The sequence below is a fragment of the Mesorhizobium sp. M0664 genome, assembly GCF_040320565.1.
GTDB lineage: Bacteria > Pseudomonadota > Alphaproteobacteria > Rhizobiales > Rhizobiaceae > Mesorhizobium.
In genome coordinates, this window is sequence record NZ_JAMYPW010000001.1 from 229,272 (window position 1) to 286,942 (window position 57,671).

General features: G+C 63.5%; 51 protein-coding genes (1 of these 51 only partly in view). 23 read left to right on the plus strand and 28 right to left on the minus strand.

The window, feature by feature from the left end; genetic code table 11:
* On the minus strand, window positions 1–821 hold the 5' portion of the coding sequence (locus NKI39_RS01005; RefSeq protein ID WP_352767191.1) for an NADP-dependent malic enzyme. It extends 1,459 nt beyond the left edge of the window; only the first 821 of its 2,280 coding nucleotides appear in the window; the start codon lies at window positions 819–821; its stop codon lies beyond the left edge, outside the window.
* A gap of 203 nt (window positions 822–1,024) precedes the next feature.
* Here NKI39_RS01005 and mutS point away from each other — a divergent pair, with 203 nt between their 5' ends.
* The gene (gene mutS / locus NKI39_RS01010) at window positions 1,025–3,673 is read left to right on the plus strand and encodes a DNA mismatch repair protein MutS (RefSeq protein WP_352830599.1); all 2,649 of its coding nucleotides are present in this window, start codon (window positions 1,025–1,027) and stop codon (window positions 3,671–3,673) included.
* 111 nt (window positions 3,674–3,784) lie between these two features.
* Here mutS and NKI39_RS01015 read toward each other — a convergent pair whose 3' ends face one another.
* The 3 genes from NKI39_RS01015 to NKI39_RS01025 form a co-directional block, all read right to left on the minus strand.
* The gene (locus tag NKI39_RS01015) at window positions 3,785–4,630 is read right to left on the minus strand and encodes an aldo/keto reductase (RefSeq protein WP_352830347.1); all 846 of its coding nucleotides are present in this window, start codon (window positions 4,628–4,630) and stop codon (window positions 3,785–3,787) included.
* 109 nt (window positions 4,631–4,739) lie between these two features.
* Window positions 4,740–5,126 carry a CopM family metallochaperone gene (gene copM, locus NKI39_RS01020; RefSeq protein ID WP_352767187.1) on the minus strand — a complete coding sequence of 129 codons (387 nt, stop codon included), beginning with the start codon at window positions 5,124–5,126 and terminating at the stop codon, window positions 4,740–4,742.
* Window positions 5,127–5,169: 43 nt separating this feature from the next.
* Window positions 5,170–7,674, minus strand: coding sequence for a heavy metal translocating P-type ATPase (locus NKI39_RS01025; RefSeq protein ID WP_352830350.1), 2,505 nt, complete (start codon window positions 7,672–7,674; stop codon window positions 5,170–5,172).
* 225 nt (window positions 7,675–7,899) lie between these two features.
* Between NKI39_RS01025 and NKI39_RS01030 the strand changes: the two genes are divergently transcribed.
* From NKI39_RS01030 to NKI39_RS01050, 5 genes are all read left to right on the plus strand, one after another.
* The gene (locus NKI39_RS01030) at window positions 7,900–10,698 is read left to right on the plus strand and encodes a [protein-PII] uridylyltransferase (protein WP_352540446.1); all 2,799 of its coding nucleotides are present in this window, start codon (window positions 7,900–7,902) and stop codon (window positions 10,696–10,698) included.
* Window positions 10,699–10,744: 46 nt separating this feature from the next.
* Window positions 10,745–12,343, plus strand: a complete 1,599-nt coding sequence (murJ, locus tag NKI39_RS01035) for a murein biosynthesis integral membrane protein MurJ (protein ID WP_352767183.1) — start codon at window positions 10,745–10,747, stop codon at window positions 12,341–12,343.
* 281 nt (window positions 12,344–12,624) lie between these two features.
* A complete protein-coding gene (gene trpS, locus NKI39_RS01040; RefSeq protein ID WP_352613827.1) occupies window positions 12,625–13,701 on the plus strand; it encodes a tryptophan--tRNA ligase in 1,077 nt (358 codons plus the stop codon).
* Window positions 13,702–13,886: 185 nt separating this feature from the next.
* Window positions 13,887–14,378: a universal stress protein gene (locus NKI39_RS01045; protein ID WP_023676385.1), complete on the plus strand. Its 492-nt coding sequence runs from the start codon at window positions 13,887–13,889 to the stop codon at window positions 14,376–14,378.
* Between the two features lie 138 nt (window positions 14,379–14,516).
* Window positions 14,517–15,086: a NifU family protein gene (locus NKI39_RS01050; protein ID WP_352813787.1), complete on the plus strand. Its 570-nt coding sequence runs from the start codon at window positions 14,517–14,519 to the stop codon at window positions 15,084–15,086.
* Between the two features lie 110 nt (window positions 15,087–15,196).
* On the opposite strand, the gene NKI39_RS01055 is transcribed toward NKI39_RS01050, so the two are convergent.
* The 4 genes from NKI39_RS01055 to NKI39_RS01070 form a co-directional block, all read right to left on the minus strand.
* Window positions 15,197–15,814: a L,D-transpeptidase gene (locus NKI39_RS01055; protein WP_352830354.1), complete on the minus strand. Its 618-nt coding sequence runs from the start codon at window positions 15,812–15,814 to the stop codon at window positions 15,197–15,199.
* 339 nt (window positions 15,815–16,153) lie between these two features.
* Window positions 16,154–16,279 (minus strand): hypothetical protein, encoded by a 126-nt coding sequence (locus NKI39_RS01060; protein WP_352448513.1) that lies wholly within the window; start codon window positions 16,277–16,279, stop codon window positions 16,154–16,156.
* Window positions 16,280–16,408 (minus strand): hypothetical protein, encoded by a 129-nt coding sequence (locus NKI39_RS01065; protein WP_352830357.1) that lies wholly within the window; start codon window positions 16,406–16,408, stop codon window positions 16,280–16,282.
* 160 nt (window positions 16,409–16,568) lie between these two features.
* Window positions 16,569–16,895, minus strand: coding sequence for a GYD domain-containing protein (locus tag NKI39_RS01070; RefSeq protein WP_023676390.1), 327 nt, complete (start codon window positions 16,893–16,895; stop codon window positions 16,569–16,571).
* A gap of 152 nt (window positions 16,896–17,047) precedes the next feature.
* On the opposite strand from NKI39_RS01070, the gene NKI39_RS01075 reads away from it, so the two are divergent.
* Window positions 17,048–17,347: a DUF1330 domain-containing protein gene (locus NKI39_RS01075; RefSeq protein WP_023676391.1), complete on the plus strand. Its 300-nt coding sequence runs from the start codon at window positions 17,048–17,050 to the stop codon at window positions 17,345–17,347.
* A 1,196-nt stretch (window positions 17,348–18,543) separates the two neighbouring features.
* Window positions 18,544–19,044, plus strand: coding sequence for an MmcB family DNA repair protein (locus tag NKI39_RS01080; RefSeq protein WP_352830602.1), 501 nt, complete (start codon window positions 18,544–18,546; stop codon window positions 19,042–19,044).
* Between the two features lie 89 nt (window positions 19,045–19,133).
* Here NKI39_RS01080 and NKI39_RS01085 read toward each other — a convergent pair whose 3' ends face one another.
* From NKI39_RS01085 to NKI39_RS01130, 10 genes are all read right to left on the minus strand, one after another.
* Window positions 19,134–19,433, minus strand: coding sequence for a hypothetical protein (locus NKI39_RS01085; RefSeq protein ID WP_352813783.1), 300 nt, complete (start codon window positions 19,431–19,433; stop codon window positions 19,134–19,136).
* A 24-nt stretch (window positions 19,434–19,457) separates the two neighbouring features.
* Window positions 19,458–19,820, minus strand: a complete 363-nt coding sequence (locus NKI39_RS01090) for a nuclear transport factor 2 family protein (RefSeq protein WP_352448516.1) — start codon at window positions 19,818–19,820, stop codon at window positions 19,458–19,460.
* 85 nt (window positions 19,821–19,905) lie between these two features.
* Complete coding sequence (locus NKI39_RS01095) at window positions 19,906–20,379, minus strand: carboxymuconolactone decarboxylase family protein (RefSeq protein WP_352830360.1); 474 nt, start codon at window positions 20,377–20,379, stop codon at window positions 19,906–19,908.
* Between the two features lie 111 nt (window positions 20,380–20,490).
* On the minus strand, window positions 20,491–22,047 hold the full coding sequence (locus NKI39_RS01100) for an alpha/beta fold hydrolase (protein WP_352830363.1): 1,557 nt from the start codon (window positions 22,045–22,047) through the stop codon (window positions 20,491–20,493).
* 105 nt (window positions 22,048–22,152) lie between these two features.
* Complete coding sequence (locus NKI39_RS01105) at window positions 22,153–22,461, minus strand: formate dehydrogenase subunit delta (protein WP_352469984.1); 309 nt, start codon at window positions 22,459–22,461, stop codon at window positions 22,153–22,155.
* The gene (gene fdhD, locus NKI39_RS01110; protein ID WP_352540452.1) at window positions 22,451–23,281 is read right to left on the minus strand and encodes a formate dehydrogenase accessory sulfurtransferase FdhD; all 831 of its coding nucleotides are present in this window, start codon (window positions 23,279–23,281) and stop codon (window positions 22,451–22,453) included. Before fdhD ends, NKI39_RS01105 begins: the two co-directional genes overlap by 11 nt.
* Window positions 23,282–23,284: 3 nt before the next feature.
* Window positions 23,285–26,197 (minus strand): formate dehydrogenase subunit alpha, encoded by a 2,913-nt coding sequence (gene fdhF / locus NKI39_RS01115; RefSeq protein ID WP_352830365.1) that lies wholly within the window; start codon window positions 26,195–26,197, stop codon window positions 23,285–23,287.
* Window positions 26,198–26,209: 12 nt separating this feature from the next.
* Window positions 26,210–27,766 (minus strand): formate dehydrogenase beta subunit, encoded by a 1,557-nt coding sequence (locus tag NKI39_RS01120; protein WP_352613835.1) that lies wholly within the window; start codon window positions 27,764–27,766, stop codon window positions 26,210–26,212.
* A complete protein-coding gene (locus tag NKI39_RS01125; protein WP_352813773.1) occupies window positions 27,763–28,242 on the minus strand; it encodes a formate dehydrogenase subunit gamma in 480 nt (159 codons plus the stop codon). The genes NKI39_RS01120 and NKI39_RS01125 overlap by 4 nt, the downstream gene beginning before the upstream one ends.
* Before the next feature lie 133 nt (window positions 28,243–28,375).
* Entirely contained in the window at window positions 28,376–29,275 is a 900-nt protein-coding gene (locus NKI39_RS01130) for a LysR family transcriptional regulator (RefSeq protein WP_352470186.1), read from the minus strand.
* A 194-nt stretch (window positions 29,276–29,469) separates the two neighbouring features.
* Here NKI39_RS01130 and NKI39_RS01135 point away from each other — a divergent pair, with 194 nt between their 5' ends.
* The gene (locus NKI39_RS01135) at window positions 29,470–30,111 is read left to right on the plus strand and encodes a DUF47 family protein (protein WP_352613837.1); all 642 of its coding nucleotides are present in this window, start codon (window positions 29,470–29,472) and stop codon (window positions 30,109–30,111) included.
* The gene (locus NKI39_RS01140; protein ID WP_352830367.1) at window positions 30,111–31,118 is read left to right on the plus strand and encodes an inorganic phosphate transporter; all 1,008 of its coding nucleotides are present in this window, start codon (window positions 30,111–30,113) and stop codon (window positions 31,116–31,118) included. The genes NKI39_RS01135 and NKI39_RS01140 overlap by 1 nt, the downstream gene beginning before the upstream one ends.
* A 41-nt stretch (window positions 31,119–31,159) precedes the next feature.
* On the opposite strand, the gene NKI39_RS01145 is transcribed toward NKI39_RS01140, so the two are convergent.
* Window positions 31,160–31,537 carry a VOC family protein gene (locus NKI39_RS01145; protein WP_352830370.1) on the minus strand — a complete coding sequence of 126 codons (378 nt, stop codon included), beginning with the start codon at window positions 31,535–31,537 and terminating at the stop codon, window positions 31,160–31,162.
* A 194-nt stretch (window positions 31,538–31,731) separates the two neighbouring features.
* Between NKI39_RS01145 and NKI39_RS01150 the strand changes: the two genes are divergently transcribed.
* The 5 genes from NKI39_RS01150 (at window position 31,732) to NKI39_RS01170 (ending at window position 38,011) form a co-directional block, all read left to right on the plus strand.
* Window positions 31,732–32,916: an Mrp/NBP35 family ATP-binding protein gene (locus NKI39_RS01150; RefSeq protein WP_352469992.1), complete on the plus strand. Its 1,185-nt coding sequence runs from the start codon at window positions 31,732–31,734 to the stop codon at window positions 32,914–32,916.
* 237 nt (window positions 32,917–33,153) lie between these two features.
* Window positions 33,154–34,959, plus strand: a complete 1,806-nt coding sequence (locus NKI39_RS01155; RefSeq protein ID WP_352830372.1) for an IlvD/Edd family dehydratase — start codon at window positions 33,154–33,156, stop codon at window positions 34,957–34,959.
* Between the two features lie 318 nt (window positions 34,960–35,277).
* Window positions 35,278–36,111, plus strand: coding sequence for a chromate resistance protein ChrB domain-containing protein (locus tag NKI39_RS01160; protein WP_352830375.1), 834 nt, complete (start codon window positions 35,278–35,280; stop codon window positions 36,109–36,111).
* A complete protein-coding gene (gene chrA, locus NKI39_RS01165; RefSeq protein ID WP_352813763.1) occupies window positions 36,108–37,496 on the plus strand; it encodes a chromate efflux transporter in 1,389 nt (462 codons plus the stop codon). Before NKI39_RS01160 ends, chrA begins: the two co-directional genes overlap by 4 nt.
* A 116-nt stretch (window positions 37,497–37,612) precedes the next feature.
* Complete coding sequence (locus tag NKI39_RS01170) at window positions 37,613–38,011, plus strand: hypothetical protein (protein ID WP_352469996.1); 399 nt, start codon at window positions 37,613–37,615, stop codon at window positions 38,009–38,011.
* A 46-nt stretch (window positions 38,012–38,057) separates the two neighbouring features.
* On the opposite strand, the gene NKI39_RS01175 is transcribed toward NKI39_RS01170, so the two are convergent.
* The 3 genes from NKI39_RS01175 to pdxR all read right to left on the minus strand — a co-directional run bounded on the left by NKI39_RS01175 (window position 38,058) and on the right by pdxR (window position 42,677).
* A complete protein-coding gene (locus NKI39_RS01175) occupies window positions 38,058–39,287 on the minus strand; it encodes an aromatic ring-hydroxylating oxygenase subunit alpha (RefSeq protein WP_352540459.1) in 1,230 nt (409 codons plus the stop codon).
* A 114-nt stretch (window positions 39,288–39,401) separates the two neighbouring features.
* A complete protein-coding gene (locus tag NKI39_RS01180; RefSeq protein WP_352813759.1) occupies window positions 39,402–40,991 on the minus strand; it encodes a trimethylamine methyltransferase family protein in 1,590 nt (529 codons plus the stop codon).
* 192 nt (window positions 40,992–41,183) lie between these two features.
* A complete protein-coding gene (gene pdxR, locus NKI39_RS01185; protein WP_023676815.1) occupies window positions 41,184–42,677 on the minus strand; it encodes a MocR-like pyridoxine biosynthesis transcription factor PdxR in 1,494 nt (497 codons plus the stop codon).
* A 255-nt stretch (window positions 42,678–42,932) separates the two neighbouring features.
* Between pdxR and pgi the strand changes: the two genes are divergently transcribed.
* Both pgi and NKI39_RS01195 read left to right on the plus strand, forming a co-directional pair.
* Window positions 42,933–44,576 (plus strand): glucose-6-phosphate isomerase, encoded by a 1,644-nt coding sequence (gene pgi / locus NKI39_RS01190; protein WP_352591237.1) that lies wholly within the window; start codon window positions 42,933–42,935, stop codon window positions 44,574–44,576.
* Window positions 44,577–44,581: 5 nt separating this feature from the next.
* The gene (locus NKI39_RS01195) at window positions 44,582–45,304 is read left to right on the plus strand and encodes an HAD family hydrolase (RefSeq protein WP_352448533.1); all 723 of its coding nucleotides are present in this window, start codon (window positions 44,582–44,584) and stop codon (window positions 45,302–45,304) included.
* On the opposite strand, the gene NKI39_RS01200 is transcribed toward NKI39_RS01195, so the two are convergent.
* From NKI39_RS01200 to NKI39_RS01210, 3 genes are all read right to left on the minus strand, one after another.
* The gene (locus NKI39_RS01200) at window positions 45,288–46,022 is read right to left on the minus strand and encodes a class I SAM-dependent methyltransferase (RefSeq protein ID WP_352830379.1); all 735 of its coding nucleotides are present in this window, start codon (window positions 46,020–46,022) and stop codon (window positions 45,288–45,290) included. The genes NKI39_RS01195 and NKI39_RS01200 overlap by 17 nt on opposite strands.
* A gap of 7 nt (window positions 46,023–46,029) precedes the next feature.
* The gene (locus NKI39_RS01205; RefSeq protein ID WP_352813755.1) at window positions 46,030–47,775 is read right to left on the minus strand and encodes a long-chain fatty acid--CoA ligase; all 1,746 of its coding nucleotides are present in this window, start codon (window positions 47,773–47,775) and stop codon (window positions 46,030–46,032) included.
* Window positions 47,776–47,836: 61 nt separating this feature from the next.
* Window positions 47,837–48,115, minus strand: a complete 279-nt coding sequence (locus NKI39_RS01210) for a hypothetical protein (protein ID WP_352830383.1) — start codon at window positions 48,113–48,115, stop codon at window positions 47,837–47,839.
* A gap of 352 nt (window positions 48,116–48,467) precedes the next feature.
* On the opposite strand from NKI39_RS01210, the gene NKI39_RS01215 reads away from it, so the two are divergent.
* Genes NKI39_RS01215 through NKI39_RS01235 form a run of 5 tightly spaced genes read left to right on the plus strand, consistent with a single transcriptional unit; the run spans window position 48,468 to window position 53,752 of the window.
* Window positions 48,468–50,060 carry an ABC transporter substrate-binding protein gene (locus NKI39_RS01215; protein WP_352448537.1) on the plus strand — a complete coding sequence of 531 codons (1,593 nt, stop codon included), beginning with the start codon at window positions 48,468–48,470 and terminating at the stop codon, window positions 50,058–50,060.
* A gap of 58 nt (window positions 50,061–50,118) precedes the next feature.
* Entirely contained in the window at window positions 50,119–51,126 is a 1,008-nt protein-coding gene (locus NKI39_RS01220) for an ABC transporter permease subunit (RefSeq protein WP_023676822.1), read from the plus strand.
* Between the two features lies 1 nt (window position 51,127).
* Complete coding sequence (locus NKI39_RS01225; RefSeq protein ID WP_352813752.1) at window positions 51,128–52,045, plus strand: ABC transporter permease subunit; 918 nt, start codon at window positions 51,128–51,130, stop codon at window positions 52,043–52,045.
* Window positions 52,046–52,049: 4 nt separating this feature from the next.
* Entirely contained in the window at window positions 52,050–52,925 is an 876-nt protein-coding gene (locus NKI39_RS01230) for an ABC transporter ATP-binding protein (protein WP_352830386.1), read from the plus strand.
* Window positions 52,922–53,752 (plus strand): dipeptide ABC transporter ATP-binding protein, encoded by an 831-nt coding sequence (locus NKI39_RS01235; RefSeq protein WP_352448539.1) that lies wholly within the window; start codon window positions 52,922–52,924, stop codon window positions 53,750–53,752. The genes NKI39_RS01230 and NKI39_RS01235 overlap by 4 nt, the downstream gene beginning before the upstream one ends.
* A gap of 22 nt (window positions 53,753–53,774) precedes the next feature.
* Here NKI39_RS01235 and NKI39_RS01240 read toward each other — a convergent pair whose 3' ends face one another.
* Window positions 53,775–54,695, minus strand: coding sequence for a LysR family transcriptional regulator (locus tag NKI39_RS01240; protein ID WP_352813750.1), 921 nt, complete (start codon window positions 54,693–54,695; stop codon window positions 53,775–53,777).
* A gap of 93 nt (window positions 54,696–54,788) precedes the next feature.
* On the opposite strand from NKI39_RS01240, the gene NKI39_RS01245 reads away from it, so the two are divergent.
* The gene (locus NKI39_RS01245) at window positions 54,789–55,661 is read left to right on the plus strand and encodes an NAD(P)H-dependent oxidoreductase (protein ID WP_352540503.1); all 873 of its coding nucleotides are present in this window, start codon (window positions 54,789–54,791) and stop codon (window positions 55,659–55,661) included.
* Here NKI39_RS01245 and NKI39_RS01250 read toward each other — a convergent pair.
* Both NKI39_RS01250 and NKI39_RS01255 read right to left on the minus strand, forming a co-directional pair.
* Window positions 55,592–56,884: a cysteine desulfurase-like protein gene (locus NKI39_RS01250; RefSeq protein WP_352813746.1), complete on the minus strand. Its 1,293-nt coding sequence runs from the start codon at window positions 56,882–56,884 to the stop codon at window positions 55,592–55,594. The genes NKI39_RS01245 and NKI39_RS01250 overlap by 70 nt on opposite strands.
* A gap of 29 nt (window positions 56,885–56,913) precedes the next feature.
* Window positions 56,914–57,588 (minus strand): amino acid ABC transporter permease, encoded by a 675-nt coding sequence (locus NKI39_RS01255; RefSeq protein WP_352540469.1) that lies wholly within the window; start codon window positions 57,586–57,588, stop codon window positions 56,914–56,916.
* Window positions 57,589–57,671: the final 83 nt, after the last annotated feature.

Here is a 57,671-nt window from a genome sequence, read left to right on the forward strand (position 1 = left end):
CCCTTGGCCGAGAGGCCGAGGAACACGTCGGCGCCGTCCAGCGCCTCGGCCAGCGAGCGCGCGCCGGTTTTCACGGCGTGCGCCGACTTCCACTGGTTCATGCCTTCGGTGCGACCCTGGAAGACGACGCCCTTAGTGTCGCACAGGATGATATTTTCTGGCGCAAAGCCCATCGCCTTCATCAGTTCGATGCAGGCGATGCCGGCAGCGCCGGCGCCGTTGCAGACCATTTTCGTGGTCTTCATGTCGCGGCCGGTGATTTCCAGCGCATTGATCAGGCCGGCGGCCGAAATGATGGCGGTGCCGTGCTGGTCGTCATGGAAGACCGGGATGTCCATCAGCTCGCGCAGCCGCTGCTCGATGATGAAGCACTCCGGTGCCTTGATGTCCTCGAGGTTGATGCCGCCGAAGGAGGGGCCGAGAAAGCGCACGCAGTTGATGAATTCGTCGGCATCCTCGGTATCGACCTCGAGGTCGATGGAATCGACATCGGCGAAGCGCTTGAACAGCACCGCCTTGCCTTCCATTACCGGCTTCGAGGCCAGCGCGCCGAGATTGCCGAGGCCGAGGATGGCGGTGCCGTTGGAGATGACGGCGACCATGTTGCCGCGAACCGTGTAGTCGAAGGCGCGGCTCGGGTCCTCGGCGATGGCGAGAACCGGCACAGCGACGCCCGGCGAATAGGCAAGGCTGAGATCGCGCTGCGTCGCCATTGGTTTTGTGGCTACGATCTCCAGCTTGCCGGGGCGGCCCATGGCATGGAATTCCAATGCCTCCTGGGCGCTGACGGAGGGCCCGTTGCTTTCGGTTTTCTTGGCCATGGTACTTTCGGTTTCCTCGCCCGTACGGCACCGCTTGAGATGGGTGCGCATGCTTTCTTTTGTGGAAGGTTCGGGATTAAGGCTACACTTCGCCGCTGTAAACCGCCAAGCATGGCTTGCAAAATTTTGGAAGCAGCTTCTTGAACGACGAGACGCCCATTCGAAGCGACAACGCCACGCCGGCCTTCGCGCCGGCGACGCCGATGATGGAGCAGTATATCGAGATCAAGGCGGCGAACCCGGATTCGCTGCTGTTCTACCGCATGGGCGATTTCTACGAGCTGTTCTTCGACGACGCCGAAAAGGCAAGCCGGGCGCTCGGCATCGTGCTGACCAAGCGCGGCAAGCACCAGGGGCTCGACATCCCGATGTGCGGCGTGCCGGTGCATGCCGCCGACGATTATCTGCAGAAGCTGATCGGTCAGGGGTTCCGCGTCGCCGTCTGCGAGCAGATCGAGGATCCGGCCGAGGCCAAGAAGCGCGGCGGCAAATCGGTGGTGCGCCGTGATGTGGTGCGGCTGGTGACACCCGGCACCATCACCGAAGACAGACTGCTGGCGCCGTCGGAATCGAGTTTCCTGATGGCGCTGGGACGAGTCAAGGGCGGGGCAGAGCACGCTTTCGCCTTGGCCTGGATCGAGATCTCGACCGGTGTCTTCCGCGTCGCCGAGACCACCGCCGACCGGCTGCTCGCCGATGTCTTCCGCGTCGATCCGCGCGAGCTGATCGTCGCCGAGCCGGTGTTTTACGACTCGGAGCTGAAACCGGTCTTCGACGTGCTCGGCCGCGTCGCCAGCCCGCAGCCGCCGTCGCTGTTCGATTCGGCTTCGGCCGCCGGCCGCATCGCCCGCTTCTTCGAGGTGGCAACGCCGGATAGTTTCGGCACGTTTTCGCGCGCCGAACTGTCGGCGATCTCGGGCGTCATCGCCTATGTCGAAAAGACGCAGAAGGCCGAGCGGCCACCGCTGTCGCGGCCGCAGCGCGAGGAGCAGGGTTCGACGCTGTTCATCGACCCGGCGACGCGCGCCAATCTGGAGCTGCTGCGCACGCTGTCCGGCAGCCGCGACGGGTCGCTGTTCAAGGCGATCGACCGCACGGTGACCGGCGGCGGCGCAAGGCTGCTCGCCGACCGGCTGACGGCGCCGCTGACGGACCCGGCGGCAATCGCCGCAAGGCTGGACTCGGTGTCGTTATTCCGCTCCGAAACGCGCCTCTGCCAGGCGGTGCGGGCAAGCCTGAAGAGCGTCGCCGACATGCCGCGCGCGCTGTCCAGGCTGGCGCTCAACCGCGGCGGCCCGCGCGACCTCGGCGCGCTGCGCGCCGGTTTCGAAGCGGCCGGCGCCATCGCCGAACTGTTCGGCCAAACCGCATTGCCGGCCGAACTGACCGCGGCGTTGGGAGCTATCAAGGCACTGCCCAGTGATCTGGCGACGCATCTGGCACAGGCGCTCAGCGACGAGCTGCCGTTGCTCAGGCGCGACGGCGGCTTCGTCCGCGGCGGCTACCACGCCGAACTCGACGAGATGCGGGCACTGCGCGACGAGTCGCGAAAGGTGATCGCCGGGCTGGAGCGTTCGCTGATCGACGAGACCGGCATCCGCTCGCTGAAGATCAGGCACAACAATGTGCTCGGCTACTATATCGAGGTCACCGCCAATCATCATGCGCTGATGACCGGCAGCGACGGCGCCAGGGCGCGCTTCATCCATCGCCAGACCATGGCCAACGCCATGCGCTTCACCACCACCGAGCTCGCCGAGCTGGAATCGAAGATCGCAAATGCCGCCGACCGGGCGCTGGCGATCGAGCTTGCCGCTTTCGACGCGCTGACGGCGGAAGTCGTCGGCCAGGCCGACAGGATCCGCGCCGGCGCCGAAGCGCTCGCCGTGCTCGACGTTTCGGCCGCACTTGCCTTGCTTTCCGAGAGCGAGGCCTGGTGCCGGCCGCTGGTCGATGCGAGCCTTGCCTTCGAGATTGCGGGCGGACGCCACCCGGTGGTCGAACAGGCGCTGCGGCGTTCCGGCGAAGGTCCGTTCGTCGCCAATGATTGCGACCTGTCGCCGCAAGGCGATGCCAAGGCCGGCGCGATCTGGCTGCTGACCGGCCCCAATATGGGCGGCAAATCGACCTTCCTCAGGCAAAACGCGCTGATCGCCATCCTCGCCCAGACCGGCTCCTTCGTGCCTGCGGCATCAGCCCATATCGGCGTCGTCGACCGGCTGTTTTCGCGGGTCGGCGCCTCCGACGATCTGGCGCGCGGCCGCTCCACCTTCATGGTCGAGATGGTCGAGACGGCGGCGATCCTCAACCAGGCAGGCGAACGCGCACTGGTCATCCTCGACGAGATCGGCCGCGGCACCGCCACTTTCGACGGCCTGTCGATCGCATGGGCGGCGGTCGAATATCTGCACGAGAAAAACCGCTGCCGGGCGATCTTCGCCACGCATTTCCACGAGATGACGGCGCTGGCCGGAAAACTGCCGCGGCTCTCCAACGTCACCATGCGGGTCAAGGAATGGGAGGGCGACGTGGTCTTCCTGCACGAGGTCGGCAAGGGTGCGGCCGACCGTTCCTACGGCGTCCAGGTAGCGCGGCTGGCCGGCCTGCCGGAAGCGGTCGTCGGCCGGGCCAAGGAAGTGCTGCACCAGCTCGAAGCCGGCGAGGTCTCGGGCAAGGCCAACCGTCTGGTCGACGACCTGCCGCTGTTTTCCGTGGCGGCGCAGCGGGAAGCGTCGAAGCCGGCGAAGAGTGATGGGCTGGGTTTGGCGCTAGCGGAGATCAATCCCGACGAGATGACGCCAAGGGAAGCGCTGGAGGCGCTGTACCGGCTGAAGGGGATGGCTGAGAAGTAGTGCTCGTCCGATAGCGCTCTACGGCACCCCCCCTCTGTCCTGCCGGACTGTCCGGCAGGACAGAGGGGGGTGTGACGGAACGCTGCTTTGGCTTGCCTTCCGCCCCACCCCTCAAATCATCGCCAAGCCGGACTTCCGCCTCGGTGGTGGGAAGGCGCGGTCAATTTCGGCGAAATCTTCGCTCGTGAGCTCGATGTCCAACGCCGCGACATTCTGCCGGATATGCTCCGGGCGGCTGGCCTTCGGAATGGCAATCACGCCGTCCTGCGCCATCACCCAGGCAAGAGCGATCTGCGCCGGCGTCGCACCGTGGCGGGCGGCGATGGCATCTAACCTGGCGTTGCGCGCCAATACCCCCTGATCGACCGGCGAATAGGCCATCAGCGGCATGCCGCGTTGCCGGCTCCACGGGGCGAGGTCGAACTCGACGCCGTGCTGCGACAGATTGTAGAGCACCTGGTTGGTCTGGACGTTGCCGCCGGCCGGCAACCGAACCAGCTCTTCCATCTCATCGGTATCGAAATTGCTGACGCCCCAATGGCGGATCTTGCCGGCCGCCTTCAACGCTTCGAACGCCTCTACCGTTTCCATCAAAGGAACGCTGCCCGGCCAATGCAAGAGATAGAGATCGATGCGGTCGGTGGCGAGATGCCTCAGGCTGTTCTCGCACGCCCGTTTCACGCCGGCGCGTGAGGCATTGGACGGCAGCACCTTGGAGACCAGGAAAACCTCGTCGCGGCGACCGGCGATGGCCTCCGCCACCACCTCCTCGGCACCGCCGCCGGCATACATTTCGGCGGTGTCGATCAGCGTCATGCCGAGATCCAGCCCGAGCTTCAGGGCATTGGCCTCGTCGCCACGGCGGCGGCCGTCCTCGCCCATCTTCCAGGTGCCCTGGCCGAGCACCGGCACGGCTTCGCCGCAGGGCAGGGTGGTCGTTCTTATCGTCGAAGGCATGGCATGCTCCAGTCCGAGGCCCGGATAGCACCATAGCCGCCAAGGGAAATCCAGGCGAAGCAGAAATCCAGGTGAAGCCTCTCGCCCGGATTCCCCGACAGCGTGACGCCTACTTCACCGGATGGGCAGCGAGCCAGTCCTGCATCTGCTTGATCTCGGCTTGCTGCGCGGCGATCACTGCTTCCGCCAGCTTGCGGATTTCCGGATCCTTGCCGTTGGCGAGCTCGACCTTGGCCATGTCGATCGCCGCCTGGTGATGCGGGATCATGCCGCGGGCGAAATCGACGTCGGCATTACCGGAATATTCGATTGCCATCATGTCGGTATGCATCTTGTCCATCGCCGCCTTGTAGCCCTCGGTCGAGGGGCTCTGCGCGCCCATTGCGACCATGTCGTGCTTCATCTCCTCGGCTTGTGCCGGAACGCTTTCGAGGAAAACGGCAAGCAGCATTCCCGCCGCCATCATCAACAGCACGATCTTCTTGGCCAAGGTCATTCGTCGTCTCCTTTTTTGAACAGGGTCTATCTGGAAGTTTTACTCAGAGTTTCAACGTCCTGAGCCGCAATGCGTTGGCGATCACCGAAACCGAAGACAGGCTCATCGCCGCCGCCGCAATCATCGGCGACAGCAGCGTGCCGGTGAGCGGATAAAGCACGCCGGCAGCAACCGGCACGCCGAGCACATTGTAGAGGAAAGCAAAAAACAGGTTCTGGCGGATGTTGCGGATCGTCGCGCGGGCCAGCGTCCTCGCCCTGACGATGCCGTTGAGATCGCCCTTGACCAGCGTAATTCCCGCACTTTCGACCGCAACATCGGCGCCGGTGCCCATAGCGATGCCGACATCGGCAGCGGCCAGTGCTGGCGCATCGTTGACCCCGTCGCCGGCCATGGCAACGCCGGCACCGCCGGCGCGCAATTCCTCGACCAGCGCGTTCTTCTGTTCGGGCAAAAGTCCGGCACGCACCGCGTCGATGCCGAGCTTGGCTGCGATGGCCTTGGCGGTGCGCTCGTTGTCGCCGGTCGCCATGACGATCTTCAGCCCGCTGTCATGCAGCGCCTTGATCGCCTCGGCGGTGGTCGCCTTGATCGGGTCGGCAACGGCGACGAGGCCGGCGAGCCGGTTGCCGACAGCAACGAACATCGCGGTCTTGCCGTCGGCCTGCAGCGCCTCGGCGCTGGCCTGGACCGATGTGCTGTCGATGCCGAGATCGGCCATCATCGCAGCATTTCCGAGCGCCACCTTCTGTCCCGAAACCGTGCCGGAAACGCCTTTGCCAGTGACGGCCTCGAAACCGCCGGCATCGGGAATATTCACGCCGCGTTCGCGGGCGCCTTCGACGATCGCCTCGGCCAGCGGATGCTCCGAGCCCTTTTCCAGCCCGGCGGCGAGCGCCAGCAGCTCGTCTTGCGCCATGCCTTCGACGGCAACGACATCGGTCAGTCGCGGCCGGCCTTCGGTCAGCGTTCCCGTCTTGTCGACGATCAGCGTATCGACCGAGGCAAAGCGCTCGAGCGCCGCCGCTTCCTTGATCAGCACGCCGGCATGCGCGCCGCGCCCGGTGGCGGTCATGATCGACATTGGCGTGGCAAGGCCGAGCGCACACGGACAGGCGATGATCAGCACCGAGACCGCCGAGACGATGGCAAAGACCGGGCTGGGTTCCGGTCCGACGATCGCCCAGGCGACGAACGCTATGATCGCGACCAGCACGACGGCCGGGACGAAGTAGAACGAGACGCGGTCGGCCAACCCCTGGATCGGCGCGCGCGACCGCTGCGCCTTGGCGACAAGCTCGACGATGCGCGCCAGCGTCGTCTCGGCGCCGACTTTGTCGGCGCGCATGATCAGCGAGCCGTTCTTGTTGAGCGTGCCGCCGGTGAGGTTGTCGCCTTCGGTCTTTTCGACCGGCAGCGGCTCGCCTGTGATCATCGATTCGTCGATGGAAGAGCGCCCTTCGAGCACAATGCCGTCGACCGGCACGGCATCGCCTGGGCGGATGCGCAAGCGGTCGCCGGCCTTGACGGTTTCGAGCGGCACGTCGTTTTCGGAACCGTCCGCGCCGATCAGCCGCGCCGTCTTCGGCGCCAGGTCGAGCAGCGCACGGATCGCCGAGCCGGTTTTCTCGCGGGCGCGCAATTCCAGCACCTGGCCAAGGAACACCAGCGCGACGATCACCGCCGCCGCCTCGAAATAGACCGGCACGGTGCCGTCATGGCCGCGGAACTGGTGCGGAAAGAGGCCCGGAAACAGCGTGGCGACGACGCTGTAGAGATAGGCGGCACCGACGCCGAGCGAAATCAGCGTCCACATATTGGGGCTGCGGTTGAGGATCGAATCCCAGCCGCGGTGGAAGAACGGGAATGCCGCCCACAGCACCACCGGGCTGGCCAGCGCCAGCTCCAGCCAGACCTTCGCGCGGTCGTCGATGAAGGCCTGAAACGTCAGGCCGAGCATCGGCGTCATCGCGATGACCAGCAACGGCACGGACAGCACCGCGCTCACCCAAAAGCGCCTGGTGAAGTCGACCAGTTCCGGGTTAGGCCCCTCGTCGCCGGTCGGCACGCCCATCGGTTCCAGCGCCATGCCGCAGATCGGGCAGGAGCCGGGCTTGTCGCGGATGATTTCCGGATGCATCGGGCAGGTGTATTGCGTGCCTTTCGGCATCGCCCGCGGCGCCGGCCTGTCGCCGAGATACTTTGCCGGCTCGGCTTCGAACTTCGCCTGGCAAGCGGCGGAGCAGAAATAGAAGCCCCGGCCCTCGTGCCGCAAAAAGTGCTTGGCCGTGGCGCGATCGACGCTCATGCCGCAGACGGGATCGCTAGCGGTCAGGTATTTTTCCGGCTCGGCGACGAATTTCGCGCGGCAGCTCTCGCTGCAGAAATGATAGCGATGGCCGTCATGCTCGGCCGTCGGCTTGCCGGCAGCCGGATCGACGGTCATGCCGCAGACCGGATCGCGGACGACGGCGTCCGCAGCAGAGGGTGCGCCTTTTGCCGAGCAGCAGCTGCCATGGGCGTGATGATGGTGATCGGAATGCGTCATGCCGAAAGCCCCTGTATTCGATGTTGCGGCGGAGGTAGTGCTTCCAGTAACTGGAAGGTCAAGGGCCGATTTCGATTTTTCGTGGCCAGGCCCTAACCGAACCGGCCGCGGGCGCGAGACGATCGTCCTGTCGGCGGCCGTGGAGAACGCGTCCGCCCGCCCCATACCCAGCGCCGCGAAAACGCGCTATAGACGCCGCCGAAACGGCGAGGCCGAACGGCATTTATGGCAAGAATATCCCTGAAGCTCGAGGAACTGATCGACGGCGAAGCCTTGCGCCGCGAGATGACCGAACTGACCGCGGCCACGGCAGGCGACGGCTCCGGCAAGGCCGCGCGCAGCGGCGTCCTCAAGCTTCTCAAAAGCCGGCTCGCCGACGGCCGCACGGTCGCCGAACGCATGCTGATGGACGATGGCAGCGGCACCGCCTGCGCCGCCCGGCTGTCGCATCTGATGGATGAGATCATCCGCGCGCTCTACGATTTCGCCGCCACCCATGTCTATCGCGTCAAAAACCCGTCTTCGGCCGAGCGCATGGCGGTCGTGGCCGTCGGCGGCTATGGCCGCGGCACGCTGGCGCCCGGGTCCGACATCGATCTGCTGTTCCTGCTGCCCTACAAGCAGACGCCCTGGGGCGAGCAGATCGTCGAATACATGCTCTATATGCTGTGGGACCTCGGGCTGAAGGTCGGCCACGCCACCCGCAACATCGACGAGTGCCTCAGGCTGTCGCGCACCGACATCACCATCCGCACCTCGATCCTGGAGGCGCGCTTCCTGTGGGGCGAGCAAAAGCTCTATGACGAGCTTTTGCAGCGCTTCGACCACGAGGTGGTGCGCACCACCGGCCCCGAATATGTCCAGGCCAAGCTCGCCGAACGCGACGAGCGCCACGCCAAGGCCGGCGAGAGCCGTTACCTGGTCGAACCCAACGTCAAGGACGGCAAGGGCGGCCTGCGCGACCTGCAGACGCTGTTCTGGATCGCCAAATATTTCTACCGCGTGCGCACCGGCGAGGAACTGGTCGACAAGGGCGTCTTCACCGACGCCGAATACAGGGAATTCCAGAAGGCCGAGGATTTTCTATGGGCGGTGCGCTGCCACATGCATTTCCTCACCGGCAAGGCCGAGGAGCGGCTGCATTTCGATATCCAGCGCGATATTGCCGAGCGGCTGGGCTACACCACCCATCCCGGCCTGTCGGCGGTCGAGCGATTCATGAAGCACTACTTCCTCGTCGCCAAGGATGTCGGCGACCTGACCCGCATTTTCTGCGCCGCGCTGGAAGAAGAGCAGGCCAAGCATGTGCCGGGCTTCAACCGCATCTTCCTCACCTTTTCGCGCCGCAAGCGCAAGCTCGCCGGCACGGCCGATTTCATCGTCGACAACCACCGCATCAACATTGCCGACGACGAGGTGTTCGAGCGCGATCCGGTTAACCTGCTCAGGCTGTTCTGGTTTGCCGATAAGCATGGCCTGGAATTCCACCCCGATGCGCTGAAGCTTTTGACCCGCTCTCTCGGCCTCGTCGGCAAGGCGCTCAGGCGCGACGAGGAGGCCAACCGGCTGTTCCTCGATGTGTTGACCTCGGACCGCAACGCCGAGCTCAATCTGCGGCGCATGAACGAGGCCGGACTGCTTGCCAAGCTGATCCCGGACTTCGGCAAGATCGTCGCCATGATGCAGTTCTCGATGTACCACCACTACACGGTGGACGAGCACCTCATCCGCTGCATCGGCGTGCTGGCCGAGATCGAGCGCGGCGACGGGGAAAAGATCCATCCACTCGCCCACTCGCTGATGCCGGGGCTGAAGAAGAGCCGCGAGGCGCTCTATGTCGCCGTGCTGCTGCACGACATCGCCAAGGGCAGGCCGGAGGACCATTCGCAAGCCGGCGCCAGGATCGCCCGGCGCATCTGCCCGCATATGGGGCTGTCGCCGGCCGACACCGAAACGGTCGCCTGGCTGGTCGAGAACCACCTCGTCATGTCGATGACGGCGCAGACCCGCGATCTCAACGACCGCAAGACGATCGAAGATTTTGCCGCCATCGTGCAGTCGGTCGAACGGCTGAAGATGCTGCTTGTGCTTACCGTCTGCGATATCCGCGGCGTCGGGCCTGGGGTCTGGAACGGTTGGAAGGGCCAGTTGCTGCGTACGCTCTACTACGAGACCGAGCTTTTGTTGACCGGCGGGTTTTCGGAGGTGTCGCGCGCCAAACGGACGGCGGCGGCGCGCGAACAACTGGCCGAGGCGCTTGCCGACTGGCCGGAAAAGGCCCGCAAGCGTTATGTCGGCCAGCACTACGAGAACTATCTGCTGGCGGTCGATCTTCCCGACCAGCTCCGCCATGCCGAATTCATCCGCGAGGCCGATCACGCCGGCAAGAAGCTCGCCACCATGGTCAAAACCCACCAGTTCGAGGCGGTGACCGAGATCACCGTGCTGGCGCAGGACCATCCGCGCCTGCTCTCGGTGATTGCCGGCGCCTGTGCCGCGGCCGGCGGCAACATCGTCGACGCGCAGATCTTCACCACCTCGGACGGCCGCGCGCTCGACACCATCCTGATCTCGAGGGAGTTCGACCGCGACGAGGACGAGCGCCGCCGTGCCGAGCGCGTCGGCCGGCTGATCGAGGACGTGCTGTCGGGCAAGAGCTGGCTGCCCGAAATGATCGAGAAGCGCACCAAGCCGCGGCGCGGCGCCAAGGTTTTCCGTATTCCGCCACGCGCCGAGATCCGCAACACGCTGTCGAACCGTTTCTCGGTGATCGAGGTCGAGGGGCTGGACAGGCCGGGCCTTCTGTCGGAGATCACCGGCATGTTGTCGGACCTGTCGCTCGACATCGCCTCGGCCCACATCACCACATTCGGCGAAAAAGTCATCGACACGTTCTACGTCACCGATCTCACCGGCCAGAAGATCGACAGCCCGTCGCGTACGGCGACCATCCGCAACAGGCTGATCGCGGTGCTCGAGGGCACGGCGTCCGAGCGCGGCAAGACCAAAACGGCCGCCGAGTGACGGTTACCTTCCATTTGCCCCAATCGCACAGGCAGTCTTCAAGCGCATGAGCCTTGTCAAGAAATTCGCCACGGTCGCTTCCGGCACGCTGATGAGCCGCGCCCTCGGTTTCGGCCGCGAGATGCTGATGGCTGCCGCACTCGGCACCGGGCCGATCGCCGACGCCTTCAACGCCGCCTTCCAGTTTCCCAACACCTTTCGCCGGCTGTTCGCCGAAGGCGCCTTCAATGCCGCCTTCGTGCCGCTGTTCGCCAAGGAGATCGAGACACACGGCACCGACGGCGCCAAGCGCTTTTCCGAAGAGGTGTTCGGCGTCTTGTTCACGGCGCTTCTGGCGCTGACCATCGCCATGGAACTGGCGATGCCGCTGATCGTGCGCTATCTGGTGGCGCCGGGCTTTGCCGACACGCCGGGAAAATTCGAGACGACGGTGGCGCTGGCGACCGTCATGTTCCCCTACCTGATCTGCATGTCGCTCGGCGCCATGATGGCCGGCATGCTGAATTCGCTGCGCCGCTATTTCGCCGCTGCGGTGGCGCCGGTGTTCCTCAACGTCATCCTTATCGCCGTGCTTGCCTATGCCTGGTACAAGGGTTCGGACGCCCGCACCGTTGGTTTCGGCCTGGCTTGGGGCGTGCTGGCGGCCGGCCTGGTGCAGCTGGCGATCGTCTGGGCGGCGGTGCGCCATGCCGGCATTTCGATCGGCTTCCGGCGGCCGAAGATGACGCCGAACGTCAAGCGGCTGCTGATCCTGGCGCTGCCGGCGGCGATCACCGGCGGCATCACCCAGATCAACCAGCTGATCGGCACGGCGATCGCATCGGCGCAGGACAGTGCGGTGTCGTCGCTGGCCTATGCCGACCGCGTCTACCAGCTGCCGCTGGGCGTCGTCGGCGTCGCTGTCGCCATCGTGCTGTTGCCGGAACTGTCGCGGGCGCTGAAATCGGGCAATCTGGTCGAGGCCGCCAATCTGCAGAACCGCTCGGTCGAGTTTACCCTTTTCATGACCTTGCCTGCGGCGGCCGCGCTGCTGGTCATGTCCGAGCCGATCGTGCGGCTGGTCTATGAGCGCGGCGCCTTTGCCGCCAACAATTCGACGCCGACGGTCGCGGCAATCCTGGCGATCTTCGGGCTCGGCCTGCCGGCCTTCGTGCTGATCAAGGCGTTCACCCCAGGCTATTTCGCTCGCGAGGACACGCGCACGCCGATGATTTTCGCCGCCATCTCGGTGGCGGTTAACATTACGACGGCACTGACGCTGTTTCCGACGATGGGCGCGCCCGGCATTGCCGTTGCCTCCGCTGTCGCCGGCTGGGTCAATGCGGCGATGCTGCTCGCCGTGCTGATCCGACGCGGCCATTGGGGCCGCGACGTGCCGCTCATGAAACGGATCCCGCGGCTGGTGCTGTCGGCGGCGGTGATGGCCGCGGCGCTCTATTTTGCCGAACACTGGTTCGCCGCAAGGCTCGCCTCCGGCTCGCCGCTGGTGATCAAGGCGGTAACGCTGCTAGCGCTCGTCGCCGGCGGGGCGCTGCTTTACTTCGTCACCGCCTTCGCCACCGGCGGTGCCGATTTCGGCATGATCCGCCGCAATATCGGGCGCAAGGGCTCCCAGCCGGTCAAGGAGCAATCTCCGGATCCGTGAGGGGGAAAATTCATCAGCGCCAATTTTGTTCTTGCTTTGTGCCGGCAGCTATGCTATTAATTTTGGTATGGTGCTAATTGGCTCCAACGACCCGCCCACCGAGGCGGGTTTTTGTTTCTGGTCGGCGCCATCCCTCAAACAGCCTTCTGTTCGGCCGACGTCAAAGCCTGCGCGCCCTGGCCAACGCCCCTCTTGATCGTCTCCTCGCTCTCGTCCATAAGCGCGCCGTCGCAAGACTTTCGCCGCGCGCGAAACGGCCCTCCACAAGCCAGGGAAACACCATGACCGATCAGCCCCCCTTCAAACCGCTCGTTTTTTCCGGCGTCCAGCCAACCGGCAATCTGCATCTCGGCAATTATCTCGGCGCCATCAAGAAATTCGTCGCCCTGCAGGACACCTCCGACTGTATCTATTGCGTCGTCGATCTGCATTCGCTGACCGCACAGCTCGTCTATGAGGATCTTCAGGACCAGACGCGTTCGATCACCGCGGCGTTTCTCGCCTCGGGCATCGACCCGAAAAAACACATCGTCTTCAACCAGTCGCGGGTGATGCAGCACGCCGAGCTTGCCTGGATCTTCAACTGCGTGGCGCGCATCGGTTGGATGAACCGCATGACGCAGTTCAAGGACAAGGCCGGCAAGGACCGCGAGAACGCCTCGCTCGGCCTGCTCGCCTATCCCTCCCTGATGGCCGCCGACATCCTCGTCTACCGCGCCACCCACGTGCCGGTCGGCGACGACCAGAAGCAGCATCTGGAGCTGACCCGCGACATCGCGCAGAAATTCAACAACGACTTTTCGGACCGCATCGCAGCGCTTGGCGTCGGCGTCGAAATGGAGGTCGGCGAAGAGACGGTGAACGGCTATTTCCCGCTGACCGAGCCGGTCATCGGCGGCCCGGCAGCGCGCATCATGTCGCTGCGCGACGGTTCGAAGAAGATGTCGAAATCCGATCCGTCGGACCTGTCGCGCATCAACCTGACCGACGATGCCGACGCCATCTCGAAGAAAATCCGCAAGGCCAAGACCGACCCGGAGGCTTTGCCCGGCGAACTGGACGGGCTTGCCGGCCGGCCGGAAGCGGAAAACCTCGTCGGCATCTATGCCGGCCTCGCCGAAATCTCGAAAGAGGCGGTGCTGAAGGAATATGGCGGCCAGCAGTTTTCGGTGTTCAAGCCGGCGCTGGCCGACCTTGCGGTGGAAAAGCTGGCGCCGATCGCCGGCGAGATGCGCCGCATCTCCGGCGACCGCGCCTATGTCGACGCGGTGCTGCGCGATGGCGGCGAGCGTGCCGGCACATTGGCCGAAGCGACCATGAAGACCGTGCGCGACATTATCGGCCTGCTGCAAGGCTAATGCATGTCGCGCAAAAGTGTGCAGCGGTTTTGCGATAACGACATGCATAAAACAGGAACCTGAAGCGCGTCGCTGGTCGAACGCATCGCGCTTTAAGCTGCACCAGCATTGCCACAGCCGCCGGTCGCTTGCGGGCGGGCTGTGGCGGTGGCAGATTGCGGCCGAAACCATCGAACAGGGTGAATATGGTCTCCAAACGCCTCAGCCGCGAAGTCGGTCATCGCCGCAAGTTCCTGGCGATCATCGACGATACGCCCGAATGCGAGCGCGCCGTCGCCTACGCCTCGAAGCGGGCGCAAAGCACGGGCGGCGTGCTGGTGCTGCTCTATGTCATCGAGCCGGATGATTTCCAGCACTGGCTGGGCGTCGAGAAGATCATGCGCGAGGAGGCGACCGCCACGGCGCGTGCCGCACTGGACAGCTACGCCAACAAGGTGCGCCAGAAGCTCGGCATCGAGCCGGAACTGGTGGTCCGCGAGGGCAAGCCTACCGAAGAGATCCACAAGCTGATCGAGGAAGACCAGGACATCGCCATTCTGGTGCTGGCGGCAGGCGCCGGCAAGGAAGGCCCAGGGCCGCTGGTCGGCGCGGTCGCCGGCAAGGGCGCCGCCTTTCCGATTCCCGTCACGGTGGTGCCGCAGAACCTGTCGGACGAGGAGATCGACAGCCTCGCCTGAGCGCGCCTCGCGCAAGGCAGGGGTAAAACATTCCGCCTGCCGCTACCGCCGGCGATGCCTTTCGCTTGAATGTCGGGCGGATAAAGCCTAATTAGAATTATTCCAAACTAGCTGCCCGAAACGGGCACGGAGACGGCCATGTTCATCCAGACCGAGTCGACGCCAAACCCGGCGACGCTGAAATTCCTGCCCGGCAAGGAAGTGCTGCATGAAGGCACCGCCGATTTCCGCGATGCCGATAGCGCCGCGACGGCTTCGCCGCTCGCCGGCCGGCTGTTCGAAATCCCCGGCGTCACCGGCGTCTTCTTCGGCTATGATTTCATCACCGTGACCAAGGACGGCCCCGACTGGCAGCATCTGAAGCCGGCTATCCTCGGCGCCATCATGGAGCATTTCATGTCCGGCGCGCCGGTGATGGCCAAGGCCGGCCCCGCCGCCGAGACCAGCCAGACCGGCGAATTCTACGACAAGGCCGACGAGGAGCTGGTCGTCACCATCAAGGAGCTGCTCGACACGCGGGTGCGCCCGGCGGTGGCCCAGGACGGCGGCGACATCACCTTCCGCGGCTTCGAGAACGGCACCGTGTTCCTGCACATGAAGGGCGCCTGCGCCGGCTGCCCGTCGTCGACCGCGACGCTGAAGCACGGCATCCAGAACCTACTCCGGCACTTTGTGCCGGAAGTGCAGCACGTCGAACAGGTCTCCTGACGCGACGTTCCATCGTCAACGTCGATAGACAACAAAAAACCGGGCCAAAGTGCCCGGTTTTCTGTTTGCGACGTCTGTGTTGTTGCCTAGACGGTCCGCGTATAAGGGTTTTATATCACAATGACCTTGGCGCCGACCGAGGTGCGGTCGTAGAGGTCGATAATGTCCTGGTTCATCAGCCGGATGCAGCCCGACGACATCGCCTTGCCGATCGAATTCCATTCCGGGCTGCCATGCAGGCGATAACCCATGTCGCCGCCCTTGTTGAACAGGTACATGGCGCGCGCGCCGAGCGGGTTCTTCAACCCCGGCTCCATGCCACCGGCAAACTTGGCCAACTCCGGCTGCCGCTTGATCATCTGCGAAGGCGGTGTCCAGCTCGGCCATTCGCGCTTCAGCGCGATATGGGCGGTGCCGTGCCATTCGAAACCCTCACGGCCGACGCCGATGCCGTAGCGCATCGCTTCGCCGTCGCCCATGACGAAGTAGAGGAACTTGTTCTGCGTATCGACGATGATGGTGCCCGGCTTTTCCCTGGTGTCGTAGTCGACGATCTGCCGGCGGTATTTGAACGGCACCTTTTCGATCGGAACGCGCGGCAGGTGATAGCCGGCGTCGGTCACCGCGCCGTAGTTGTTGGTGAAGATCTGCGAGCCGATGGTGCTGCAACCGGCGACAGCCGTCGACAGCGCCAGGGCCGCGACGATTGCAAGTGACTTCATGCGCATGAAAAGGTCCGATGCCTGCCCAAACAACAGCGGCTCGAGTCGGCCGCTTTTTTCATCTTCATTCATGCTGGCATTTGCTTTGCTTGCCAAGCGGGCGATGCCTATATCCTTGCGCTTGCATGCTGGTAAACCTGCGACTATGGCATTTCGGCAACAGCCCCCGCAGGATTATGTTGCAAAATCAATGGGGCCAGGAACAAGAACCCCGAGCCGAGGAAATCACTCATGGATGTCGGTGACGCTGCCGGGCGCTCTGGCCTGCGGCCAAGATCATCCGTCGCAACGAGGAGATCGGCCTGAGACGCGGCCGCCGCAAGGGAAAGTCCAGACAGGCCGGGTTTAATAAAGGACGCCGCGAAGCACGGTCCAGGCCAGAAGCCCGAACGTGCCGATCACCACCAATGCACCAAGGACCGTACCGATCTTTTCAGGCAATCCATCGGGGCGACCAGGATCGTTGGCCATTCAACTATCGATCATGACGTAGGGCGCACCAAACACGGCAACGATAATTGCCCCAAGCACCGCCCAGCCTCTGATGGCCGAGCGGATTTCCTCCGGCGTCGCCGATTTCCGGTCGTCATCTTCCGTCATCTAATGCTCCTCGTAAAACACCGTAGCCGACATTGAAAGCGCAAGCTGCCGGCGCTGCCAAGAGCCGCAGTGGACTCTTTTGCGCAAAAGTTTAGGAACGTGCGCCGTCCGAGAGCAAGCGTTCCCCAGCCTTCGACACTCCGCAAAGCGCGGGCGGCGGTCACGATCCCGGCGGGCGGTACCGGATCGACTTCGCTTTGCCAAGCGCGTCCATCGTCTCTTCGACACTTAACAGGACGGTGGTCTGGTACGAGCTGAGCGCGCCTCCCGCACCGATGGCCAGCATGACGGATGCCATCGACACGTTGTCCGGCGCCTCCCATAGGTTCCAGCCATCGTACTCTCCGAAGGCATACCAGAACCCGTGCAGCTTTCCGCCGACCGACTCGATGTAGGAACGGGCAGCCTCGCGTCTATCCTCGGGATTATCCATCAAGCGCGCCCAGGTTTCGGGCCTGTAGCTGAATCGCGTGAGATACATCGGCATGGTTCGTCTCCTCCCAGAGCTGCCCCCACCAAGACAGTTAAGCGCCCCAATCCGGGAGAACGCGAGTCGTTTCCGAGGCGTAGTACCGCTGGCTTAGTTGCGGGGCCGCTAATAGACCTGTTTCAATGTTTTTTTTTCCGGGAGTAAGGTCAATGGCCGCATATCTCATTGCTGATGTCGACATAACCGACGCCGCCGTTTTCGAGGAATACCGCCGGGACGTGCCGGCAACCGAAGCCCGCTACGGGGGGAGGTATATCGCTCGCGGCGGAGCCACCAAAGTTCTGGAGGGCGATTGGGAACCTCATCGCCTCGTCATTGTCGAATTCCCGGACATGGCGTCCCTCCTGGCATGGTACGACTCTCCAGAATACGGCCGCCTCAAAACCATCCGCGAACGCTGCGCAAAGACGAGAATCATTGCCCTGGAGGGCATGATGCCGGTTAGCTGAGGGCCGGGTCGATGACAATGGCAAGTCTGAGTTGCCATATCTGGTGCGGCCCGGCGACGGGACAGGAGCATTCTGATATGAATCAGCAAGCTTTAGACTTGCGGGCGGGAAATGACGGCCAATGATGGGAGGATGACGCCGGAAGCACTCATTGAACGGGACCTGCAAATCAATATGACCCAACACCCGATCGGCAGGCGGTGTTACAGCGTGACCTAGGGTTGTGTCATGGCGTTGAAAATGCCGGCGCCAACTATCGCACATAAGGCTGCGGCCCCAAGCCCTCCCACAATGATGCACCACCAGGCGCGGCCATTTCCCCGAAGCACGGGATTCATTTTTATCATCCGTCGCGCCAGAAGCCCTTGGTAGAGTGCATAAGAAGACCCGAAACCGGCTAGCCAAATAACAGAAAATACGACGCCCCGCGTGAGCATCCTGTTGAGCCTGGTCTGCTCGACCGTCAAACTTGCATTCTCAGTAACCATGCTTCGCCACCTTGTTGATTATGCTGCGACCACTATCGGGCCTGCAGCGGTGAATATTAGATCAACCGCGACGCCTCGCGAAAACATAGCTCCCCTCACCAGTAGGAAACGCATTCATAACGCGAGCGGCCCGCCTTGTGGCCTTTATCGTTTCTCAAAAGGCAATTATGCACTTTACAAACAGGAAGGCCTGAAGACGCGGGTAGGCCCTTCTTCGGGCTTGATCACCAGCACAACGTTTTCTGGGTTTTGCCAAGGCAACAACATCACGTAGGCCGCAAAATCGTCTTCAGGGAAATGGTTGAAGCCACCACCGGCTACAAACATTTGCGGGTGCTTGCTGCCGCCAAAGCTATCCTCGACGCTGTTAAGTTGTTGGAAGGGGGCGCGCTCTGCCAGCCATTCCTGTATGCTCTCGAAGAGAATGGGCAGGCCGTTCGGGCTCGATAGATCTTCAGCAGAAGACGTACAAGCGCCACGCCGCTCACGACGCTCATTGTGACTCAGCCTTGCCTAACGGGCCTTCTTGCCCGTCTCCAGCCGTTCGAAAGCAGCTTCGTTGTGGAAGTGTGGCTCGAAAAGGACACTCATAACCCGGATTCCTACTGTGGATTCAAGGTATCATGCACATCGCCGTGTTTGTAAAGTGGGTAATCGCCCATCAAAACCAGGGTTCAAACCGTGAACAAAATCTGGCATGGTGCCGCCATGCCGATCATCTCACCTCTACCCCTCAATCCGCTCATCGACGGCCGCCAGTCGGAGCGCGCCATGTTGGTCAGGCGTGGCGTGCAGCGGCTGCTCAGGCAGATGGGCGCGCATGTCTTGCCCGAACTGTCGCTGGCCACCGGCCGGCGCGCCGATCTCGTCGCGCTGACCCGCCAGGGCGACATCTGGATCATCGAAATCAAATCCTCGATCGAGGATTTCAGGGTCGACCGCAAATGGCCTGACTACCGGCTGCATTCCGACCGCTTCTTCTTCGCCACCCATCCCGGCGTGCCTTCGGAAATTTTTCCGCAGGAGTGCGGGTTCATTCTCTCCGACGGCTACGGTGCCGAGATTTTGCGCGATGCGCCCGAGCACCGCATGGCAGCGGCGACGCGCAAGGCGCTGATGCTGCGGATCGCACGCGCCGGTGCGTCGCGGCTGCTCGCGGCCGAGCTTGCCGGCGTGTCGGTGCCGGCGCTGGAAGGCGAGAGCGAGTAGAGCTCTCCTGCAGACGTCGCGCTGCCCCTCATCCGGCTGCCGCCACCTTCTCCCCGTAAGTGACGGGGAGAAGGGAGTAAGCCGGACTGCTATTCCACGATGCGGTAGATGTTCCACAGGCTGGTGCCCCACACGAGGTAGGGCTCCATCTCCTTGCGCCATTTAGCGTGCGCATCGATCTTGCCAATGTTGGCGAAGAAGGCCTCCAATTGGGCGAGGCTTTCGACCTGCTGGTGGGACTTGATCGTCGCTTCCCGCGCGCCGATCGATCCGGTCATGATCTGGAACTTGAGGTCGTCGACACCGACCAGCGAGCCGATCTCGCGTTCCCATTCTTTAACAGTTCGAGCACGGTCTGCTTGTGGCCGAACTTGGCGTCGATCTGCCATCTGGCACTGAACATCGCCGCCTCCTTATTCGTCCCAGGCCTGCACGACGGTCTGCCGTGCGATCTGGCCGTTCTTCAGCTCCAGCATCGCCGCGCAGAATACCTTGGTCCCGTCCGGATAGGAGCAGGCCTGGGTGAAGGCGAGGTTGTTGCCGTCGGCAATGGTGGTGTCGACCTTGTGGGTCATCGCCCGACTGCAAATGTCGTCCCAGAATGTAGTGATCGCAGCGCGCCCGCGGATTTCGCGCGGCTTGCTCGGCGGGTTGTTGCGGTCGATCACCCGCACCAATGCGTCGTCGGCATAGAAGCTCGCCAGCAATTTTCCATCACGGCCCTCAATCGCCTTCTTGATCGCAGCGCCGTCTATCGTCTGTGTCTTGGTCAGCATTTTTTCCTCCATAGGCCCGTTTTCTCGGATCGGGTGGTTGCTTGATCAGCCACTGCCCGGCGCTCGCCGCCGGGCAGTGGCTTCTTCACTGTGACTTCGCCTTGACGGCCGAGAACACCTCGTCGGACTGCTTCTTGAAAGTGGCGAGATCGACCTGGCTGCCGTTGAGCATCGTCGACCAGTGGCGCACGATCGCCGCCATCGCCACCGCCTCCTTGATCTCCTCGTCGCTGGCGCCATTGAGCTTGGTCGCCTGCGTGTGGAAATAGATGCAGTACTGGCAGGGGATCTGCGAGGCGACGGCGAGGCCCATCAATTCCTTGGTCTTGCCGTCGAGCGCGGTGTTCGGGTTGAGCTGCACGCCCTTGATCTCGGCCCAGGCGCCGGCAACGGCGACATCCGGCAGCGTCTTGAACATGTCCGGTACCGAGCCGAGCGTTGCCTGGATGTCCTTGTAGGCAGCCGTCGCCGAGGCGTCTTCGGCCTTGGCAGGAACGATCGCCAACAGCGCGCCAACGCCTGCCGCCAGCACCAGTGATTTGAGTGTCGACTTCAGCATTTTATTCCTCCCTTCGCAGCGCCTTTCCCGGCGATATCCGCCTGGCCTGCATGGGACGAAGTGATAGCGCTTACGCATGCCCGGCCGCTTCGCCCGAAAGCGCCATGGCTGCTATGGCCCGTGCGGGCCAGCATGCCGGGCCGAGAACGCCGCCGCCGCCGCCCGCGACGGCAGGTCCAGCTTGAGCAGAATATTGGCGACGTGACGCTTGACGGTGTGTTCGCTCAGCCCGAGTTCGGCGGCGATCGCGGCATTGCTCTTGCCATCGGCGATGAGGTTCACCACCTCGCTTTCGCGCGCCGTCAGTGCGGCCGGCTCGGCAGCAGCCTTGGCCTTCGGCCGGCAGGCTGGCTCCAGATGCTGTTCCGAGGTCGCCTGCACCAGCGCCAGCGGTTCATCCAGCTCGTCAAGCGCGATGCGCCCGGCGTCATTGAAATGAAGGCCTGAACCGGCGGCGAGGTCGGCGACCAGCCGCGAAGCGAGGATGTCGCCGCGCCCGGCATGCGCGGCAAGCTGCATCGTCACGCGCGCCGTCAACCCCGTCGGCGGCCCACGCAACTCGACCTCGCCGACATGCACGCCCTGCGCGCTGGCGACGCCGATCTCCTGCGCCGCGTCGCGCAGCGTCGCCGCGCAGCGTACGGCCCGCGCCGGGCCGTCGAAACGCGCCATCATCAGCTCGCCATGCGTGCCGGCCGGGCGGCCGCCATGGCGCCCGACCGTAAGCCGCCATGTTCCCTGAAAACGCTGGCTGCGCTCGCTCCACATGCGGTCGCCAAGCCGCGCCGTGTCGTAGATCCGGGTGACCAGCAGTGCAGCCAGCACGCGCTCGGCCTCGGCAACGGCGCGCGCTCCGGTCAGGAATTCCTCGATCAGATCGGCCACCCGGTCGATATCGCCGGTCCAGATCGGGTGGTCGCGCCCGGCCACCTCGACCAGCCGCGAATTCGGGATCTTCCTTGCCAGGAAGCGGCTGGCCTCCGGGTCGACGCGCGCATCGTTGCGGCGATGGATGAGCAGCGTCGGTGCGCTGATCGCCGCCAGCACGCCGCGCACGTCGATAGCCGCATTCATGCGGGCTAGGGCGATTGCCGCGGTCGGGCTCGCCGACAGCCGCTCGAAGCGCGCCCACCATGTGGCGAAACGCGGATCGTCGACACGGCCGGGCGCGAAATGCGGCAGGGTGGCGCCGGTGCCCCATGCGGTCTCCGCCGTCGCGATGAACGCCTCAAGGCGTTCCGGCGGCATCACCCATTTGTGGAAATGCGCATAGCCGCCATAAAGCGCCAGCGCCCGCGTCCGCTCCGGGTAGGTGGCGGCGAACAGCATTGCCATCGGCGCGCCTTCCGAAGCGCCGAGCAAGGCGGCGCGGCCGCTGCCGGTCGCATCCATCACCGCGCGTACATCGTCCATGCGGGTTTCGAGGCTGGGCAGGTGGTGGACATCGACGCGGTCGGACAGGCCGGTGCCGCGCTTGTCGAACAGGATCAGCCGTGAGAACGCGGAAAGCCGCTTCAACAGCCGGGTGTAGCCCTCGTCTTCCCAGTGCAGGTCGAGATTGGAAATGAAACCCGGCACGAAGACGAGGTCGAGCGATCCCTGGCCGACCACCTGATAGGCGATCCGCACGTCGCCACTGAGCGCGTATCGAGTTTCGATCGGCCTCACGAGTTGTCCGCCCGACCCGACGATTTCTTATCGCCGGATCATAGCAGAGGCGCGCGGCCTGCGGCAGATGAAACTTCAGAGAGTGTGAATGTGGGCCCGCGGCGCCTACTTCTGTGACGCGGCGGCAGTCTCGGTGTTCGCTCCGCCGACGCTGAAACCTGCGCCCTCCGGCGCGCCCGGCCGCTTGATGTGTGGCGCGGCCGCGACGACAAGCTCGTTGAACCCCTCGCCACCGCTGTCCAGCATCTCGAACAATTGCCGGCGCATCCTCGGCTCCCAGAATTTGTTGATGTGCTCGGCGACGCCGGCAATGCCTTGCTCGCGCGGCTTTGAGTGGAAAAAGGCGGCAATCTGGTTGGCCATGCGAACCAGCTTTTCGCTGGTGCTCATGAGGTGGCCTTCGTCATGCGACATGCTTGGCAACTCCGGAAACCACGCGGTCAGGATGGGTGAAAATATCGAAATCGTCGCCGCGCACCAGCGCCACCAGCGTCATGCCGGAATCGTCCGCGGTGCGGATGGCAAGTGCGGTCGGCGCCGAGACGGCAATGATGACGGCCGAGCCGATCGCCGCGGTCTTCTGCACCATCTCGACCGAAACGCGCGACGTGACGACGACGGCCCCCGACCTGCCGTCGATACCGGCTTTGGCCAGCGCGCCAGCCAGCTTGTCCAGCGCGTTATGGCGGCCGACATCCTCGCGCGCCATGACGATGCCCTTGCCGGGAAGGTAAAAACCGGCGGCGTGGACGGCACCGGTCTCGGCGTGCAGCGGCTGCAGCTTCGACAAAAGCTTGACCGAGCGGACGATGTCATTGGCCTGAAGTGTAAGTTGCGACGCACCGACCGGGTTTACCGAGCGCATCGCCTCCTCGATCGATTCGATGCCGCACAGCCCGCAGCCGACCGGGCCGGCCAGGCGTCTGCGACGCGCTTCGAAGCGGGTGTTGGCCTGGTCCTTCAGCCGGATCTGGATATCGATGCCGGCGCCGTGATCCTCGACCTCGATCGCTTCGATTTCGTCCGGCGAGGCAATGATGCCTTCGGTCAGCGAGAAGCCGAGCGCGAAATCCTCGAAATCAGCCGGGCTTGCCATCATCACCGCATGCGTGGTGCCGGCAAAGGAGAACGCCACCGGCGTCTCTTCCGGCACCATGCGGTTGGCGGCCGCAGTGCCGCCGGCGCGGCGCGCGAGACGCGAGATCTGCGCAATGGCTTTGCGGCGCGCGGTCAAGGACTACTCCGCCGCTTCCAACTTCGCGATGCGGCGGCTTTGCTTTGCCTGCTCGTCATAGTCGCGCTGCCATTCCGACGGGCCGTTGGATGCACCCACCTGCACCGCGGTCACCTTGTATTCCGGGCAGTTGGTCGCCCAGTCGGAGAAGTCGGTGGTGATGACGTTAGCCTGGGTGTCGGGATGGTGGAAGGTCGTATAGACGACGCCCGGCGACACCCGCTCGGTGATCAGCGCGCGCAGCGTCGTCTCGCCCGAGCGGCTGGTCAGCCGCACCCAGTCGCCATCGCGCAGGCCGCGATTTTCGGCATCGTGCGGATGGATCTCCAGCCGGTCCTCGCTATGCCAGACCACGTTGTCGGTGCGCCGGGTCTGCGCGCCGACATTGTATTGCGACAGGATGCGGCCGGTGGTCAGCAGCAGCGGGAAGCGCGGTCCGGTCCTTTCGTCGGTCGCGACATATTCGGTGCGGATGAACTTGCCCTTGCCGCGCACGAAGCCGCCGATATGCATGATCGGCGTGCCTTCCGGCGACTTCTCGTTGCAGGGCCACTGCACCGAGCCCACCCGGTCGAGAAGGTCGAAGGAAACGCCGGCGAAACTTGGTGTTGTCTTGGCGATCTCGTCCATGATCTGGGACGGATGCGTGTAGTTCCAGCCGAGGCCGAGCGCCTTGGCGAGCTCCTGCGTCGCTTCCCAGTCGGCATAGCCGCATTTCGGCTCCATTACCTTGCGCACCATGTTGATGCGGCGCTCGGCATTGGTGAAGGTGCCGTCCTTCTCGAGGAACGTCGAGCCGGGCAGGAACACATGCGCGTAGTTGGCCGTCTCGTTGAGGAAGAGGTCGTGCACGACGACGCATTCCATCGCGGCGAGACCGGCGGCGACATGCTTGGTGTCGGGGTCCGACTGCAGGATGTCCTCGCCCTGCACATAGAGCCCCTTGAACGAGCCGTCGACGGCCGCATCCAGCATATTGGGGATGCGCAGGCCGGGCTCGTCGTCGAGCTTGACGCCCCACAGGCTCTCATAGATGGCGCGCACCGCGTCGCCTGAAATGTGGCGATAGCCGGGAAGCTCGTGCGGGAACGAGCCCATGTCGCAGGAGCCCTGCACATTGTTCTGGCCGCGCAGCGGGTTCACGCCGACGCCCGGCCGGCCGATATTGCCGGTCGCCATGGCGAGGTTGGCAATGGCGATGACGGTGGTCGAGCCCTGGCTGTGCTCGGTCACGCCGAGGCCGTAATAGATCGCGCCGTTGCCGCCGCGAGCATAGAGCCGCGCCGCGCCGCGTATGTCGTCGGGATCGACATTTGCAAGCTGGCCGACCACTTCCGGGCTGTTTTCCGGCAGCGCCACGAACGATGCCCAGTCCTGGAACTCGTCCCAGTCGCAGCGCTCGCGGATGAAGGCCTCGTCGAACAGGCCCTCGGTGACGATGACATGGGCAAGTGCGGTCAGCATGGCGACGTTGGTGCCCGGCTTCAGCGGCAGATGGAACTGCGCCTCGACGTGGGCCGAGCGCACGATGTCGGTGCGGCGCGGATCGAGCACGATCAGCTTGGCGCCCTCGCGCATGCGCTTCTTCATGCGCGAGGCGAACACCGGATGCGCATCGGTCGGATTGGCGCCGATCAGCAGGATCACGTCCGTCTGCTCGATCGAATCGAAGTCCTGCGTGCCGGCGGAGGTGCCGAAGGTCTGGCCGAGGCCATAGCCGGTCGGCGAATGGCAGACACGGGCGCAGGTATCGACATTGTTGTTGCGGAAGCCCTGCCGGACCAGCTTCTGGACGAGGTAGGTCTCCTCGTTGGTGCAGCGCGACGAGGTGATGCCGCCGATCGAGGTGCGGCCGTACTGGTACTGGATGCGGCGGAATTCGTTGGCGGTATGGGTGAGCGCCTCTTCCCACGACACTTCGCGCCAGGGATCACTGACCTTCTCGCGGATCATTGGCTTCAGGATCCGGTCCTTGTGCGTCGCATAGCCATAGGCGAAGCGGCCCTTGACGCAGGAGTGGCCGTGGTTGGCCTTGCCTGCCTTGTAGGGCATCATGCGGATGACCTCGTCGCCCTTGACCTCGGCCTTGAACGAGCAGCCGACGCCGCAATAGGCGCAGGTGGTGACGGTCGAGCGCTCGGGTAGGCCTTTCGCCAGCACGGTCTTTTCCCTCAGCGCATCGGTCGGGCAGGCCTGCACGCAGGCCCCGCACGACACGCATTCGGAATCGACGAACGCCTCGTGCATGCCGGCCGAGACCCTGGATTCGAAGCCGCGGCCCTCGATGGTCAGCGCGAACGTGCCCTGCACCTCCTCGCAGGCGCGCACGCAGCGCGAGCAGACGATGCACTGCGTCGGATCATAGGTGAAATACGGGTTCGATTCGTCGCGGGCGATGTAATCGATGGTCAGCGAGCCATGGCCGGGCGCCACGCCGTTTTGCTGCTTGACGTGGTTGCGGCCGTCCACGCCATAGCGGTTCTCGGTCAGGCCGACCGTCGTGACGACCTTGTCGAACTCGCTGGCGCCGGTGCCGGCCTTCTCGCCCCACGCCGCCGGGTGGTCGGAGACGTAGAGTTCCATCACGCCGCGGCGAATGGCGTTCAGCCGATCGGTCTGCGTATGCACGACCATGCCTTCGCCGACCGGCGTAGTGCATGAAGCCGGCGTGCCGCCGCGCCCGTCGATCTCGACGAGGCAGACCCGGCAGGAGCCGAACGAGTCCAGCATGTCGGTGGCGCAGAGTTTCGGGATTTCGACGCCGGCTTCCATCGATGCGCGCATGATCGAGGTCCCCGCCGGCACTGTTATCGACTTGCCGTCGACCGTCAGCGTCACTTGCTGCTCGGCTTCAGAGGCAGGTGTGCCGTAGTCGATTTCCTGGACCAGCGATTTGATGTCGAATGCCGCGTTCATGGCTGTCCGCTCCTATTCCGCTGCTTCGGCGACCGGCGTCGGCCGAAAGTCGTCCGGGAAATGGTTGAGTGCACTCATCACTGGATATGGGGTGAAGCCGCCGAGAGCGCAAAGCGAGCCGAACTTCATTGTGTTGCAAAGGTCGGTGACCAGCGCGATCTGCTTTTCCGGTTCGACGTTCTGGGCGAGCCTGTCCAGCACCTCGACACCGCGAGTCGAGCCGATGCGGCACGGCGTGCACTTGCCGCAGCTCTCGATGGCGCAGAATTCCATGGCAAAGCGTGCCTGCTTCAGCATGTCGGCGCTGTCGTCGAAAACGACGATGCCGGCATGGCCGATCAGCCCGTCCTTGGCGGCAAACGCTTCGTAGTCGAACGGCGTGTCGAACAGCGCGCGCGGGAAGTAGGCGCCGAGCGGGCCACCCACCTGCACCGCTTTGACCGGGCGTCCCGTCGCCGTGCCGCCGCCGATATCGTCGACGATCTCGCCCAGCGTCATGCCGAACGCCGCCTCGTAGAGACCGGGATACTTGACGTTGCCGGCAATCTGGATCGGGATGGTGCCGCGTGAACGGCCCATGCCGAAATCCTTGTAGAAGGCAGCGCCCTTGTCCATGATCACCGGCACCGAGGCCAGCGAGATGACGTTGTTGATCACCGTCGGCTTGCCGAACAGGCCCTTGTGCGCCGGCAGCGGCGGCTTGGCCCGCACCTGCCCGCGCTTGCCTTCGAGGCTGTCGAGCAGCGCGGTCTCCTCGCCGCAGACATAGGCGCCGGCGCCGACCCGCACTTCCATGTCGAATGAATTGGCCGAGCCGAGCACATTGACGCCGAGCACGCCGGCCTTGCGGGCGATCTCGACGGCCTTCTGCATCACCGCCACCGCATGCGGATATTCCGAGCGGATATAGATGAAGCCCTTGGTCGCGCCGGTGGCGATGCCGGCGATCGCCATGCCTTCGATCAGCACGAAGGGGTCGCCTTCCATGATCATGCGGTCGGCGAACGTGCCGGAATCGCCTTCATCGGCATTGCAGACGATGTATTTGCGGTCGGCCGACGTATCGAGCACAGTTTTCCATTTGATGCCGGTCGGGAAGCCGGCGCCGCCGCGACCGCGCAGCCCGGACTCGGTCACCTGCTTGACGACCTCGGCCGGCGTCATCGCCACTGCATTCTGCAGGCCCTTCAGCCCGCCATGCGCCTTGTAGTGGTCGAGCGACAGCGGATCGGTGACGCCGCAGCGCGCAAAGGTCAGCCGTGTCTGCCTTGCTAGGAACGGGATCTTGTCCGGTGCGCCCAGCCAGCGCTTGTGGTGGCCCCCGGTGAGGAAGCCGCAGTCGAACAGGCTTTTGACGTCGGATGGCTTCACCGGCCCGTAGGCGACGCGGCCAGTGGCTGTCGCAACCTCGACCATAGGCTCGAGGAAATAGGCGCCGCGCGAGCCGTTGCGCACGATCTTGGCCTCGATGCCGCGCTCGGCCAATTCCGCACGAACCGCCTTGGCAACCTTTTCCGCACCGAGCGCCAGCGCGCCGGAATCGCCGGGAATATAGATACGCGGGATCATGAGCGCACCTCGGCAACGATCTCGTTGAGCTTTTCGTCGTCGAGCCGCCCGATCACCTCCCCGTCCAGCATTGCCGACGGCGAGCAGGCGCAAAGGCCGAGGCAATAGACCGGCTCCAGTGTCACCGAACCGTCGCGGGTTGTCTCGTGGAAACCGATGCCCAGCAATGATTTGAGCTTGGCGGCAATCGCATCCGAGCCCAACGACTGGCAGGCTTCCGCCTGGCAGAGCTTCAGCACATGGCGGCCGGCGGGCTGGCTGCGGTAATCGTGATAGAAGGTGACGACGCCATGAACCTCGGCCCTGGAGATGTTCAGCACCTCGGCGATGATCGGCAGTGCGTCCTGCGGCACATAACCGAACTCTTCCTGTATGCCGTGCAGGATCGGCAACAGCGGGCCTTCGAGGCCTTTCAGCTCGTGGATGATCGCCGCCGTGCGCGATGCGATCTCGGTACTTGCTAGCTGCATCGTCATGCAGCGCCCTCCCTGGTCGTGGCGGTATTCCGCTAAGTGGTTAGGAAATCAGAGGAAACCCGCTAAATCAATAAAGCCGATCCGTTGCTCGATAGAAATTTTCTATCGTTCGCGTTCACCAGCATTGTCTAGCCTAGCGGCGGCCGTGGAAATCGTCCGCCAGCGCCATTGCCTCGTCCAACAGCGCCGAGACCAGCGGCGTGTGCGGTTCGCGCCGCGCCGCCACCAGCCCGACCGTGTGGCTGGCATCCGGCTCGACGATCGGGATCGCCCGGATCGGCTCGGAAAAACCGAAGGTTTCCGCAAGGTTAAGCGGCATGATCGACGACCATTTGCCGGTGCGGATATGCGAAAACAGCACGATCATCGAGTTGGATTCCAATGTCGGCCGCACCTGCACGCCGGCTTCGGCCAGATGCTGGTCGATGATGCGGCGGTTCTGCATGTCCGGCGTCAGCAGGCAGAGCGGCAGCTGGCTGAGTTCCGCCCATGTCACTTTGTCGCGGTCGAAATAGGGGTTCCCGACCGCGGTGATCAGCTGATAGCGCTCGTCATAGAGCGGCACGCTAGTGACGCGTCCGAGCGGCTCGTTGTCGAGATAGGTGATGCCGGCGTCGATGTCGAAATTGCCGAGCAGCGATAGCACCTCGATCGAGGTGCGCGACAGCACCGAGAAGGTGACGCCGGGATGCTTTGCCCGAAACGGCGTCGTCAGTCGCGCCACCATGGCCAGCGCCGTCGGGATCGCGGCGATGCGGATGCGCCCCGACAGGCCGTGGCGCGCCGCCCGCATCTCCTCGCGCATGGTCCTGCTATCGCCGACGATGCGGCGCGCCCACACCAACACCTGCTTGCCTTCCGGCGTCAATCCCTGGAAGCGCGAGCCGCGCAGCACCAGCATCACGCCGAGCTGGCCTTCCAGCTGCTTGATGCCGGCCGAAAGCGTCGGTTGGGTGACGCCGCACACCTCCGCCGCCCGGCCGAAATGTTCTTCCCTGGCAAGTGCTATGAAGAATTCCAGCTTATCGATCATGCCGTCGGGAGCCTGTCACGGACGCTGTGTCCGATTGTAGCGCGCAACGTCGTGGAAATCGTCTTCGGCCGCAAGCCGCGTGTGTAAATCGTCCGCATCCACATCTTTCAGCCGGCTTACTGTTTCCGGCGATGGAATGCGGCGCTATGTGGATGAGACGGGGTCGTGGACTGGACACGACGGGAGTACCGAACATGCTGGGCTGGTTCCGCAAGCTTTTGCCGCGCGAAGATCGCTTCTTCGACCTGTTCGAGCGGCATTCCCGCACCGTGGTCGGTGGCGCCGAGGCACTGCAGCAGCTTTTGCAGGGCAACGACATCGACCGCTGGTGTCAGACGATCATCGATCTCGAGAACGAAGCCGATCAGATCACCGCGGAAGTGCTGCTGGCCGTGCGCCGCTCCTTCATCACGCCCTTCGACCGCGGCGACATCAAGGACCTGATCCAGTCGATGGATGATGCCATCGATATGATGCACAAAACCGTCAAGACGGTAAGGCTGTTCGAGAAGAAGGAATTCGACCCGCTGATGCAGGAAATGGGAGGTGTCATCGTCGAGGCCGCCAAGTTGGTGGCCGAGGCGATCCCGCTGCTCGGCAAGGTCGGGGCGCATACGGTGCGCCTCAACGCCATCGCCGAGGAGGTCATGCGCGCCGAAGGCCGGGCCGACGACCTGCACGAGCAGGGCCTGAAGGACCTGTTCAAGCGGCACGGCCGCAGCGATCCGATGGCCTATCTGATCGGCAGCGAGATTTACGGCCAGCTGGAAAAGGTGGTCGATCGCTTCGAGGACGTCGCCAACGAAATCAGCGGCATCGTCATCGAGAACGTATAGTGTCAGAAGCCGCAATAGCCTTTCCCGTGCTGGTCGGCCTTGTCGTCGTCGCGCTGTTCTTCGATTTCCTCAACGGCCTGCACGATGCCGCCAACTCCATCGCCACCATCGTCTCCACCCGGGTGCTGCGGCCGCACTATGCGGTGTTCTGGGCGGCCTTCTTCAATTTCATCGCCTTCATGTTCTTCGGTCTTCACGTAGCGGAGACGCTCGGAACCGGCATCATCGACGCCAGCATCGTCACGCCGGCAGTAATCTTCGCAGCACTTGTCGGCGCCATCGTCTGGAATGTCGTCACCTGGCTCGTCGGAATCCCGTCCAGTAGCTCGCACGCTCTGATCGGCGGTTTGGTCGGCGCCGGCGTTGCCAAGGCAGGCACCGGTGCCATCGTCTGGGCCGGGTTGGGCAAGACGACGGCGGCCATCGTGCTGTCGCCGGCGGCAGGCTTTCTGCTGGCGCTTGTCTTGATCCTCGCGGTCTCGTGGCTGTTCGTGCGGCAGACGCCGTTCGCCGTCGACAGCGCCTTCCGCGTCATGCAGTTCTTTTCCGCCTCGCTCTATTCGCTCGGCCATGGCGGCAACGACGCGCAGAAGACCATGGGCATCATCGCCGTGCTGCTCTATTCGCAAGGCATGCTCGGCGCGAATTTTTACGTGCCGCTGTGGGTCGTCATCACCTGTCAGTCGGCGCTGGCGCTGGGCACGTTGCTCGGCGGCTGGCGCATCGTCCACACCATGGGCTCGAAGATCACCCGGCTGAACCCGATGCAGGGTTTCTGCGCCGAGACCGGCGGAGCGATCACCCTGTTCGCCGCCACCTGGCTCGGTATTCCGGTATCGACCACGCACACGATCACCGGCGCTATCATCGGCGTCGGCGCCGCCCGCCGCGTCTCCGCCGTTCGCTGGGGCATTGCCGGCAACATCGTGGCCGCATGGATCGTCACCTTGCCGGCAACCGCGGCGATCGCGGCTCTCACCTACTTCGCGGTCGGTCTGGCAAGGTGATGTGAGCATCATGGCGCCTGGAGCCGCCTCTGGCGCGGCGACTACCGGTCCACAAGATTCAGGATGTTGCCGTCCGGATCCCTGAACCATGCGACCTTCATGCCGTGACCGACATGGATGTCACCCTCAAGCGTCAGCCCGGGCATGTCGTAATGCTCGAAGGTCACGCCATTCGATTTCAATGCCTCAACGATCTTGCCGAGTTCGTCGCCGACCGTCCATGTCACAGCCGTCGCCTTGTTGGTCCCAGCGAAGTTCGAACGGTAGACGTTGATGCTGGTGTCGCCGCTTTTATAGACGATCAGTTCGCCACCTTCATTGTGCACCTCTTTCAGGCCAAGGACCCCTTCGTAGAATGCCCTGGCCTTGGCCAGGTCCTTCACGGCGAGATTGGCCGTCGCGTTGCTGTTTGCGAGCATGATTCGTCTCCTTCCCTGGCTGTCATTCCATGCTCATGAAATAGGCTGCGCTGACGATTTGGCGACGGCTGCTCCCACTGGAAATGCCGTCATATGCTCGCTGCCTCCCCGATACGCCGCTGCAATTGGTGGTCCATCGCTTGGTTCTGTTCCGGAACTGCATTATCTGGAGCGGAAAAGTAGAGGAAAAACTCATGCCCGCCGCCAATGAAAACGTGACCAAGGAAATCGTTATCGAGCGCCTGAAGACGGTCAATGGGCCGGATTTCACCGGCAATATCGTCGACCTCGGCCTGGTTTCCGAGATTTTCATTGCCGATGCCAAGGTGTTCTTTTCGATAACCGTTCCCGCTGCCCGTGCCCAGGAGATGGAACCGCTGCGTGCGGCGGCCGAACGTGTCGTCAAGGCGATCCCCGGTGTTGCCGGCGCCGTGGTCGCGCTGACGGCGGAAAAGAAGGGCGGCGGCATGGAGGCGCCGGTTCCGCAAAGACCGGCTCAGAGGCCCGCTCCGCCGGCCGCACCTGCGCGTCCCACGCCGCAGGCGCCCGCCTCGCACAGCCAGGGCAAGCGCGGCGTACCCGGCATCGAAGCGATCATCGCCGTCGCTTCCGGCAAGGGCGGCGTCGGCAAGTCGACCACCGCCGTCAATATCGCCCTTGGGCTTGCCGCCAACGGGCTGCGGGTCGGGGTGCTCGATGCCGACATTTATGGCCCTTCCATGCCGCGTCTGCTCAACATTCGTGGCAGGCCGCAGACCGTCGACGGCAAGATCCTGAAGCCGATGCAGAATTATGGCCTCAAGGTCATGTCGATGGGCTTCCTCGTCGATGAGGAGACGCCGATGATCTGGCGCGGGCCGATGGTGATGTCGGCATTGACGCAGATGCTGCGCGAGGTCGAATGGGGACCGCTTGATGTGCTCGTCGTCGACATGCCGCCCGGCACCGGTGACGCCCAGCTGACCATGGCCCAACAGGTGCCGCTGGCCGGCGCCGTCATCGTCTCGACGCCACAGGACCTGGCCCTGATCGATGCGCGCAAAGGCCTCAACATGTTCAGAAAGGTCGACGTGCCGCTATTGGGTATCGTCGAAAACATGAGCTATTTTCTCGCCCCCGATACGGGAAAACGCTACGACATCTTCGGCCATGGCGGCGCCCGCCGCGAGGCCGAGCGTCTCGGCGTCACCTTCCTTGGCGAAGTGCCGCTCGAGATGGGCATCCGCGAAAGCTCCGATGCCGGCACGCCGGTGGTGGTCTCCAAGCCGGATGGCGCTGAGGCGAAAATCTATCGCGACATCGCCGCCAAGGTCTGGGACCGCGTCAATGAAGAGCGCGGCGCGGCCGAGGCTGCAGTGCCGAGCATCGTGTTCGAGTGATGCGGATGTCCCTCCCCAAGTGGGCCCCTTGAGGGGGAGGGTGGCCGGAAGGGTCAGGTAGGGTCCGCGGCGACGCGCTCCAACTCTCCGGGATAGCGGGCTGACAAACCACGATCCCGTCTGGCGCGGAGGCAGATGTATGTCTTTCGTACCAAAGAGCGGATTCGGATGGCGCGTGCCCCTTGCCTGCTCCCGCGCGTTGTCATATCGATTTGTCATACAAATACGGAGACCACGATGGCAGGCGCCCCCACCCACAAGAAGAAATTTCGCTCGCAGGAGTGGTTCGACAATCCCGACAATCCGGGCATGACGGCACTCTATCTGGAGCGCTACCTGAATTACGGGCTGACGCGGGCCGAACTGATGTCCGGCAAGCCGCTGATCGGCATCGCCCAGACCGGCTCGGACCTGTCGCCCTGCAACCGCCATCACATCGAACTGGCCAAGCGCGTGCGCGAAGGCATCGTCTCGATGGGTGGCATCCCTTTCGAGTTCCCTTGCCACCCGATCCAGGAGACCGGCAAGCGGCCGACTGCTGCACTTGACCGCAACCTTGCCTATCTCAGCCTGGTAGAGGTGCTCTACGGCTATCCGCTCGACGGCGTAGTGCTCACCATCGGCTGCGACAAGACGACGCCAGCCATGCTGATGGCCGCGGCCACCGTCAACATTCCGGCTATCGCGCTTTCGGTCGGCCCGATGCTCAACGGCTGGCACAAGGGCAAGCGCACCGGCTCCGGCACCATCGTCTGGGAATCGCGCCAGCGCCTGTCGGCCGGCGAGATTGGCTATGACGAGTTCATGGATATCGTTGCCTCCTCGGCGCCGTCGACCGGCTATTGCAACACGATGGGTACCGCCACCACGATGAATTCGCTGGCCGAGGCGCTCGGCATGCAATTGCCGGGCTCGGCCGCTATCCCCGCCCCCTATCGCGAGCGCGGCCAGATCGCCTACGAGACCGGAAAGCGCATGGTCGACATGGTGCATGAGGATCTGAAGCCGTCCGACATTATGACCCGTAAGGCCTTCGAGAACGCCATCGTCGTCAACTCGGCGATCGGCGGCTCGACCAACGCGCCGATCCACCTCAACGCCATCGCCCGCCATCTCGGCGTGCCGCTCGACAATGACGATTGGCAGAAGGTCGGCCTCAACATACCGCTCATCGTCAATCTGCAGCCGACGGGCGAATATCTCGGCGAGGACTATCACCATGCCGGCGGCGTGCCGGCCGTGGTCGCCGAACTGATGAAGGGCGGCCTGCTGCCCTATCCGGAAGCCATGACAGCTAATGGCAAGACCATCGGTGACAATTGCAGGGGCGCCGTCAACGAGAACCTCGACGTCATCCGCACGGTTGCCGAGCCGCTGAAAGCCAATGCCGGCTTCATCAATCTCAAGGGCAATCTGTTCGATTCGGCGATCATGAAGACCAGTGGCATCTCGCCCGAGTTCCGCGAGCGCTATCTGTCGAACCCGAAGGACCCCGAAGCCTTCGAGGGCAACGCCATGGTGTTCGACGGGCCCGAGGATTACCACGCCCGCATCGACGATCCGGCACAAGGCATCGACGAGCACACCATCCTGTTCATGCGCGGCGCCGGCCCGATCGGCTATCCGGGCGGCGCCGAAGTCGTCAACATGCAGCCGCCGGCCTATCTGATCAAAAAGGGCATCCACGCGCTGGCCTGTATCGGCGACGGCCGCCAGTCGGGCACGTCGGGTTCGCCCTCGATCCTCAACGCCTCGCCGGAAGCCGCCATCGGCGGCGGGCTGGCGCTGCTGAAGACCGGTGACCGCGTCCGCGTCGATCTGCGCAAGGGCACCGCCGATATCCTCGTCAGCGACGACGAGATCACGCGGCGGCGCACCGAACTGCAGAACAATGGCGGCTATCACTATCCCAAGCACCAGACGCCGTGGCAGGAGATCCAGCGCGGCATGGTCGACCAGTTTTCCGAAGGCATGGTGCTGAAGCCGGCGGTAAAATACCAGGATGTGGCTCATACAAGCGGGGTGCCGAGGGACAATCACTGACCAGGGTCCGTCGCATGAGCCAGCCGCCGGTGCAGGCAATTTGCCGAGGTCAGCGCCAGGAGGGGTAGGGGTGGGGTCACATCGCAGAGCGAAAGCCTCGGCTTTCCACCTGCGATAGCCTGCCGCTAATGGGCAGAAATGCCCGGCACAGGGTTGGACGCGGTCATTTGTCAACAGCGATTGCTCCCGCGAGAACGGCAATGCTTGACAAGCGAGCGCGACAAATCCACGATCATCGCAAGGGGTTAATCGCGACGACCCCGTGAGGCGTCAGCCCAATGTTCGCGTCCAAGCTTCTCTTTCCAGGAGGTGGACGCCATGCCGTCGACAACAACCATCACCGTACCGCAACTATCCCGTCTGATTGGTCTGCCGGGTGCACCCGCGATCATCGATGTCCGCATCGACGATGACTACAACGCCGACCCGCGACTGCTGCCGGCGTCGGATCGGCGTGATTTCAGGACTGTCTCGAACTGGGCTGCCGACTTCGCCGGCTGGCAAGTGACAGTCGTCTGCCAACAGGGAAAAAAGCTCTCGCAAGGCGTGGCCGCATGGCTGCGCCACGAGGGCATTGCCGCCGAATCGCTCGACGGCGGGTTTGAAGACTGGCGCGACGCCAAGGGGCTTCTCGTTGACGCCCGCAAGATACCGCCCCGCGATGACAAGGGCCGCACCGTTTGGGTGACGCGTACGCGCCCGAAGGTCGACCGCATCGCCTGCCCCTGGCTGATTCGGCGCTTCATCGATCCTCACGCGGTCTTTCTCTTCGTCGAGCCGGCCGAAGTGTCGGCCGTCGCCGATCGCTTTCAGGCCGTGCCTTTCGACATTGAGAACGTGTTCTGGAGCCATCGCGGCGAACGCTGCACCTTCGACACCATGATCGAGGAGTTCGGGCTTAAATCCGAAGCACTCGATCGCTTGGCCACGATCATACGCGCTGCCGATACTGCGAGCCTCGATCTTGTTCCACAGGCGGCCGGGTTCCTGGCCGCCTCGCTTGGCCTGTCACGGATGTTTCGCAACGATCTGGAGCAGCTCGAGGCCGGCATGCTGCTCTATGATATGTTCTTCCGCTGGTGCCGCGATGCCACCGAGGAGACGCATAACTGGCCGGCCGCCGGCACAGTCAGCGCGGGCAAGCCATCGTGAGCGCCGTCCTATCGAAAAAGCCGGCGGAGATTCAGGAGCCCGCTGTGCCGAGCTTCCGGCAGGCCGTGAAGGTCTGGGCAAAAATCGGCGTGCTCAGCTTTGGCGGCCCGGCCGGGCAGATCGCGCTCATGCACAAGGAACTGGTCGAGGAACGGCGCTGGATCGGCGAACAGCGCTTCCTGCATGCGTTGAACTACTGCATGCTGCTGCCTGGCCCTGAGGCCCAGCAGCTCGCCATCTATATCGGCTGGTTGCTGCACAAAACGGCCGGCGGCCTTGTTGCCGGCATTCTCTTCGTCGTGCCGGGCGCGCTTGTCATGCTCGTCCTGAGCAGCCTTTATGCGCTCTATGGCGATGTACCACTCGTCTCGGCGCTGTTTTTCGGGGTCAAGGCGACCGTGCTCGCCATTGTCATCGAGGCGGTGATCCGGATCGGCAAACGCGCGCTGAAAAACCCGGTCATGGTGTCGATCGCACTCGCTGCCTTCATCGCCATCTACGCGTTGAACGTGCCGTTTCCGCTGATCGTGCTGCTTGCCGGGCTGGCAGGCTGGATCGGCAACCGTAGTGCGCCGGCATTTTTTTCCGGCGCCTCGCATGGCAAGGGCGATGTTCCCGACATAAAGGGCGTGGTCGATCTGATGTTCGAGCGCGGCGAACTGACCCACGTCAGGCCGACACGATGGCACGCGCCGCGCACTTTGGCGATCTGGCTGCCGATCTGGCTGGGGCCTGTTCTGCTGGTCTGGGCTTTCACCGGCCCTGCCAGCGTCTGGACGCAAATCGGTGGCTTCTTCAGTGTCATGGCGGTCGTCACCTTCGGCGGCGCCTACGCAGCCCTTGCCTATGTCGCGCAGGCAGCGGTCGAGTACTTCGGCTGGCTGGCACCCGGTGAAATGGTCGACGGCCTTGGACTTGCCGAAACCACGCCGGGTCCGCTCATCCTGGTCTTGCAGTTCGTCGGCTTCGTTGCCGCGTTCCGCCAGCCGGGCTTGCTGGCGCCGCTGGTTGCCGGACTGTTTGGCGGGCTGTTCACGCTGTGGGCGACGTTTACCCCATGTTTCCTATGGATATTCCTTGGCGCGCCTTACATCGAAGCGCTGCGCGGCAACAAGGCGCTGTCGGCGGCGCTCGGTGCGATCACCGCCGCCGTCGTCGGCGTCATCATGAATCTCGCTCTATGGTTCGGCTTGCACGTCATCTTCGGCGAAGTGCGCAATGTCGGGCTTGGAATGGACGTGCCGGTGCTTTCATCGATAGACTGGCGCGCGGCGCTGCTTTCCTGTGCCTCGATGATCGCCATTCTGAAGCTGAAGATCGGTATGCTGCCGACGCTTGCCGGATCGGCGCTGGCCGGTGTCTTGTTACTGGCGGTAAGTAGCTGATGCCTGCAAGGACTTGAAGCGCATCGCCTGAATCTACTTAAACGCGACGCTTGGATGCCGCTGCCTTTGTATTCCGCTTGTGAACCACCTAACTGGTTGGGAACGGTTGGACCATTATGGCGCAACGGCGTTCTTCCCTCGGCTTCCTTGGAATGTTCGGTCGCTCGGGCGACTTGAGGCAGCTCGACGATGCATTGCGCGGCGCCGATCTGCATCCCGCCCTTGTGCCGGAGGGGGTAAAACTCACGATCGTCAATCTGATGAAGGATCACTGGCCCGACGAGCCGCCGCCGGGCATCTATGCGTCGGTGGCACAATTGTGCAGCTATTGCATCGCGGGTCCCGAAACCTTCGAGCAAGCCAATGGCCATCAACGGACGCTGGAAGCCGAGCGCCGCATCGAGGCGGCACTTGAGGCCGGCGACAGCTTCGACGCACAGATCGTGCTGATGACGCTGCATGCCAAGCTGATCAACGCCGAAGTCGTCGACCGATACGGGCTCAGCGCGGAATGACGCGACAGGCAAGATCTGCCGGATCCCCCCGCGGCAGCCGAGTCGATCAAGCCCGGCTGATCTCCTCAAGATACCAGCCGATGTAGCGCAGTTCGTTGTATTCCATCGGCGCGATCGGCCCCGGCACGAAATAGTGCGAGCGCACGCCACGCGCTGTGTGCTCGATGATCTTCTTGTCCTCTTGGGTGGTGACCTTCCACAGCCAGGTCAGCTTCTCCAGATCGTAGTCCTGGCCCTCGACCGCGTCGCCGCGCACCAGCCAGATCAGCTCCATCTCGCAGGTGCCCGCGGTTTTCGGGATGAAGCGGTAGATCATGCCGTGATCGGGATAGCACACGAGGAAGGTCGTGCCGCCGAGATGGATGGAGGTGACGCCACCGTCATAGTCGGTGAAGCGGCCCATCAGCGGGGCCACCGGCGAGCCATCCTGGCTGCCGCTCGAAACGCCATCATAGAGCGCATAGCGGAAGGTATGGATTGCTTCCTGACCGGCCGCCGAGTTCTGCCAGCGGTTGGCGCTGCCGATCTCGATGCCAAGCGCGCAGGTGCGCTGCTCCATCGCCGCGTTGAGCTGCTCGATCATCTCGGCCGGCTTTTCCAGCGCATGCGTCTGCGAATATTCCGGATGCGCCGGCCCGCAATGGTAGCATTCGACATAGTTCTCGACGGCGAGCTTCCAGTTGGCGTCGAGCGGATAGGACTGGCGATACGCCACCTTGGCGTCGCCCCAGCCATACTGGCCGCAGCTTGTGCGCAGCGACTGTTCGATTGGATCGAAATCGAGCGGCGTCTCCGCGAAGGAAATGAAAACCAGCCCGGAGGCAACGCGGACATGAAGCTTCTTCAGCCCGTGCGCCGTGCGGTCGAAATCCTTCGGCATCAGGCGGGCAGCGCGCAACGACCCGTCATTGGAATAGGTCCAGGCGTGGTAGGGACACACGAACATCTTCGCGTTGCCCTTCTCCTTGGTGCAGACCTCGGCGCCGCGGTGGCGGCAGACATTGAGCATGGCATGCACCGTGCCATCCATGCCGCGCGTCAGGATGACCGCCTCGTCGCCCAGTTTGAACAGCTCGAAATCGCCGGGGTTCGGGATAACGCTGGCATGGGCCAGGCAATGCCAGTGGCGGCGAAAGACACGTTCCATGTCACGCTCGAAGATCGCCGGGTCATGATAGAAGGCACGCACCAGGCCGTGGCCGGGCCGGTGAGACGCCACCAGCCGATCGATCGCGTCGCCGTCGGTGTGGGCTTGCAGGATAGGATGCGCACTCATTTGTCGTTCTGCCCGATGGTTGGTCCTGGGGCAATTCCAGGAAAGCTGTGAAGCGGTTTTCGTCCGGAATTGGCTCTGGGTGGTGGCTGTATGGCTGCACGAACGCGTCTCCGGTCAGCCGCCCATATGCGTACGCGGCAGGTGGATCAGGCTGCCGAAGCGGGCACGCAATCTGTCGTCGACCTGTTTTGGCACGTGGCGCGGAAATCGTTCGGCAAGAACGCGTTTCTTCTCGGTGATCGCACGCAGCAATATATCAGGTCGGCCTTTTTCGTTCCATTCCTTCGGTGAGGAACGATCGGCGAAGGCGGGATAGAGATGATCGGTCTGCATCAGCTTGAGCGTTTGTTCGTTGTCGAGATAGTGGCCTGGGCCTTTGAGGCAGACCTCGGCGATGCTGTCGATCGACAGGGCCTCGTCAGTCACGTCGATGCCACGTGCGCAGCCCAGGCAATGACCGAGCATGTCGTTGTCGATGACCAGGCTCTCCAGGCAGAAGCCGAGCAGCGAGGCATGCATGCCGGCCGCCTCGTAGACGAGGTTGAGGCCGGAGAGGCCGGCCATCACATTGGTGATGCCCTTTTCGTAGCCGGATTGAATGTCGGGCAGTTTCGAATCCGTCATGCCAGCGGCCGAGCCGCCGGGCAGATCATAGAATTGCGCCATCTGGGCGCAGGCCGCCGTTGCCACCGACTGCTCGGCCGACCCGCCGGCCATGGCGCCGGTGCGCAGGTCCGACATGAACGGCCAGGCGCCGAAGATCGCCGGATGGCCCGGCTTGAGCGCGTTGACATAGACCAGGCCGGCCAGTACCTCGGCCACCGCTTGCACGACGGCGCCGGCCATCGCCGCAGGTGCTGTGGTGCCGGACTGGCCGGTCGAGAGCAGCAGGATCGGGATGCCGCCTTCAACGCAAGCCTCGAGCACGCCGCAGGCATCCTCGGCGAACTTCATCGGCGGCACGACGAATGAGTTAGAGTTAGAAACGAATGGCCGGGCGCGGAAATTCTCCTCGCCGCCGGCGATGGCGTACAGCATTTCAAGCGCCGGCTTCACGTTCTCACGCACGGTGAAGGATGTTCCGACGTGCTTCGATGTCCCCATCACACAGGCATAGAGCGTGTTGAAATCCATCTCGAGCGGATCGGCGATGTCGCGCGCCACCATCGGCCGCTGGAAGAAATGGATGTTGTCCAGCCCATCGACGATGCGGGCAGCATCATAAATGTCCTGCAGCTTGGATTCGCGGTACTCGCGCTTCTCCAGATCCACCAGGTGCACGGCGATACCTGCCGTGCCGTAGTGCACGCGCTTGCCCTGGACCACCATGTCGTGCCTGGCGTCCTGGCCATGAAGTGTGAAATGTCGTGCCGCCCGCTGGATGGTGTCGAGCACTAGCGCGCGTGGAAAGCGCACACGGTCGTCGTCGCCACGGACCGCCCCCGCCTTGGTCAGCACCTTTATGCAGGAAGGGATGGCATTGGCGAAACCCACCGTCTCCAGGAGCGTCAGCACGCCCTCGTGGATGCGCTCGCAGTCATCCCCGCGCAGCGGCCCGTAGCTGCCGCCCTCGATGGCCTGGTGTCGTGGTCCGGTGTCCTCCATCAGAGGAGCTGATCGCATGGCATGTCCTGTTTCGCGAAGACCGGAGCGCTGTGGACGACGGTTCGCCGGCGTGTCCTGCTGTTCGACAGCCACTGGCATGGAAGCACTCCACCTTCATCGGCAGGAACGCGCGGCGGTTGGTCCACCATCGGCCTGCTTCGTCCTTCTACACAGCGACTATGCCGCCGGCATTGGCACAGCCTATGTGCCAGCCGGTCCCGTCGAATATGCCAAGGAGCTAAAGAACCGGAGCCGCACCACATGCGCCAGGCTCCGGTCGGGGAAGGGAGATCAGGCCGCTGCCGGCCTGCGTCCAGCTGCCGTCGCCAGTTCGCGGATGCCGGGTTCGATGTGCTGCAACGCGATCGAGGAAATGCCCAAGCGCATGAAACGCGATGGCTTTTCGGTGCGGTCGAAGAAGCGGTCGCCAGGCTCGATGATGACGCTGCGCGAGGCCGCGGCCTCCGCCAGCCCGCGCGAATCGGTGCCGCGCGGCCCCTCGAGCCAGAGCGACGTGCCGCCGGCCGAATCGGTCGAGCGCCACTCCGGTAGGAAGGCGGAAATCGCATGGACCAGACGCTTGCGCCTCTCGTCGAAGGCGCTCGACAGCCGCCGCACCAGCGCCTCGTGATGGCCGAGCGACAGGAAGAGCGCCACGGCGCGCTGGTTGTTCGCCGGCGGATGGCGCAGCATGAAGCGGCGTAGCGCCCGAAGCTCGGAGATCAGCCCGGCCGAGGCGACGATGTAGCCAAGCCTCAGGCCGGGAGCCAGCGTCTTCGACATCGAGCCGACATAGACGACGCGGCCGGAGCGATCGAGGCTCTTCAGCGCCTGCTGCGGCGCCTCGTCCAGGAGCTGGCTGTCATATCCGTCCTCGATGATGATCTGGTTGTGCCGGTTGGCGCGCGCCAAAAGCTCCTGCCGCCGCTCTGCCGACAGCGGCACCATGGTCGGGCAATGGTGGCTGGGCGTGACGAAGACGAAGCCGGAATCATTGGGAATGGCCGAGGTTACGATGCCGGAGTGGTCGACCGGAACCGGCTGGATCTCGGCGCCGGCCAGCCGGAAGATCGAACGTGCATCGGGATAGCCCGGGTCCTCCATCGCCACCTTGGAGCCCTTGGTCATCAACAGCGTCGCCAGCATGTAAAGCGCGTTCTGCGCGCCCAACGTCACGATGATCTCGTCCGGATTGGCGAAGATGCCGCGTCGCGGCAGCAGCCGTGCCTGGATCTGCTCGATCAGGAGCGGATCGTCGCGGTCGACCATGTCGGATGCCCAGTTGCGGATTTCGAGCACCGCCAACGCCATGCGGTTGCACTCGCGCCATTCGGCGGTCGGGAACAGCGCCGGGTCGAATTGGCCATAGACGAAGGGGTATGACGACTTGATCCAGTTGTCGTGCTTGGCCGGCGGCGGCATGTCGCTCGCCGCGATCTGCCGACGCGCCTTCCAGTCGATCTCGTTGGCCTGGTCGGGCGCCTTCTGATGCGGCTTGGCCGGCGTCGCCAGCACTTCGGGATTGACGAAATGGCCGCGGCGCTCGCGCGCCACCAGGAAGCCCTGGTCGACCAGCTGCTGGAAGGCCAGCACCACGGTGCCGCGCGCCACGCCGAGTTTTTCGGCAAGAATCCGGCAGGACGGAAGCGGCATGGAAGCCGCGATCTGCCGGTCGAGGATGGCGGCGACGATCGCCTGGCGGATCTGCGCCTGCAGGGTCTGACCGGATTCCGCCGAAATCCGGAACAGGCCGGACCATATGGCCGTGTCGTTTCGCTGTGGCATGGGAGATGTTCCTCGATGGCCAGCTTTTTTCACGTGGCTGGACCAGTCGAATGTACCGGTGGCACAAGGTGTTGCGCCAATCAATTTTTCTGATCGCTGGGATTTATGCCAGTGATCCTTTGAGCCGGCCCACGCTGCGCTGCGGCATCGCTGCGCATTGAAACAGATGGAATTCGACCCGATAGTTTGCCGCGACGACACGCGCCGGAAACATCCGGCCTGATAAGATGCATCTCAAGAGACCGGAGCGAAGCAGTGGATCAATCGTCCTTTCAAAAGCAGCTCGACGCATTGCGCGATCACCGTGCGGCCAAATCGGGCTCGATGCGCGAGGCTTTCGCTGCCGATCCGCAGCGCTTCGAGAAATTCTCCGCCAGTGACGGCGACCTGCTGCTCGACTGGTCGAAATGCGCGGTCGATGCGCGGACTATGGAGTTGCTGGAGAAACTGGCTGAGGCCGCTGACCTCGAAGGCCGGCGCGACGCGATGTTTGCCGGCAAGAAGATCAACGTCACTGAAGGCCGCGCCGTGCTGCACACGGCGCTGCGCAACCTGACCGGCAAGGGCATCGTGCTCGACGGCCAGGACGTGAAGGCGGAAGTCCTTGCCGTACTCGACGCGATGGGTGCCTTCGCCGACGCGGTGCGTTCCGGCAAGGCGGCCGGCGCGACCGGCAAGAAGATCACCGACATCGTCAACATCGGCATCGGCGGCTCCGATCTCGGCCCGGCCATGGCGACGCTGGCGCTGGCGCCCTATCATGACGGGCCGCGCGCGCATTACGTATCCAATATCGACGGTGCCCATATCCACGACACGCTGAAGGGTCTTTCCGCCGAAACCACCCTGTTCATCATCGCCTCCAAGACCTTCACCACGGTCGAGACGATGACCAATGCCGAAACCGCGCGCAGATGGGTCGAGAAGGCGCTCGGCAAGGAAGCGGTCGGCAAGCATTTCGCCGCCGTCTCGACGGCGCTCGACCTGGTCGCCAAATTCGGCATCGCGCCCGATCGCGTCTTCGGCTTCTGGGACTGGGTCGGCGGGCGCTATTCCGTCTGGGGTGCGATCGGTCTCCCGGTGATGATCGCCATCGGCCCGAAGGATTTTCGCGCCTTTCTCGACGGCGCCCATGAGATGGACGAGCATTTCCGCACCGCCCCGCTGGCGAAGAACCTGCCGGCGCTGATGGGGCTGATTGGCTGGTGGCACCGCGTGATCTGCAAATACCCCGCTCGCGCCGTCATCCCCTACGATCAGCGTCTGTCCAGGCTGCCGGCCTATCTGCAGCAGCTCGACATGGAATCGAACGGCAAGAGCGTCACCCTGGACGGCGGCGCTGTAACGACGCCGACCGGCCCGCTGGTCTGGGGCGAGCCCGGCACCAATGGCCAGCATGCCTTCTTCCAACTTCTGCATCAGGGCACCGATTTCATTCCGGTCGAATTCCTCGCCGCTGCCGTCGGCCACGAGCCGGAACTGAAGCATCACCACGACCTTCTGCTTGCCAATTGCCTGGCGCAGTCGGAAGCCTTCATGAAGGGCCGCACGCTTGAGGAAGCCCGAGCGCAGATGCTGGCGAAAGGCATGAAGCCGGCCGATGTCGACAGGATTGCTCCGCACCGCGTCTTCTCCGGCGACCGCCCCTCAGTGACGATCCTCTACAGGAAACTCGACCCCCACACGTTCGGACGGCTGATTGCGCTTTACGAACACCGCGTCTTCGTCGAAGGCACGCTGTTCAACATCAACTCCTTCGACCAGTGGGGCGTCGAGCTCGGCAAGGAACTGGCGACCGGGCTGCTGCCCGTCGTTGAAGGCAAGGAGAACGCCGCAAAGCGGGATGCCTCGACTGCTGGACTGGTGGAATACATCCACCGCTTGCGCGGCCCGGAGTGAAAAGCTTGGCGGACATCAAGGGAATATTGTTCGACAAGGACGGCACGCTCGTAGATTTCAACGCGACATGGCTGGGCATCGCCGACTTCATGGCGATGGATGCGGCCGAAGGCGATCGCTGGAAAGCAGACAGGCTGCTTGCGGCGGCGGGCTTCGACTTCGCCACCAAGCGCTTCAAGCCGGATTCGATTTTTGCCTCCGGCACCAACATGGACGTCGTCGAGCTGTGGTTTCCACGGCTGTCCGACGAGGACCAGATGCTTGCCGTCGCCCGCTTCAACGCCATCACCTCGGCGCAAGGATCGGCAATGGCGGTGGCGCTGCCGGGCGTGGTCGAGACGCTTGGCCTGCTTCACAGAAAATCCTACCGGCTTGGTGTCGCCACCAACGATTCGACCAGCGGCGCGGAAAAGACCCTGGTCACGCTGGGCGTCGCGCAGCTTTTCGACGCCGCCTATGGTTACGACGCGGTGGCCAATCCAAAACCGGCGCCGGATACGATCCTTGCCTTCTCTGATCTGACGGGGCTCAGGCCCTCGGCAATCGCCATGGTCGGCGACAACCGTCACGATCTTGAAATGGCGCGGGCGGGCGGCTGCGGTCTGGCGGTCGGCGTGCTGTCCGGCACCGGCACACGTGAATCGCTGTCCCAGATAGCCGACGTCATTCTGGATTCGGTGGCCGACCTGCCTGATTTTCTTTCGGCGCGGGTCAGCGAGACAGTCTAGACTCGCAGCTAGCTGGTCCGAACGAGAACACGCCGCTCGGTTTCATCGCCGCATTCCTGCCTTCGCCGACATCCGGCACCTCGTATTCGGCCAGCAGGCGAAGCCGCGAGCGGGGCAGATAGGCGCGGCCCGGATCGCCGATCAGCACGGCGATGCCGGCTGCAAGGCAGCGGTCGAGGAAGGGGACGACCCGGCCGGCGAGATCATGGGCGTAGAACAGGTCGCCGACCACCACGACATCCACCGGTGGCGGCGGACCGCTGGTGATGTCTTCGCCAATGATCATGATAGCGACGCCGTTCGCAGTCGCGTTGAGGCCGAGTGCAACCACACCGTTGCGATCGATCTCGGCCGCGACGACCGCGCTTGCCCCGGCTTTTGCCGCTGCAATGCCGACGAGACCCGAACCGGCGCCGAGGTCGAGCACGCGACGGCCGGCCACGGTCTCCGGCCGGTCGAATATGTAGCGGGCGAGCACCGCGCCGCCGGCCCAGACATAGGCCCAGTACGGTGGCTCCGGTTCAGGTCCGTCTTCTTCGGTCGCATGTTGGTTCCATTCGAGAAGCCGCCTGAGCCCGCTTCCCGGATGGGCGGTGTAAAGCCGAATTTCGGGAAGCGCGGGCACGGGGGCGATCCGCATGTTCGCCCGGATGAACTGTGCCGGGTCCGGGCGCGAACCTATGCTCACGGCGTTGGCGCCGGCGATGCAATCGCTCAAGCTGCGCCTAGCCCCGCAACGCCCGGCGCAGGATCTTGCCGACCGGTGTCTTCGGCAGCTCGGTGCGGAACTCAATATACCTGGGACGCTTGTAGCCGGTCAGGTTCTCACGGCAATAAGCCGTCAGCATGTCGGCGGTCAGTGCCGGGTCCTTCTTGACGACGAACAGCTTCGGCACTTCACCCGAATGCTCGTCCGGCACGCCGATCGCGGCAACTTCGAGTACGCCTGGATGCTGCGCCACCACTTCCTCGAGTTCGTTCGGATAGACGTTGAAGCCGGAAACCAGGATCATGTCCTTCTTGCGGTCGACGATCTTGGTGTAGCCAAGCTCGTCCATGAAGCCCATGTCGCCCGATTTGAAGAAGCCGTCCTCGGTCATCACCTTGGCGGTCTCGTCCGGCCGGTTCCAGTAGCCGGCCATCACCTGCGGTCCGCGGATGCAGATTTCGCCGACTTCGCCGAGCGGCAAATTGTTGCCGTCGTCGTCGCGGATCGCGATCTCGGTCGAGGGCAGCGGCAGGCCGATCGTGCCGGTGTAAACGCCGTCGCTGAATTTGTTGATCGTTGCTCCCGGCGAGGTCTCGGTGAGCCCGTAGGCCTCGCTGATCGGGCAGCCGGTCAGCACCTTCCAGCGTTCGGCGATGGCCCTCTGCACCGGCATGCCGCCACCCAGCGTCAGGATCAGCGGCTTGAAATCGAGCTTGCGAAAATCCTCATTATTGAGCAGCGCATTGAACAGCGTGTTGAGGCCCGGAAAGATGTGGATCGGGTATTTCTGCAGCTCCTTGACGAAGCCGGGAATGTCGCGCGGATTGGGGATGAGGACATTCTGCGCGCCTTGCTGCATGCCTACCAGCACGTTCGCCGTCAGCGCAAAAATGTGATAGAGCGGCAGCGCGCAGAGGAAGTTCAGATGCGCCGGCTTCGGCTTGACGGTAAAAGCGTCTTCGGCCCACAGCGCGTTCTGCGCGACGTTCGCCAAAATGTTGCTGTGCAAAAGCATCGCGCCCTTGGAGATGCCGGTCGTGCCGCCCGTGTATTGCAGGAAGGCGATGTCGTCGGCCGTGACCCTTGCGGGCCTGAAGGCCTTGCCGGTGCCCGCCTTCAGCGCGGCGTTGAACTTGACATGGCCGGGCAGCGACCATGCCGGCACCATCTTCTTGACGCGGCGTACAACGAAGTTGACGATCGTTCCCTTGAGCCCGCCGAGCATGTCGCCCATCGAGGCGACCACGACATGCTTGACCGCGGTCCTGGCGATCACCGCTTGCAGGGTGCAGGCAAAATTTTCGAGGATGACAATGGCTTGAGCGCCGGAATCCTTGAGCTGGTGCTCCAGCTCGCGCGGCGTGTAGAGCGGATTGATGTTTACCACGACATAGCCGGCGCGAAGCACTGCCATCATCGCCACCGGATATTGCAGCACATTCGGCATCATCAGGGCGACGCGCGCGCCCTTCTGCAGCCCCGTTGATTGCAGATAGGCGCCGAAGGCGGCCGACTGTCGCTCGAGATCGGCATAGGTGATCGATTTACCCATGCAGACGAAGGCCGGCCGGCTTGCAAACTGCTTGCACACGGCGACGAGAAAGTCGCCGATCGAGCTGGAGGGCAGGGCGCCGATCTCGGCCGGCACGATCTTTGGGTAACTCTGGAGCCACGGTTTTTCCGGCAGGCCGGCGGCCAGCGACGTGATCGCCTTTGGTAATCTCTTGGCCGGACCTGCCGGCGGTCGGCGCGCTGTCGGCACTGCCTTCGCCGCCGGCTTGGCGGCAGACTTTGCAGCAGGCGCCGTCTTGCCGGGTGCCGGTTTAGCAGCCGCTCCAGCCGTGGTCTTCGCCGCCGGCTTCGCGGTTGCCTTCGCGGTAGCCGTCGGCTTGGCGGCGGCCGCTTTTGACTTGACTGCTTTCGATGTTGCCTCGGCCTTTGCTTTCGCCGCGTTGGTTGTCTTTGCCGGTTTTGCCACCTGTCGCTCCCTCAATCGTTCTTATTGTTTCGGCATGCTTGCGCGCCACCACCGCCCTGATCACAACGATATCCCACGCTTGCCGCAATGTCCGGAACGTGGGAAAATCCGGCACGCTGCCCACCTATCTATGTATTGCCACAAGCGACGGCCGTGCAAGCCTCGCCACCTGGAGTGCGGTAAGACTTGCCGTCAAACCTCTCGGCCGCGACCGGTTTTCGGATGCGCATCTCTTGAACCGAACGGCTCGATTCCCACAGTTGGCGGCATCGCCGATCAACAAAAAATTGAAGTCGCTAATAATGTCGTGATCTGCGGATTCGGCTCGTTTTTTCCACAATTTGCCGCGTGCCGGAATTTTTTTCTGCTTCCCGTGGGTTAGGCAAACAAGCAGTTCCAAAGCTAGAAAAACGGTGCTTATATGCGGCCTTCGCGAGCCTGATAGAGGGGCTTGGAAGAACATCAGGGAGTGCTCAATGAAAAAGAAACTGACTTTTGCAGCCGCGTTGCTGGCTGCAAGCGTCCTCGGCGGCATGGCCAATGCAAAACAACTGGTCTATTGCTCGGAGGCTTCGCCGGCCGGCTTCGACCCGTCGCCATGGAGCGGCGGCAACGACTTCGACGCCTCGTCGCGCACCATCTATTCGCGCCTGGTCGAGTTCGAGCATGGCAAGACCACCATCTCGCCCGGCCTGGCCGAGAGCTGGACGGTTTCCGACGACGGTCTCGAATACACCTTCAAGCTTCGCCCGGGTGTGAAATTCCAGACGACCGATTATTTCACGCCGACGCGCGACCTCAACGCAGACGACGTGATCTTTTCCTTCGAACGCCAGTGGAAGAAAGAAAGCCCGTGGTACAGCTATCTGGAAGGCACCGGCTGGGAATATTTCACCGGCATGGGCTTTCCCGATCTCCTGAAGGAAATCGTCAAGGTCGACGACCTGACGGTGAAATTCGTGCTGAACAAGCCTGAAGTCGCGTTCCTGCCGGACCTCGGCATGGATTTCGCCTCGATCGTCTCCAAGGAATATGCCGACCAACTCGACAAGGCCGGCACCAGGCAGCAGTTCACCCAGAAGCCGGTCGGCACTGGTCCGTTCCAGTTCGTCGACTATCAGGTCGATGCGGTCGTGCGCTATGCAGCATGGGACGGCTACTATGGCGGGCGACAGAAGATCGACGATCTGATCTTCGCCATCACGCCCGATCCGGCCGTACGCGCGCAGAAGCTGAAGGCGGGCGAGTGCGATATCATGTCATACCCGGCGCCGGCCGACATTGCCGGACTGCAGGCTGACGCGAACCTCAAGGTCGACGAGCAGGAAGGCCTGAACATCGGCTACATGGCTTACAACACGACGCAGCCGCCCTTCGACAAGGTCGAGGTCCGCAAGGCCCTCAACATGGCGGTAAACAAGAAGGCGATCATCGACGCGGTCTATCAGGGCGCCGGCGCGCCGGCCATCAACCCGATCCCGCCGACCATGTGGTCCTATAACAAGGACATCAAGGACGATCCCTATGATCCGGAGGCGGCCAAGAAGATGCTGGCCGATGCAGGCGTCAAGGATCTGTCGATGAAGATCTGGGCTATGCCGGTCAGCCGCCCCTACAACCCGAACGCCCAGCGCGTCGCCGAGTTGATCCAGGCCGACTATGCCGCCGTCGGCGTCAAGGCGGAGATCGTCAGTTACGAATGGACCGAGTATCGCCAGCGCGGCAAGGCTAAGGATCGCGACGGCGCCTTCCAACTGGGCTGGACCGGTGACAATGGCGATCCGGACAACTTCTTTTTCCTGCTCGGTTGCGATGCCATCGGCCAGTCCAATTATGCGATCTGGTGCAACCAGGAATTCGAAGCCCTGCTGAAAAAAGGCAAGGCGACGACGGACGTCGCCGAGCGCACCAAGATCTACGAGGAAGCTCAGGTGGTGTTCAAGCGTGAGGCTCCGTGGCTGACCATCGCCCACTCCAAGGTCTTCATGCCGATGAACAAGAAGGTGTCGGGCTTCGTTATGGACCCGCTCGGCATTCATCGGTTTGACGGCGTCGACGTCACCGAATAAGTCCTGAGAAATTGAACGGCGGCGCTGGACTTCCCGCGCCGCCGTTCTATGAAGCAAGATGCTCCGTTATCTCCTCCACAAGCTCGCTTTGATCATCCCGACCGTGTTCGGCATATCGCTGGCGGCGTTTGCTTTCGTCCGGCTTCTGCCCGGCGATCCTATCCTGGCCCTGGCGGGCGAGCGCGGCGTCAGCCCCGAGCGCTACGCCCAGCTCATCGAGCAGTTTGGCTACAACCGGCCCTATGTCATCCAATACCTGGAATATATCGGCAGGGTCCTGACCGGCGATTTCGGCATATCTATTGCCACCAAGCGGCCAGTGCTCGGCGAATTCCAGGCGCTGTTTCCAGCCACGCTGGAACTGGCGACAGTGGCGTTGATCATCGCCGTCCTGCTCGGCATTCCTGCCGGTATCTTCGCCGCGGTCAAGCGCGGCTCGTGGTTCGACCAGGCTACGATGGGTGTCGCGCTGACCGGATATTCGATGCCGATCTTCTGGTGGGGGTTGCTGCTCATTATCTTCTTCTCCGGCTATCTCGGCTGGACGCCGGTTTCCGGCCGCATCGGCCTGCAGTATTTCTTCAGGCCGACGACCGGGTTCATGCTCATCGACAGCCTGATCTCCGGCAGGAGCGGGGCTTTCAAATCTGCCGTCAGCCATTTGATCCTGCCGTCGATCGTGCTGGCGACGATCCCGCTTGCCGTCATAGCGCGCCAGACGCGCTCGGCGATGCTCGAGGTGCTGGGCGAGGACTATGTCCGCACCGCGCGCGCTAAGGGCCTGGCGCCTCGCCGCGTCATCGGTCTGCACGCTTTTCGCAACGCGCTGATCCCGGTAGTCACCACCATTGGACTGCAGGTCGGCACCTTGATGGCGGGCGCCATTCTGACCGAGACCATTTTTTCCTGGCCGGGCATCGGCAAATGGATGATCGATGCCATCGGCAAGCGCGACTATGTCGTCGTCCAGAGCGGATTGCTGATCATCGCGCTGATCGTCATGGCGGTGAACCTGATCGTCGACGTGCTCTACGCCGTCATCAATCCGCGCATCCGGGTGCAGTGAGATGACCGACGAATCCGCCGCCGAAGCTACCGCCGCCTCCATCCCGACAGGCGGCAGGCAACGGGCTTTCGCCGAGTTCTGGCACTACTTCTCGATGAACACCGGCGCGGTCATCGGCCTTGTCGCGTTTTCGGCGCTGGTGCTGGTGGCGATCTTTGCGCCGTTCGTCGCCCCACATTCGCCCGACGAGCAGTTTCGCGATGCGCTGCTGGCACCCCCTGCCTGGCAGGAAGGCGGCAAATCGATGTTCCTGCTCGGCACCGACGCGGTCGGCCGCGACATGCTTTCACGGTTGATCTTCGGGGCGCGTTTCTCGCTGTTCATCGGTCTGGTGGTCGTTGTCTTCTCGCTCACCAGCGGCATCGTGCTTGGCGTGCTCGCCGGCTATTTCCGTGGCTGGGTCGACACTCTGATCATGCGCATCATGGATATCATCCTGGCCTTCCCGTCGCTGCTTCTGGCGCTGGTGCTGGTGGCGATCCTCGGCCCGGGCCTGTTCAATGCCATGCTGGCGATCGCGCTGGTGCTGCAGCCGCATTTCGCGCGCCTCACCCGCGCCGCCGTGATGGCCGAAAAGAACCGCGAATATGTCATCTCCGCCAAGGTGGCTGGTGCCGGTCATCTTCGCTTGATGGTGAGGACGATCCTGCCGAACTGCCTGGCACCGCTGATCGTGCAGGCGACGTTGTCCTTCTCCAACGCTATTCTCGAGGCTGCGGCGCTCGGCTTCCTCGGTGTCGGTGCGCAGCCGCCGACGCCGGAATGGGGCACGATGCTCGCCTCGGCGCGCGAGTTCATCCTGCGCGCGCCTTGGGTGGTGACCTTCCCCGGCCTTGCCATCCTGATCACTGTGCTTGCCATCAATCTGATCGGCGACGGCTTGCGCGATGCCTTCGATCCCAAGCTGAAGAGGTCATAATCCAATGCCTCTTCTCGAGATCAAGAACCTGACCGTTTCCTTCGACACCGTCGCTGGACCATTCATGGCGGTACAAGGCATCGACCTGTCGGTCGAACCGCGCGAGGTGCTGGCGATCGTCGGCGAATCCGGTTCGGGCAAGTCGGTGGCGATGCTGGCGGTGATGGGGCTTTTGCCCAACACCGCGACGGTGAGGGCCGACCGCATGGCCTTCGACGGCATCGACCTGCTCAAGCTCGGCCCATCCGAGCGGCGCAAGATCGTCGGCAAGGACATTTCGATGATCTTCCAGGAGCCGGTCGCCAGCCTCAACCCGTGCTTCACCGTCGGCTTCCAGATCGAGGAGGTGCTGCGCTTCCATATGGGCATGGACCGCGCCCAGCGCCGGGCGCGTGCCATCGAATTGATGAAGTTGGTCGGCATCGCCGACCCCGAGGAACGGCTGGGCTCCTTCCCGCACCAGATGTCGGGTGGTCAGTGTCAGCGCGTCATGATCGCCATCGCCATCGCCTGCAATCCCAAGCTTTTGATCGCCGACGAGCCAACCACGGCGCTCGATGTCACCATCCAGAAGCAGATCCTCGATCTGCTGGTCGGCCTGCAGGCCAAATATGGCATGGGCCTGATCATGATCACCCACAATATGGGGGTGGTTGCCGAGACCGCCGACCGTGTCATCGTCCAGTACAAGGGCCGCAAGATGGAAGAGGCCGACGTGCTGTCGCTGTTCGAGTCCCCCAAGAGCAACTACACGCGCGCGCTCCTGTCGGCGCTGCCCGAAAATGCCGTCGGCGACCGGTTGCCTACTGTTTCCGACATGCTGTTTGAGCCGGCCCCATCTGTAGTCGCAGCCCGGTCCGCAGGAGGAACCGCCTCATGAGCGTGACGGTAGTCGAAGGCAAGAACATCGTGCGCGACTATCATGTCGGTGGCGGGCTTTTCCGCCCCTCCCGTACGGTTCATGCGGTCAAGGGTGTTTCGTTCAGCGTCGACAAGGGCAAGACGCTGGCCATCGTCGGCGAGAGCGGCTGCGGCAAGTCAACACTCGCCCGCATCATCACCCTGATCGACCCGGCGACCTCCGGCGAGCTTTTCATCGACGGCAAGAAGGTAGACATCGGCAGGAACGGCCTGTCGAAGGAAATGCGCCGCAAGGTCCAGATCGTCTTCCAAAACCCTTATGGTTCGCTCAATCCACGCCAGAAGATCGGCGACGTGCTTGCCGAGCCGCTGCTCATCAACACCGACAGCACGGCCGACGAGCGGCGCGATCTTGCCATGAAGATGCTAAAGAAGGTCGGTCTCGGCCCCGAGCACTTTAATCGCTACCCGCATATGTTTTCGGGCGGCCAGCGCCAGCGGATCGCCATCGCCCGCGCGCTGATGCTCAACCCCAGCCTTCTGGTGCTGGACGAGCCGGTCTCGGCACTTGATCTTTCGGTGCAGGCGCAGGTGCTGAACCTGCTCGCCGACCTGCAGGACGAGTTTCAGCTAACCTATGTTTTCATCAGCCACGACCTGTCGGTGGTGCGGTACATCGCCGACGACGTGATGGTAATGTATTTCGGCGAAGCGGTCGAATACGGCTCGCGCGACGAGGTCTTCGCCGACCCCAAACACAGCTACACCAGGACGCTGTTCGCGGCGACGCCACGTGCCGACGTTGCCAGCATCAAGGCACGTTTGGCGAAGAAGAAGGCCGCCTGATCCGGCGAGGTTTGCCGGCCGGCTACCGCTTCTCGATCCCCGGAATGTCGGAGATCTGCTCGGCGAGAAAGTCGACCAGCAGCCGCACCCGGGCAATGCCCGCACGCTCCGGAACGATCAGCATGCTCAGCGGGACGGGAGGCGGAAAATAGCCCGGCAGGACCACTTCCAGGCGGCCGGCCGCCAGGAGATCGTCGACAAGCCAATGGTGGGCGGGTGCGATACCGCGTCCGGCGACAATGGCTTCGCGCGCGGCAAGCCCATGGTCGACGCGAAATCGACCGCCAAAGGGCACCGCAAAGCGTTTGCCGACCGGCCCCTGCAGGGCGAGTGTGTCGCTTCCCGCGATGTTCGACATCCGGATGCCTTCATGGCCAGGCAGATCCTGCGGGACAGCCGGTCTGCCCCGCGCCGCCAGATAGGCCGGCGCCGCCACCAGCAGACGCCGGGATTGCCCGAGCGCCCGCAGTTTCATTGAGCTGTCGGTGAGCGGACCCAGGCGAAGCGCGATGTCGACGCCCTCCCGCACAAGGTCGATGCGCTCGTCGGTGAGGCTAAGATCGATGCCGATATCGCGATAGCGATCCTGAAAGGCGAAGATCAGCCGGCTGACGTGCAAGACCCCGAGCGCCGCCGTGCAGGATATCCGGATCGTGCCGACCGACGCGCCGCGCGTGCCCCGCGCCTCATCGCCGGCCTGCTCAACGAGGCGCAGGACCTGGACGCTGTCGCCATAGTAACGGCTGCCTTCATCGGTCATCGTCACACGCCGGGTGGTCCTGCTGAGCAAGGGCACTCCGACGGCCTCCTCGAGTTCTCGCAAATGCCGTGTGACCGTCGACTGCCCAACTCCGAGCTCGCGCGCCACCGCCGAGAGGCTGCCGCGCTCGGCGACGCGAACGAAGGTGCGCATGCGCTCGAGAGTGACGTCCGATCTATCCATTATTCGGCATTATCTTATACATTTCCTACATATAGTGGATCATCCCGCGGCTCGCTACCTTTGGTGTCTATCGTCCTTCTTCGGAGTAGACCCATGAAAGTCCTGCTTGTTTTTGCTCATCCTGAACCGCGTTCGCTCAACGGCGCGCTGCGTGACGTCGCCATCAGGGAACTCGAGGCCCAAGGCCACGAGGTGCGGGTGTCGGACCTCTATGCCGACGGCTGGAAAGCCGAGGTGGACCGTGCCGACTTTCCGTCGTGGCCGCCCGAAGCACGCTTCCTGCCGGCCGGCGCCTCCAAAAAGGCTTTTGCGACCAACACTCTGACCGATGACGTCAAAGCCGAGATCGACAAACTGCTATGGGCCGACACCCTGATCCTCCAGTTCCCGCTGTGGTGGTACGCCATGCCGGCGATCCTCAAGGGCTGGGTCGATCGCGTGTACGCCTACGGCTTCGCCTATGGCGTTGGCGAGCACAGCGACAAGCGGTGGGGTGACCGCTTTGGTGAGGGAACGCTCGCCGGCAAACGCGCAATGCTGATCGTGACCGCAGGCGGCTGGGAAGAGCATTACTCCGCCCGCGGCGTCAACGGCCCGATCGACGACCTGCTGTTCCCGATCAATCACGGGATTCTATACTATCCGGGCTACGACGTGCTTCCGCCGTTCGTGGTTTACAGGGTGGACCGTTTCGGGGAGGCGGATTTCGAGCCTGTCGCGGAGCGACTGCGCGAAAGGATGCGAACGCTCGAGACAATCCGGCCCATTCGTTATCGGCAGCAGAATGGCGGCGATTACTTGATCCCAAGCATGCAATTGCGCCCCGGCTTGGAGAACCCGGGTGCGACCGCCTTTGCGCTTCACGAGGATCGCGCCGGCGCCGCCGCCCACTCCGATCAGGACAGCCGGGCGATGATGGTGCGCAGCGCCTCGCCGAAGCGCCGGACTTCCTCGATCGTATTGTAATGCACCAGCGAGGCGCGCACGGCGCCACTGTCCATGCTGAGGTTGAGCCGCTTCATCAGGCGCGGCGCATACATGTGGCCGTCGCGAATGCCGATCTGCATCTCGGCCATTTCCTCGACGATCCTCTGCGGCGACAGCGTGTCGACATTGAAGCAGAAGGTCGGCACGCGCTCGCTGAGGCGTGCCTCGTCGGCCACGCCGTAGATCGTCGCGCCGCAATCTTTGAGCACCGCCAGCATTTCGCGCGCCAGCACCTGTTCGTAGTCGCGGATGGCATTCATGCCGGCGACGATGTTGTCGCGGCGCGACCGGTTATTCTCGGACAAGAAATTGCGGCCGACCGATTCGAGGTAGCGCACCGCGGCATCCATGCCGGAGACGTTCTCGTAGATGAACGTGCCGGCTTCGATTTTGTGGGGCGGCTCGTCGGGGATGAAATCCTCGCGGAAGGTCGGCAGGCGCTTCAGTGTTTCGAAGCGGCCCCACAGGAAGCCCATATGCGGCGAGAAATTCTTGTAGCCGGAGCAGACCAGATAGTCGCAATCCCAGGCCTGCACATCGATCAGCCCGTGCGGCCCGTAATGCACGCAGTCGAGGAACACTTCGGCGCCTGCCGCATGCGCAATCGCAGCCACGGAGGCAACGTCGACAATCGAGCCGATCGAATGGGCCGTGACCGTGCAGGCGACGAGCCGGGTGCGCTCTGAGACCAGCGGGCGCAAATCGTCGACATGCAGATTGCCGTCGTCGCGCATCCGCCACCATTTGAACTTGGCCCCGGCGGGCGCCAGCGCCAGCCACGTCGCGATATTGGCGTCGTGATCCATGTCGGTGATGACGATCTCGTCACGCTCCCCGTTTGGGCGCTCGGAAAGCATCTGGCCGATGCCGAGGCTGACCAGGCGGATGAACGAAGTGGCGTTCATGCCGAAACAGATCTCCGCCGGGTTGGTGGCGTTGATCAGCAAGGCCACGCTTTCGCGAGCGCCGGCGACGGCTTGGTCGACGGTGACGCTGCGGCCATAGCGGCCGCCGCGCTGCACATTATGCGCGACCAAATGGTTGGTGACCGCATCGAGCACGCTTTGCGGGATCTGCGCGCCGGCTGCATTGTCCATGAAGACGAAGTCCCCGGCTTGCTGCAAGGCGGGAAACATGGCGCGGATCGTCTCGACTGGGAAAGCTGCGGCATCGCCGGTTTTCGAAATCTGATGCTGGTTCAAGGTCGTCTCCTGCGAAGTGCGCTGACAGATTAGCGGGTCTTTTCGGTTTGAAAGCGGCGTTCAAGGAGGCTGACGAAACGGACCATCGGCCAGAGAAAGATGAGATAGACCAGCGCCGCGCCGATCAGCGGTGAAGGATTGGCATAGAGCGATTGCGCGTTGGTCGCTTCTTTCAGCAGTTCGGGCAGCGCCACGGTGGAAGCGAGCGAAGTATCCTTGAACATCGAAACGCAATTGCTGGTCATTGGCGGAATGACGACGCGGATCGCCTGCGGCAGCACTACCTTGCGCAAGGTCAGCAAGAACGGCAGGCCGAGCGCCTGCGCCGCCTCGAACTGGCCGCGCGGAATGCTCTCTATACCGGAGCGGAACACCTCGGCCGAATAGGCCGCCATGATGATGGCGAAGGCCATCACCGCGGACGTCCACGATGACAGGCGAATGCCGAGGAACGGCAGCGCATAGTAGATCAGGATCAGCACGACCAGCACCGGCATCGCCCGGAAAATGTCAATGTAGCCGACAGCCAGCAGCCGAAGCGGCTTTGGCGCATAGAGCCGCACCAGGCTGATCGCGAGGCCGACGGGAATACCGATGCCGATGCTCATGATTCCGAGCAGCAGGGTGTTCAGGAAGCCGCGCAACAGCGCCGGCAGGCTGGAGACCATGACGTCGGCGTTGAAGAAGGTGTCCAGCAGCGACATCGCAGCATTTCCGAAACGTTTGGCGTCCCGCGACGCTCGAGCCCGAGCCCGAAATCCGAAATCGTGCCGGCATCGAAAGCCGG

Bases quoted from the DNA above. Each gene is read 5' to 3' on its own strand.
- mutS (WP_352830599.1), top strand. From the start codon at position 1,025: ATGATGGAGCAGTATATCGAGATCAAGGCGGCGAACCCGGATTCGCTG.
- NKI39_RS01015 (WP_352830347.1), bottom strand. From the start codon at position 4,630: ATGCCTTCGACGATAAGAACGACCACCCTGCCCTGCGGCGAAGCCGTG.
- copM (WP_352767187.1), bottom strand. From the start codon at position 5,126: ATGACCTTGGCCAAGAAGATCGTGCTGTTGATGATGGCGGCGGGAATG.
- NKI39_RS01025 (WP_352830350.1), bottom strand. From the start codon at position 7,674: ATGACGCATTCCGATCACCATCATCACGCCCATGGCAGCTGCTGCTCG.
- NKI39_RS01030 (WP_352540446.1), top strand. From the start codon at position 7,900: ATGGCAAGAATATCCCTGAAGCTCGAGGAACTGATCGACGGCGAAGCC.
- murJ (WP_352767183.1), top strand. From the start codon at position 10,745: ATGAGCCTTGTCAAGAAATTCGCCACGGTCGCTTCCGGCACGCTGATG.
- trpS (WP_352613827.1), top strand. From the start codon at position 12,625: ATGACCGATCAGCCCCCCTTCAAACCGCTCGTTTTTTCCGGCGTCCAG.
- NKI39_RS01045 (WP_023676385.1), top strand. From the start codon at position 13,887: ATGGTCTCCAAACGCCTCAGCCGCGAAGTCGGTCATCGCCGCAAGTTC.
- NKI39_RS01050 (WP_352813787.1), top strand. From the start codon at position 14,517: ATGTTCATCCAGACCGAGTCGACGCCAAACCCGGCGACGCTGAAATTC.
- NKI39_RS01055 (WP_352830354.1), bottom strand. From the start codon at position 15,814: ATGCGCATGAAGTCACTTGCAATCGTCGCGGCCCTGGCGCTGTCGACG.
- NKI39_RS01060 (WP_352448513.1), bottom strand. From the start codon at position 16,279: ATGGCCAACGATCCTGGTCGCCCCGATGGATTGCCTGAAAAGATCGGT.
- NKI39_RS01065 (WP_352830357.1), bottom strand. From the start codon at position 16,408: ATGACGGAAGATGACGACCGGAAATCGGCGACGCCGGAGGAAATCCGC.
- NKI39_RS01070 (WP_023676390.1), bottom strand. From the start codon at position 16,895: ATGCCGATGTATCTCACGCGATTCAGCTACAGGCCCGAAACCTGGGCG.
- NKI39_RS01075 (WP_023676391.1), top strand. From the start codon at position 17,048: ATGGCCGCATATCTCATTGCTGATGTCGACATAACCGACGCCGCCGTT.
- NKI39_RS01080 (WP_352830602.1), top strand. From the start codon at position 18,544: ATGCCGATCATCTCACCTCTACCCCTCAATCCGCTCATCGACGGCCGC.
- NKI39_RS01085 (WP_352813783.1), bottom strand. From the start codon at position 19,433: ATGGCAGATCGACGCCAAGTTCGGCCACAAGCAGACCGTGCTCGAACT.
- NKI39_RS01090 (WP_352448516.1), bottom strand. From the start codon at position 19,820: ATGCTGACCAAGACACAGACGATAGACGGCGCTGCGATCAAGAAGGCG.
- NKI39_RS01095 (WP_352830360.1), bottom strand. From the start codon at position 20,379: ATGCTGAAGTCGACACTCAAATCACTGGTGCTGGCGGCAGGCGTTGGC.
- NKI39_RS01105 (WP_352469984.1), bottom strand. From the start codon at position 22,461: ATGTCGCATGACGAAGGCCACCTCATGAGCACCAGCGAAAAGCTGGTT.
- fdhF (WP_352830365.1), bottom strand. From the start codon at position 26,197: ATGAACGCGGCATTCGACATCAAATCGCTGGTCCAGGAAATCGACTAC.
- NKI39_RS01120 (WP_352613835.1), bottom strand. From the start codon at position 27,766: ATGATCCCGCGTATCTATATTCCCGGCGATTCCGGCGCGCTGGCGCTC.
- NKI39_RS01125 (WP_352813773.1), bottom strand. From the start codon at position 28,242: ATGACGATGCAGCTAGCAAGTACCGAGATCGCATCGCGCACGGCGGCG.
- NKI39_RS01130 (WP_352470186.1), bottom strand. From the start codon at position 29,275: ATGATCGATAAGCTGGAATTCTTCATAGCACTTGCCAGGGAAGAACAT.
- NKI39_RS01135 (WP_352613837.1), top strand. From the start codon at position 29,470: ATGCTGGGCTGGTTCCGCAAGCTTTTGCCGCGCGAAGATCGCTTCTTC.
- NKI39_RS01145 (WP_352830370.1), bottom strand. From the start codon at position 31,537: ATGCTCGCAAACAGCAACGCGACGGCCAATCTCGCCGTGAAGGACCTG.
- NKI39_RS01150 (WP_352469992.1), top strand. From the start codon at position 31,732: ATGCCCGCCGCCAATGAAAACGTGACCAAGGAAATCGTTATCGAGCGC.
- NKI39_RS01155 (WP_352830372.1), top strand. From the start codon at position 33,154: ATGGCAGGCGCCCCCACCCACAAGAAGAAATTTCGCTCGCAGGAGTGG.
- NKI39_RS01160 (WP_352830375.1), top strand. From the start codon at position 35,278: ATGCCGTCGACAACAACCATCACCGTACCGCAACTATCCCGTCTGATT.
- NKI39_RS01170 (WP_352469996.1), top strand. From the start codon at position 37,613: ATGGCGCAACGGCGTTCTTCCCTCGGCTTCCTTGGAATGTTCGGTCGC.
- NKI39_RS01175 (WP_352540459.1), bottom strand. From the start codon at position 39,287: ATGAGTGCGCATCCTATCCTGCAAGCCCACACCGACGGCGACGCGATC.
- NKI39_RS01180 (WP_352813759.1), bottom strand. From the start codon at position 40,991: ATGCCAGTGGCTGTCGAACAGCAGGACACGCCGGCGAACCGTCGTCCA.
- pdxR (WP_023676815.1), bottom strand. From the start codon at position 42,677: ATGCCACAGCGAAACGACACGGCCATATGGTCCGGCCTGTTCCGGATT.
- NKI39_RS01215 (WP_352448537.1), top strand. From the start codon at position 48,468: ATGAAAAAGAAACTGACTTTTGCAGCCGCGTTGCTGGCTGCAAGCGTC.
- NKI39_RS01220 (WP_023676822.1), top strand. From the start codon at position 50,119: ATGCTCCGTTATCTCCTCCACAAGCTCGCTTTGATCATCCCGACCGTG.
- NKI39_RS01225 (WP_352813752.1), top strand. From the start codon at position 51,128: ATGACCGACGAATCCGCCGCCGAAGCTACCGCCGCCTCCATCCCGACA.
- NKI39_RS01230 (WP_352830386.1), top strand. From the start codon at position 52,050: ATGCCTCTTCTCGAGATCAAGAACCTGACCGTTTCCTTCGACACCGTC.
- NKI39_RS01235 (WP_352448539.1), top strand. From the start codon at position 52,922: ATGAGCGTGACGGTAGTCGAAGGCAAGAACATCGTGCGCGACTATCAT.
- NKI39_RS01240 (WP_352813750.1), bottom strand. From the start codon at position 54,695: ATGGATAGATCGGACGTCACTCTCGAGCGCATGCGCACCTTCGTTCGC.
- NKI39_RS01245 (WP_352540503.1), top strand. From the start codon at position 54,789: ATGAAAGTCCTGCTTGTTTTTGCTCATCCTGAACCGCGTTCGCTCAAC.
- NKI39_RS01255 (WP_352540469.1), bottom strand. From the start codon at position 57,588: ATGTCGCTGCTGGACACCTTCTTCAACGCCGACGTCATGGTCTCCAGC.